The organism is Desulfobaccales bacterium (assembly GCA_041648175.1).
GTDB lineage: Bacteria > Desulfobacterota > Desulfobaccia > Desulfobaccales > 0-14-0-80-60-11 > 0-14-0-80-60-11.
Map to the genome: position 1 here is coordinate 1 of JBAZPO010000023.1, position 48,139 is coordinate 48,139.

At 55.8% G+C, this 48,139-nt stretch carries 42 protein-coding genes and 1 pseudogene; 16 read left to right on the plus strand and 27 right to left on the minus strand.

Annotated features, from left to right (window positions below; genetic code table 11):
- Positions 1-91 precede the first annotated feature (91 nt).
- Positions 92-607: a hypothetical protein gene (locus WC600_16450; GenBank protein ID MFA4904326.1), complete on the minus strand. Its 516-nt coding sequence runs from the start codon at positions 605-607 to the stop codon at positions 92-94.
- A 24-nt stretch (positions 608-631) separates the two neighbouring features.
- Entirely contained in the window at positions 632-2,107 is a 1,476-nt protein-coding gene (gene cysS, locus WC600_16455) for a cysteine--tRNA ligase (protein ID MFA4904327.1), read from the minus strand.
- A 128-nt stretch (positions 2,108-2,235) separates the two neighbouring features.
- Between cysS and WC600_16460 the strand changes: the two genes are divergently transcribed.
- On the plus strand, positions 2,236-2,499 hold the full coding sequence (locus WC600_16460; GenBank protein ID MFA4904328.1) for a transcriptional coactivator p15/PC4 family protein: 264 nt from the start codon (positions 2,236-2,238) through the stop codon (positions 2,497-2,499).
- A gap of 483 nt (positions 2,500-2,982) precedes the next feature.
- Here WC600_16460 and WC600_16465 read toward each other — a convergent pair whose 3' ends face one another.
- Complete coding sequence (locus WC600_16465; GenBank protein MFA4904329.1) at positions 2,983-4,248, minus strand: histidine kinase dimerization/phospho-acceptor domain-containing protein; 1,266 nt, start codon at positions 4,246-4,248, stop codon at positions 2,983-2,985.
- 184 nt (positions 4,249-4,432) lie between these two features.
- Here WC600_16465 and WC600_16470 point away from each other — a divergent pair, with 184 nt between their 5' ends.
- From WC600_16470 to WC600_16480, 3 genes are all read left to right on the plus strand, one after another.
- A complete protein-coding gene (locus WC600_16470) occupies positions 4,433-5,017 on the plus strand; it encodes a Fe-Mn family superoxide dismutase (GenBank protein ID MFA4904330.1) in 585 nt (194 codons plus the stop codon).
- Between the two features lie 133 nt (positions 5,018-5,150).
- A complete protein-coding gene (locus WC600_16475; protein ID MFA4904331.1) occupies positions 5,151-6,116 on the plus strand; it encodes a histone deacetylase in 966 nt (321 codons plus the stop codon).
- Between the two features lie 681 nt (positions 6,117-6,797).
- Positions 6,798-7,859, plus strand: coding sequence for a hypothetical protein (locus tag WC600_16480; protein ID MFA4904332.1), 1,062 nt, complete (start codon positions 6,798-6,800; stop codon positions 7,857-7,859).
- Positions 7,860-7,946: 87 nt separating this feature from the next.
- On the opposite strand, the gene ahbC is transcribed toward WC600_16480, so the two are convergent.
- Together ahbC and WC600_16490 are read right to left on the minus strand one after the other, a co-directional pair.
- Positions 7,947-9,128, minus strand: coding sequence for a 12,18-didecarboxysiroheme deacetylase (gene ahbC, locus WC600_16485; GenBank protein ID MFA4904333.1), 1,182 nt, complete (start codon positions 9,126-9,128; stop codon positions 7,947-7,949).
- Between the two features lie 9 nt (positions 9,129-9,137).
- The gene (locus WC600_16490) at positions 9,138-10,892 is read right to left on the minus strand and encodes an AAA family ATPase (protein MFA4904334.1); all 1,755 of its coding nucleotides are present in this window, start codon (positions 10,890-10,892) and stop codon (positions 9,138-9,140) included.
- 304 nt (positions 10,893-11,196) lie between these two features.
- Between WC600_16490 and WC600_16495 the strand changes: the two genes are divergently transcribed.
- The 3 genes from WC600_16495 (at position 11,197) to hflX (ending at position 14,384) form a co-directional block, all read left to right on the plus strand.
- On the plus strand, positions 11,197-11,790 hold the full coding sequence (locus WC600_16495) for a cyclodeaminase/cyclohydrolase family protein (GenBank protein ID MFA4904335.1): 594 nt from the start codon (positions 11,197-11,199) through the stop codon (positions 11,788-11,790).
- On the plus strand, positions 11,781-12,548 hold the full coding sequence (locus WC600_16500; GenBank protein MFA4904336.1) for a dihydropteroate synthase: 768 nt from the start codon (positions 11,781-11,783) through the stop codon (positions 12,546-12,548). Before WC600_16495 ends, WC600_16500 begins: the two co-directional genes overlap by 10 nt.
- A 162-nt stretch (positions 12,549-12,710) precedes the next feature.
- On the plus strand, positions 12,711-14,384 hold the full coding sequence (gene hflX, locus WC600_16505; GenBank protein MFA4904337.1) for a GTPase HflX: 1,674 nt from the start codon (positions 12,711-12,713) through the stop codon (positions 14,382-14,384).
- Positions 14,385-14,423: 39 nt separating this feature from the next.
- On the opposite strand, the gene WC600_16510 is transcribed toward hflX, so the two are convergent.
- Positions 14,424-15,329 carry a metallophosphoesterase gene (locus WC600_16510; GenBank protein ID MFA4904338.1) on the minus strand — a complete coding sequence of 302 codons (906 nt, stop codon included), beginning with the start codon at positions 15,327-15,329 and terminating at the stop codon, positions 14,424-14,426.
- 682 nt (positions 15,330-16,011) lie between these two features.
- Between WC600_16510 and WC600_16515 the strand changes: the two genes are divergently transcribed.
- Positions 16,012-16,923 carry a pirin family protein gene (locus tag WC600_16515; protein MFA4904339.1) on the plus strand — a complete coding sequence of 304 codons (912 nt, stop codon included), beginning with the start codon at positions 16,012-16,014 and terminating at the stop codon, positions 16,921-16,923.
- 39 nt (positions 16,924-16,962) lie between these two features.
- On the opposite strand, the gene WC600_16520 is transcribed toward WC600_16515, so the two are convergent.
- The 5 genes and pseudogenes from WC600_16520 to WC600_16540 form a co-directional block, all read right to left on the minus strand.
- Positions 16,963-17,325: a PilZ domain-containing protein gene (locus tag WC600_16520; GenBank protein MFA4904340.1), complete on the minus strand. Its 363-nt coding sequence runs from the start codon at positions 17,323-17,325 to the stop codon at positions 16,963-16,965.
- Positions 17,326-17,468: 143 nt separating this feature from the next.
- Positions 17,469-17,669, minus strand: a pseudogene (locus WC600_16525) (ISL3 family transposase).
- Complete coding sequence (locus WC600_16530; GenBank protein ID MFA4904341.1) at positions 17,615-17,821, minus strand: hypothetical protein; 207 nt, start codon at positions 17,819-17,821, stop codon at positions 17,615-17,617. Before WC600_16530 ends, WC600_16525 begins: the two are co-directional and overlap by 55 nt.
- Before the next feature lie 200 nt (positions 17,822-18,021).
- Positions 18,022-18,768, minus strand: coding sequence for a class I SAM-dependent methyltransferase (locus tag WC600_16535; GenBank protein MFA4904342.1), 747 nt, complete (start codon positions 18,766-18,768; stop codon positions 18,022-18,024).
- A 409-nt stretch (positions 18,769-19,177) separates the two neighbouring features.
- Entirely contained in the window at positions 19,178-22,369 is a 3,192-nt protein-coding gene (locus WC600_16540) for a PAS domain S-box protein (GenBank protein MFA4904343.1), read from the minus strand.
- A 768-nt stretch (positions 22,370-23,137) separates the two neighbouring features.
- On the opposite strand from WC600_16540, the gene WC600_16545 reads away from it, so the two are divergent.
- A complete protein-coding gene (locus WC600_16545; protein MFA4904344.1) occupies positions 23,138-25,333 on the plus strand; it encodes a diguanylate cyclase in 2,196 nt (731 codons plus the stop codon).
- Positions 25,334-25,487: 154 nt separating this feature from the next.
- Here WC600_16545 and WC600_16550 read toward each other — a convergent pair whose 3' ends face one another.
- From WC600_16550 to WC600_16560, 3 genes are all read right to left on the minus strand, one after another.
- Positions 25,488-26,474 carry a hypothetical protein gene (locus WC600_16550; GenBank protein ID MFA4904345.1) on the minus strand — a complete coding sequence of 329 codons (987 nt, stop codon included), beginning with the start codon at positions 26,472-26,474 and terminating at the stop codon, positions 25,488-25,490.
- Positions 26,475-26,498: 24 nt separating this feature from the next.
- Positions 26,499-26,675, minus strand: a complete 177-nt coding sequence (locus WC600_16555) for a hypothetical protein (GenBank protein MFA4904346.1) — start codon at positions 26,673-26,675, stop codon at positions 26,499-26,501.
- 938 nt (positions 26,676-27,613) lie between these two features.
- Positions 27,614-27,871: a hypothetical protein gene (locus WC600_16560; protein MFA4904347.1), complete on the minus strand. Its 258-nt coding sequence runs from the start codon at positions 27,869-27,871 to the stop codon at positions 27,614-27,616.
- Positions 27,872-27,937: 66 nt separating this feature from the next.
- Between WC600_16560 and WC600_16565 the strand changes: the two genes are divergently transcribed.
- The 7 genes from WC600_16565 to WC600_16595 all read left to right on the plus strand — a co-directional run bounded on the left by WC600_16565 (position 27,938) and on the right by WC600_16595 (position 36,567).
- Complete coding sequence (locus WC600_16565) at positions 27,938-30,025, plus strand: thioredoxin domain-containing protein (protein ID MFA4904348.1); 2,088 nt, start codon at positions 27,938-27,940, stop codon at positions 30,023-30,025.
- A 651-nt stretch (positions 30,026-30,676) separates the two neighbouring features.
- Positions 30,677-31,435 (plus strand): hypothetical protein, encoded by a 759-nt coding sequence (locus tag WC600_16570; protein MFA4904349.1) that lies wholly within the window; start codon positions 30,677-30,679, stop codon positions 31,433-31,435.
- A 275-nt stretch (positions 31,436-31,710) separates the two neighbouring features.
- On the plus strand, positions 31,711-31,974 hold the full coding sequence (locus WC600_16575; GenBank protein ID MFA4904350.1) for a hypothetical protein: 264 nt from the start codon (positions 31,711-31,713) through the stop codon (positions 31,972-31,974).
- Between the two features lie 36 nt (positions 31,975-32,010).
- A complete protein-coding gene (gene uvrA / locus WC600_16580) occupies positions 32,011-34,824 on the plus strand; it encodes an excinuclease ABC subunit UvrA (protein ID MFA4904351.1) in 2,814 nt (937 codons plus the stop codon).
- Between the two features lie 739 nt (positions 34,825-35,563).
- On the plus strand, positions 35,564-35,707 hold the full coding sequence (locus tag WC600_16585) for a hypothetical protein (GenBank protein ID MFA4904352.1): 144 nt from the start codon (positions 35,564-35,566) through the stop codon (positions 35,705-35,707).
- Between the two features lie 264 nt (positions 35,708-35,971).
- Complete coding sequence (locus WC600_16590; protein MFA4904353.1) at positions 35,972-36,253, plus strand: type II toxin-antitoxin system RelE/ParE family toxin; 282 nt, start codon at positions 35,972-35,974, stop codon at positions 36,251-36,253.
- 11 nt (positions 36,254-36,264) lie between these two features.
- A complete protein-coding gene (locus WC600_16595; protein MFA4904354.1) occupies positions 36,265-36,567 on the plus strand; it encodes a HigA family addiction module antitoxin in 303 nt (100 codons plus the stop codon).
- A gap of 83 nt (positions 36,568-36,650) precedes the next feature.
- Here WC600_16595 and WC600_16600 read toward each other — a convergent pair whose 3' ends face one another.
- The 13 genes from WC600_16600 to WC600_16660 all read right to left on the minus strand — a co-directional run.
- Complete coding sequence (locus WC600_16600) at positions 36,651-37,286, minus strand: redox-sensing transcriptional repressor Rex (GenBank protein ID MFA4904355.1); 636 nt, start codon at positions 37,284-37,286, stop codon at positions 36,651-36,653.
- Between the two features lie 110 nt (positions 37,287-37,396).
- Positions 37,397-37,777, minus strand: coding sequence for an ATP synthase F0 subunit C (gene atpE, locus WC600_16605; protein MFA4904356.1), 381 nt, complete (start codon positions 37,775-37,777; stop codon positions 37,397-37,399).
- 120 nt (positions 37,778-37,897) lie between these two features.
- Positions 37,898-38,575 (minus strand): F0F1 ATP synthase subunit A, encoded by a 678-nt coding sequence (atpB, locus tag WC600_16610; protein MFA4904357.1) that lies wholly within the window; start codon positions 38,573-38,575, stop codon positions 37,898-37,900.
- Positions 38,550-38,981 (minus strand): ATP synthase subunit I, encoded by a 432-nt coding sequence (locus WC600_16615; protein MFA4904358.1) that lies wholly within the window; start codon positions 38,979-38,981, stop codon positions 38,550-38,552. Before WC600_16615 ends, atpB begins: the two co-directional genes overlap by 26 nt.
- A 6-nt stretch (positions 38,982-38,987) precedes the next feature.
- Positions 38,988-39,221, minus strand: coding sequence for an AtpZ/AtpI family protein (locus WC600_16620; protein MFA4904359.1), 234 nt, complete (start codon positions 39,219-39,221; stop codon positions 38,988-38,990).
- Positions 39,222-39,438: 217 nt separating this feature from the next.
- Entirely contained in the window at positions 39,439-41,922 is a 2,484-nt protein-coding gene (locus tag WC600_16625) for a PAS domain S-box protein (GenBank protein ID MFA4904360.1), read from the minus strand.
- 1,029 nt (positions 41,923-42,951) lie between these two features.
- Positions 42,952-44,268: a (Fe-S)-binding protein gene (locus WC600_16630; protein MFA4904361.1), complete on the minus strand. Its 1,317-nt coding sequence runs from the start codon at positions 44,266-44,268 to the stop codon at positions 42,952-42,954.
- A gap of 68 nt (positions 44,269-44,336) precedes the next feature.
- Positions 44,337-45,266: a HAMP domain-containing sensor histidine kinase gene (locus tag WC600_16635; protein ID MFA4904362.1), complete on the minus strand. Its 930-nt coding sequence runs from the start codon at positions 45,264-45,266 to the stop codon at positions 44,337-44,339.
- Positions 45,267-45,295: 29 nt separating this feature from the next.
- The gene (locus tag WC600_16640; GenBank protein ID MFA4904363.1) at positions 45,296-45,811 is read right to left on the minus strand and encodes a response regulator; all 516 of its coding nucleotides are present in this window, start codon (positions 45,809-45,811) and stop codon (positions 45,296-45,298) included.
- A gap of 136 nt (positions 45,812-45,947) precedes the next feature.
- Positions 45,948-46,592 carry an ATP-binding protein gene (locus WC600_16645; protein ID MFA4904364.1) on the minus strand — a complete coding sequence of 215 codons (645 nt, stop codon included), beginning with the start codon at positions 46,590-46,592 and terminating at the stop codon, positions 45,948-45,950.
- Positions 46,583-47,398, minus strand: a complete 816-nt coding sequence (locus WC600_16650) for a PAS domain S-box protein (GenBank protein MFA4904365.1) — start codon at positions 47,396-47,398, stop codon at positions 46,583-46,585. Before WC600_16650 ends, WC600_16645 begins: the two co-directional genes overlap by 10 nt.
- Positions 47,399-47,463: 65 nt before the next feature.
- A complete protein-coding gene (locus WC600_16655) occupies positions 47,464-47,853 on the minus strand; it encodes a response regulator (protein MFA4904366.1) in 390 nt (129 codons plus the stop codon).
- A partial coding sequence (locus WC600_16660; GenBank protein MFA4904367.1) for a methylenetetrahydrofolate reductase occupies positions 47,850-48,139 on the minus strand: 290 nt, incomplete at its 5' end. The genes WC600_16655 and WC600_16660, both read right to left, overlap by 4 nt.

Sequence of the window (48,139 nt, forward strand, 5' to 3'; positions counted from 1 at the left end):
GGACCCCCCACCCCCAATCCCGTAAGTGTGGGAATGGTGGCATAGGCGTTCCGCCTGTGCGAAGCATTAATAAGGTGAAGGAGTAACGATATTACTCTCCTGCCGGTGATATTCTTAAATCAGGCATGCAATCACGATAAATAGTTTCACCAGTTTCTGTTTTATAACTATAATCAATCCTTACGTATGGATTTCCTCTAAGATCTTCATTTTGAAATTTACCAATATTCTCCTTGACATCTTCTCCTGGAGGCAAGTAGGGTATGCCATTTATAAAAATTGGTAATTCATTTAATTTAAAAGACTTATATTCCACATTCCCTTTAATTATTTCGTGTCGAATAAAATTGGTTCCGTATGATGTTCTCAAATTAATATATTTTGCAGGAGATAAGCCTTTGTTTGAAATAATCATGTCAATATCTGTCATATTATGCCCCTCCATTCTTTTAATAAATTTGATAAACACGAGGGGATTTTTTGCCGCCTTCATTTCAATCAGCATATCATAAGTTAATTTTACATATCTCCTTGTAACATAGGCCAAAACTACAGTTGCCAAGGCCGTAATAATAGTTGCAAGTAACATTATATTCTCTGTATCCATAAGGAATCATCTATAAAAGTTCGTTCAGCCTTTCACCTTCCAGATAGTTCCCTGCGGCGTGTCTTCCAGGAGGATATCCAGTTCTATGAGTTGCTTACGGATGGCGTCGGCCTGGGCCCAGTTTTTGTCTTTGCGGGCCTGGGTGCGTTCGGCGATGAGTTGTTCGATCTCTTCCGGAGTGATCTTCAGGTCCGCGGCTTTTTGCCGGAGGGTGGTGAGCATGGTGTGGGGGTCGGCTTGCAGGAGGTTCAGCACCGCGCCCAGGTCCACCAGTTCCTCGTACATTTCGGCGAGGATGGTGAGGTAACCGGGGTCATCGGAAGGGGCCTCCAGGAGGCGGTTGAGCAGGCGCACGGTTTCGAACAGATAGCCCAGGGCCTGGCCGGTGTTGAGGTCGTCGTCCATGGCCGCGTCGAACCGGGCCCGCAAAGAACCGAAGCGGTGGAATTCTTCCAGGGTCAGGCCCTCGGGATAGGAATCGACGGGATGCTGGGGTTTCAAGTCGGGGTGCTGCTTGAGGACGTCCTGGATGCGGGCCAGACAGGTATAGAGGCGCAGCAGCGCGGTTTCGGATTCGGCCAGGGCCGCGTCCGAGAAGTCCAGGGGGCTGCGATAGTGGCAGTTGATGAGGAAAAAACGCACCACCTCGGCAGGAAATTTGGCCAACACCTCTTTCACCGTGAAGAAATTCCCCAGAGACTTGGACATCTTTTCGGCGTTGATGGTGAGGAGGCCGTGGTGCAGCCAGTAGCGGGCAAAAGGCTTGCCCGTGGCAGCTTCCGACTGGGCCAGTTCGTTTTCATGATGGGGAAAGACCAGGTCCTGGCCGCCGCCGTGCAGGTCGAAGGTTTCACCCAGGTAGTGCATGCTCATGGCGGAGCATTCGATATGCCAGCCCGGCCGACCGGGTCCCCAGGGGCTGTCCCAGGCCGGCTCTCCGGGCTTGCTGCCCTTCCACAGCACGAAATCCAGGGGATCTTCCTTGTTGGGGTCGACCTCGATGCGCGCCCCGGCTTCCATATCCTCTATTTTCTGCCCCGAGAGCTTGCCGTATCCCGGGAAGCGCCGCACCCGGAAGAAGACGTCACCCCCGCCGGGATAGGCAAAACCCAGATCCACCAAGCGCTGGATGAGGTCGAGGATTTGAGGAATATGCTCCGTGGCCTTGGGTTCGATCTGGGCCGGGGGCACCCCCAGGGTGGTCATATCATCCAGGAAAGAGGCGATGTGGCGTTCGGCCACCTCTTTCCAGGACTGGCCCTGTTCCTGGGCCCGGCGTATGATCTTGTCGTCAATGTCGGTGAAATTGCGCACCCAGGTAACTTCGTAACCCCGGCGGCGCAAATAGCGCACCAGGACATCAAAGGCCACACTGGACCGGGCGTGCCCCAAATGAACTTCATCATAAACCGTCACCCCGCAGGCATAGAGGCCCACTTTTCCGGGGGTGAGGGACTTGAAGGATTCTTTGCGTCTGCTTAGAGTGTTATATAGTTGCATGGGAAACAGGTTCCAGGTTTCAGGTTTCAGGAAATCAGGTTTAATATGTTCCTGGCACCTGATACCTGACACCTGAAACCTATCATGGACCAATCAGGCTGCGGATTCAGGCGGCCGCCAAGGGGGAAATGATGTCCGAATTTATCAGTCAAGTTACCAAAAACGCCCGGGAAACGGTCTTCCTTTCCCTGTCCGAGTATAAAGGTCATCGACTCATCGATATTCGGGTGCATGTGCCGGGAGACCAGGAAGGGGATTGGGTTCCCACCCGCAAAGGGGTGTCCCTGGCTGTAGGACTCTATCCCGCCTTCAAGCAAGCCCTGGCCCAGATGGAAGCAGCCCTGATTCAGCAGGGTCTCCTGGACCCGGAGGACCTGGAGCCTTCCGATTAATTAGCTGTCAGCGGTCAGCTTTCAGCTGTCAGCAAAAAACCAGGTGCCAAATCGGGGGAACCGCCTTGATTTTTCGTTGATAGCCAATAATTAGGACTGATTACCTTAACTTATCTTTTATTATCTTTTGGCTGATGGCTAAAAGCTGATTTATTAATATACTGAATCCCGCGGGTCGATGCAATGAAAAGGACAATGGTGGGGACCGGGAAGCGATAATGGGAGGGCTCCGGTGAACCGCCCTGACTCCGGATTGTCGTCCGGGTAGCGGTAGCGGGGAATTCCGGACATGAGAAGTCGTTTCAAAAGGAGGGCATGGGGATTTATATAACCCCTTGAAATCCCCCTAAATCCCCCTTTTTCAAAGGGGAACTTTCCATTTTCCTGATTGAGAAGGAACCCTTAGCCTTGAGAAGGTTTTAAAATAGGTTCTATCTCTTTGCACCTCAGCGCCGCCATTTTCTCATAAGGTCAGCAAACCCCTTACCCTTGTGCACTCAGTAGGTTTACTCCCCGGAGCTGGTCAGCCATCAGGTCAAGCAGTTGCTGGGCTCGAAAAGGCTTGCTCAAGATGGGTGGCAGCGTCTGGGTGGTCCGGGTCAACGCGGGGTCATGACCGGTGACCAGAATCGCGGGGATGCCGGCCAGGTGCGGGTCGCGCTGCAGGGCCTCATACAGGTCCAGGCCGCTCTGGAGCGCACCCAGAGGGCGCATCGGCAAACCCAGATCAAGGGTAATCAGGTCCGGCTCCAACCTTTGGGCTCCCTCCAGACCATCATCGGCTGTGACGGCATAGGCCGTGCGATAGCCATGTTTCTGAAGGATGCGGGCCAGTTTGTCCAAGACCTTGGGTTCGTCTTCCACCAGGAGAATTAAGGGGCCGGTGGGTGGACCCTGGATATCCAATCCGCGCTCGCGGTCTGCTGTCCGGCGCCAATACAAGGGCTGGGGAGTGACCAAGGGGAGCGTAAAATAGACCGAGGCGCCCTGCCCCCGGCAAGGAGTGCTCAGCCAGATCTGTCCGCCCATACATTCCACCAGGATTTTGCACTCGGCCAACGCTGCGTTGGCCTCACCATTGCGCCGGTCTGCTAAAGGGATGGTTGGATCGACTTTGTGGAAAAGATTGCCCTGTTTCTCAGGAGACCAACCCAGGCTTCGCACCTGGAACCGAACGTGGCCCTGGTCGCGCCAAGACCGCGCCTGGACCCGCACCTCGCCTTGAGTAGTGGACTGGATGGCGTTGGCCACCAAGTTCAGGAGAACCTGGGAAAGGTTTGCCGCGTCGGCCCGGACCAGGACCCGAGTCCGAGGGGCCCTAAACGTCAAACGAACTTTCTTCTGGTCCGCCTGTCGCCGGGACGATTTTTCCACCTGCTCGAAGACCGCGGCCACATTGACTTCGGTCAACTGGAGATCCAGTTTGCCGGCCTCGATCTCAGCGTGGTCCAGATGTTCGTTGATCAAGTCCAGGAGACCGCGGGCGCTGTCGTAGGCACTGTGCAAAAACTGACGCGCTTCTTCGGGGCTGTCGCACAGGCCGTCCATTACCAGGCGCAAAAAACTCAGGATGGCGTTGAGAGGCGTACGAAATTCATGAGAGGTGTTGGCTATAAATTCTTTCTGCCAGCGATGGACCCGGTCCAACTCCAGGTTGGCCAGTTCGAGACTGCGTATGAGAGGGATCAGGTCTAGATCTTCCGTTTGCGCCGGAGGAGACGAATTCTGGGATTGGCGATTACCGCTCATCAAGGTCACACTGTCGTCGTCACAATTTATTGATTTTACCCATCTGCTAATATGTCGGCATTCACCTCAGAAAACTTGAAAAATTTCCCCAGCGAAAATTTTCTGGGTCCCTTGCATCGAGGAATCATGGCACTATCTTTAAAAAAACAAGAGATCCCGACCCTGGGACCGCAAAGGAGACCATATGGCGTACGCAGCCAAAGATTTTTCCTTTTTGTTAGGAATGCCGGGATTCAGCGACACCCTCCTCAAGAATCATTTCACCCTCTACCAGGGGTATGTCAATAACACGAACAAGGTTATGGAAACCCTGGCAGCGATGGCGAAAGAGGGCAAAGAAGGCACTCCCGAATTTGGCGAATTGAAACGCCGGCTGGGGTGGGAGTTCAACGGCATGCGGCTGCATGAACTCTACTTTATGAACCTGGGGGGCGACGGCGACCTGTCCAAGGCTCCCAACCTGGAAAAGTTAAAGAAACAGCAGTTTGGCTCAGTGGAGATGTGCGCCAAGGATTTTAAAGCCACCGCAAGCATGCGGGGCATCGGTTGGGTCATCATGTACCAGGACATCGAGAACGGCCTCATCTTTAACCAATGGATCAATGAGCATGATGTGGGGCATCCCGCCGGCTGTAGCCCTCTCCTCATCCTGGACGTCTTCGAACATGCCTACATGACGGACTATGGGCTCAAGAAAGCCGATTATATTGAGGCCTTTTTTAAGAACGTCAAGTGGGAAGTAGTGGAACAACGCTTGGAAACCGCGTAGTTGCCGGTTTAGCGGGGATGGGAAGGCTTATGATGGTGGTCTCCCCCGCAAAACCGCTTTACAAGGCGTGGCCCTGCGGGTTACCTTGGGATAGCCCATAGCTAAGGGCACCCCAGGAAACCAGGAGAGAGCTATGCGCCGCACTGGCTATGTTTATGCCCAACGTTATCTGTTGCATGATCCCGGCTCTTGGCATCCCGAACGTCCCGACCGGCTGAAGGCCATACATACCGCGCTCGAGGAAGACGATCTCCTGGAGTTGGTGGTACGCCTTAGACCCGACTATGCCCCCCTGAAGTGGGTGGAGCGGCTCCACGATCCCGATTATATCCGTAGGTTCAAAGCAGCCTGTGAACAGGGCAAGCCTATCTTTGAGGTGCAGGATTGCGGCATCAGCCGGGAATCATACCAGATTGCGTTGCTGGCCGTTGGCGGGGTCATGCTGGCGGTGGACGCGGTGATGGGCGGCCAGGTGGACAACGCCTTTTGTGCGGTGCGGCCGCCGGGGCATCACGCCGAGCACAACCGGGCCATGGGGTTCTGCTTTTTCAATAACGTGGCCATCGGCGCGGTATACGCCTTGGAAAACTATGGGTTGGAGCGGGTGGCCATCATCGATTGGGACGTGCATCACGGCAACGGCACCCAGCATCTTTTTGAAGAGGACCCCCGGGTGTTTTACGTGTCGCTGCACGAGGACCCGCAGTACTGCTACCCCGGCACCGGCTACCGCCGGGAAGAGGGGAAAGGCGCCGGCAAAGGTTTCACCCTGAATCTGCCCTTTCCGCCTAGGAGCGTTGATGAGGATTACCTGGAGGCCTTGAAAAAGGAAGCGCTGCCCCGTTTGCGGGAATTTGCCCCACAAATGGTCTTCATTTCCGCGGGGTTCGACGCCCACGTCAATGATCCCCTGGCCCATATGAACCTGACTCGACAGGGCTACCGGGACATGACGCAACTGGCGCTGGACCTGGCCCAGGAAACCGCCGGGGGCAGGCTCATCACCGTGTTGGAAGGAGGTTATAACCTGGAGGTCCTGGCGGAATGCGTGGAGGACCACATCCGCATGCTGATGGACATCCCCCTGGATCATTTTTAAGGGGCGGCTATAATTAACGAAGGCCCCAAAGGACTCCAGGCCATCAACGTCACCAAGGTTTAACTGCCGATATCGCCGGCATGGACCCAGGGACGGCACCATCTCCCTGGCACTGAGACAGATAATAAGGAAGAAGGGGCGCCCTGGGCGCTCCTTTTTTTGTTGGGTGCGGCAAAAAGTGATCAATATCGTCAGTAACTTACACATAATGTTAATTAAATTAAACATAGAATAAATTAGGGTTAAACATGAACGAATTATAATATGCGCTATATCAGCCAGTTAACGCTTTGCATAATAAATGCATAACTTATTGATACTCAGAAGGATAAACCGGCAATTGAGCAAATGATCTAAAAGTAAAACATCGTGCCGCAGAGAACGCCACACCCCTCGTTGAGGCGGGGCGGAAGTCGGGGTTTTGCGGCTTAAGGAAGAGCCGGGTTGCCTGAGAGGGGGCAGTCCGGTTTTTTTTATTGGTGCTCCCCGGATAGGGGAGGGGAAGGAGGGATTATAAAGGGCGCGGTTACTCTGAAGATTTTCCCGACAAAGCAAGTTTTGGGCAAAAAACAAACCTGAGGCGTCGGGGACTGAAAGGCACGGGGCTCAAGGGATAGCCAGGTTGTCTGGAGTTAGTAATTCGGCCTCGTTTTCTGCTGCTACAACTTAGAGGAGCAGGTAATGAAAGATATTTATAAAGGTCTCATAATGTTGGTTGTCCTCTCTTTGGCACCATGGATGTTTCCACAATCGGTTTTGGCATATGGGCAACATCACGCAATTCTTTGGCAGAACGGTACGATGACCGATCTAGGTACCCCTGATGGATGTTACAATGCAGAACCATACGGCATCAACAATCAAGGTTGGATCGTGGGACGAGGGTGGACTGAATTAGACAATTCACGGGCTTTCCTCTATGCAAACGGCGCCATGATTGATTTGGGTACCCTCGGTGGAGCTCAAAGCCAAGCCTATGGCATTAATAATCTGGGGCAGGTGGTGGGAGGCAGCCTTACGGCCTCAGGTGAATATCATGCTTTCATCTGGCAAAATGGTACCATGACTGACCTTGGAATTAATGGCTATGGGCGCGCTATCAACGACAAGGGACAAGTTGTTATAAATAGCATGATTTCCGGGGCATGGCATGGTTTTCTCTGGGAAAATGGTTCCTTAACAGATCTCGGAATTGCGGGGGCAAATAGCATCAACAATAATGGACAGGTAGTGGGTACAATTAGGATTAATGGTGGACAGGGAGTGGTGGGTGCTGTTCTTTGGGATAATGGTACAATAATAAATCTTGGTAGTTTAGGAAGTGGCTACTCCAATGCCATAGACATTAATGATAAGGGGCAGGTGGTGGGGGTTTCTACAGATGCTGCAGGAAGAGCGTTTGGTTTCCTTTGGCAAGATGGTGCAATGGTAAATCTCGGTGGTCCTAATGGGAAATGGAGCCAAGTATACGGAATCAACAACCTCGGTCAGGTGGTGGGAGTTGGAGAGAATATCCAAGGATCGTGTGAAGCCTACCTATGGGAAGATGGCTCATGGACCGACCTGGGGACTTTCGGCACTTATAGCTGGGCTCAGAGTATCAATGATCTTGGACAAGTGATGGGATACTCTGATGGGGACTGGCCTTGGCCCTATTCTGCTGTTCCTTTACCTCCCTCCGTCCTTCTCCTAGGCTCGGGCCTCCTGAGCATGTTAGGGTGGAAAAGGTTTAGGAAGAACTAACTTTTCGATATAATTTCAGGAACCCAAGGGAAGGTCAAGGGAGGCCTGCTTTCAGTAACTTGTTGCACATCAAGAAGAAATAAGCGTTTAGCTAACCTCCGCCTCCGTCAAATAACACGCCGGGTCCGGGGCCCAGAGGTCGCCGGTTAAGGCTTCGGCCCGGACGCGGAAGTTGCCGCCGCAGACATCCAGCCATTTACACCGGGCGCAGCGGCCGGTGACATAGCGCTTCTTGTCTTTTAAGCGGGCCATCAGGGGGTTGGTGAGGTCGGTCCAGATTTGGCTGAAGGGGCGCTGCCGGACGTTCCCGAAGGACTCATGCCGCCAGAATTGGTCGGCGTGGACCTGGCCGTCCCAACTGACGCAGCCGATGCCCCGGCCGGAGTTGTTGCCTTCGTTCATCTTGAGGAGTTCCAGGACTTCCGCGGCGCGCCGGGGGTCTTCTTTGAGCAGCTTGAGGTAGATGTAGGGGCCGTCCGCGTGGTTATCCACGGTGAGCACTTCCACGGTGCGGCCCGCGTCGAAGAGGCGCCGGGTGCGGGCGCAGATCAAATCCACCAGATCCCGGGTCTGGGTATGAGTCAGAGCCTCTTCCACCAGTTTGCTGCCCCGGCCGGCATAGACCAGGTGGTAGAAGCAGATGCGGGGAATATTATATTCTTCCACCAGATCAAAAAGCGCCGGGACTTCCTGATAGTTGAGGCGGCTCACCGTAAAACGCAGGCCCACCTTGAGCCCCATCTCCTGACAATTACGCACCCCATGCATGGCCGCGGCAAAGGCCCCGGATTGACCCCGGAACTTGTCGTGGGTGGCCTGGGTGCCGTCTAAGCTGATGCCCACGTAGGACAGGCCCAGGTCACGCAGTTGCCGGGCCTTCTCGCGGTCAATGAGGGTGCCGTTGGTGGAGATCACGGCGCGCATGCCGTGCGTTACGGTCCATTCCACCAATTCCGGCAAATCCGGCCGCATCAGGGGTTCGCCCCCGGAAAACAAAACCACCGGGACGCCGAAATCTTTCAGATCCCGCAGCAGGGCCAGGCCCTCGACGTGGCCCAATTCATCCGGCGCGGCTCCCGCGGTTGCCTTGGCGTAGCAATGGAGGCACTTGAGGTTGCACTGCTTGGTGACGTTCCAGACCACCACCGGCTTTTTGTCCGCGGAAAATTGGAGGAGATGGGACGGCAAATCCTGGGCCCGGCGGTCCCGGTAACGCAGCACGTCTCCGGCTTCCACGGCGCCGCAATAGAGCTTGGAAACTCCGATCATGGGGGGCGTTTACTCTCTAAATAGGGTGGTCTGATAGTATTCCCGGATAACCCGATTGAGATAGGCATCCAGGTCGCAAAGGGCTTCACGGGTGAGGATGAACTGGTCCCGGGAGGTGCGGTCCCGGACGAGTTTCAGGGCGTATTCCAGGTCCTTGGACATCTCCTGACAGATGGACAGCGCGGAGATATCCCGGGACACGGCCTGCCGGATAATCTCATCCTCGGCCCCCGGTTCGAAATTGAGTTGAATCCCATGGTTGTCCAGGAATTTTTCTTCAAACAGATGGACCTGGTCATGGAGCCGGGCCATCTCTGCAAACGCGGTTTTCAGATCACAGTCCCAGTGATAGTATTGGTCGGCCAGTAATTCCACCCGGGCCGCAGTGAGAGGCAGGTGATAGCGGTTGAGCAACTCAGGTTCCCGGCGCCAGATGGACTCTTTAAGAATCTGCCGCTCTTTCGCAGCCGCCTGGTGAAATCTCCCTTTGAGATCGGGATCGTCAGGATCAGCCAGAAGGCGCGCCAGTACTTCGTCAGGAGCATCAACGAGCTCAGGCGTCACTACCAGTTCCATGACCGGGGTGGATGGCAGCCGTTTTTCGAACTGAATCAGCACGCGTTCGATAACGCTGACCAGACCCCGAGCCCCGGTTTTCTCAGATGCGGCCTGCTCCGCCAACTTCCTCAGAGCTTCGTCCTCAAAGGTGATGTCAATGCCGTAGGCCCGGAAGTCACGCTTTTTGCTGGTAATGATGGGATTGTTGGGGTTTAACAGGATGGCGTAGAGGTCGTCGGCCGTAAGTTCCGCCAGCACCGCAATCACCGGGAGGCGGCCGACGAATTCCGATTCAAACCCGAACTTGATCAAATCTTCGGCGGTTACCTGTTTCAAAAAGGTCCGGTCCATATCCCGGGAAGTCATTTCGCCTCGAAAGCCGATCTCCTGCTTGCTGATACGTTCCTTGACGATCTTGTCCAGACCGTTGAAGGCCCCGCTGACGATAAAGAGGATGTGGCGGGTATTGAGGGTGCGTTTATCTTTTTTGCCGGTGCGGCGGTAGTGTTCGATGGCCTGGATCTGGGAGACCGGGTCATGGGCCACTTTCAGGTCCACCTCGGTTTCTTCCATGGGCTTGAGAAGAGCGCGCTGGACACCGGAGCGCGACACATCCGGCCCACCCCAGGCATGGCCCGAAGACGCGATCTTGTCGATTTCATCGATATAAATGATCCCGTATTTCGCCAGTTCCAGGTCGTCGCCCGCGGCGTAAACCAGATCCCGGACCAAATCTTCAACATCGCCGCCCACATAGCCGGTTTCACTGAACTTGGTGGCATCGCCCTTGATAAACGGGACACCGATCTTTTTGGCAATGAGTTTGACCAGATAGGTCTTGCCGACCCCGGTGGGGCCGACGAGGACGATGTTGTTTTTAATGGAACCCACCCCGGGTTCCGGGTCCCGTCCCAGTTCCAGGGAATGGCGGATGCGATTGAAATGGGTGCAAACCTTGGTGGCCAGAACACTTTTCGCCAGATCCTGTTGGATCACGTATTCATCCAGATAGGCCTCCAACTCCTCAGGCCTCAAGTCGAATTTTATCTGGCTGAGTTTGGTGGCGCCTTTCCCCGGGCTGTCGTCGTCTTTCTCGGGTTTGGCCACCCAATGCGGGGCCAGCACTTTGATGCGGCTGCCATATTTGTTACTGAGGTAATCGCTCAGTTCTTTTTCCAATTCTTTAGGATCGGGGATCTTTTCCATGGGTAAGGGCTCGCGGCTGACTACATCTCATGTAGGGCCAGTAATGATATTTTTAGGTAAAGTATAACTGTCTGCGGAAATAGTTGCAAGGTCAGGCAGGTTCGATGTCCGGGTATGTTCATCTCGATACAATTTATTCCTTGACCATTAAGCCGTAGTCAGCTTCGCCGGGGTATGCCGCGGACTGCAGGTGGAATTTTCTGTCAAGAATGGTTGACCTGATCCGAAATTGGCCCCACAATGGGGCAAAGAGCTTAAGGCCGCGGGCAGCGGCAATTGCCGTCTACGGCGATCCGGGGAGACCATGGATTCATCATTTCTTAAAGCCCTGGCCCAGGCGAGGCCTGATCCCGGTGGTGGCGCCGCCGCCGCCCATGGCGCGGCCCTGGGCGTGGCCTTGCTGGAAAAGGTGGTCAGGCTGGAACAACTACGCCAGAGGGCAGGGGGGAGCGCCAGTTTTCCCTGGGATGATTTGCTGAGGCGGGTGGGCCAGGTGGCTGGCGCTTTGGCGCGGTTGCAAAAGGAAGATATCCAGGCATATTTCAACCTCGTGGAGGCGCGGGGTAGCGGCGACCCAGCGATTATGGCCGCGGCGCTGGAAGAGGCCATCGGCTGTCCGCTCCGGATCATGCAGCAGACCCAGGCGGCCATGGCACTGATTTCCCAGGGCGGGGCCCGGTGTAAAAGACACCTGGTTTCCGACCTGCTGGTGGCCTGCGAACTTTTGGGCGCGGCCTTTCGGGGGGCGAACCACATTGCCCGGGCCAATCTACTGTTCATGACCAGAAATCCCCGGCGCGTCGTGTGGGCCGAAGACCTGACCCATACGCTGAAGGCCGCGGAAGCCCTGTTACTGCAAGTGATGGCCGAACTTTTGGAACGGCAAACATGCCACTGATTGTCGCCGCGGACAACCTCCATGCCTTAAACCCCGTGGTGGCCCAGGCGCTGCAAAGCCTTGACCGCTATCCTCTCCAAGAACTGGCCCGCCGGGTCGAGCAGGCCGGTGCCCAGTTTATCGATATCAATCCCGGCTACCTGGCCCCGCGGCACCTGGACCGCATGGCCTTTATGGTGGAAGCGGTGCAGGAGGCCACCAAGGTGCGCCTCATCCTGGACAGCCCCAACTCCCGAGCCCTGGCCCGGGGTTTGGAGGTCTGCCAGAAGCCGCCCATCCTCAACGCCTGCACCTTGGAAGATGACAAGCTTAGGGAGATTCTGCCCCTGGCCTCGGCCCATCAGACCGACCTGGTGCTCCTGCTTTTGGATGCCCGGTCCTTTCCTGCGGTTACGCTTGAAGGCAAAATCACTCTGGCCGTGGAATTACGTGAGCACGCCCTGGCCGCGGGTCTCAAGGATGAGCAGTTGATCTTTGACCCGGTGCTGCCTAACCTCGCCTGGCCCGACGCCTGGGAGCAGACGAGGGCGGTGGTCAAGACCGTGCGGCTCCTGTCCAGCGGCGAGGTTTGGCAAGCGCCGGCCCGGACCATGGTGGGGCTTTCCAACCTGCGGAGCGGCCTCAGGCATACCTATCCCGTGCGGGTCGAGGAGGCCGCACTCGGGGTCCTGGCGGGGGCGGGGTTACAGATAGCTTTGGCGGATGTGCTGCAACCGGGGTTGATGGAGACCGTCAGGGTCATCAACCAGATGGGGTGAATATCTCCTTTGGCCTTTTCAGAGAACATAGTACAATTAAAGTAACAGCTTGAAAAATAAAAATAATTCTGTGCTCCGAGAACTTTGCGCAGGGTGCGTTCCACGCACCGATTAATTCAGTAGTATTGGTGGGCAGTGCCCACCCTACATCCCTAAATTGGGTTGAGCGAGGAATTTTCTATACACCGTCCTTTAGGTAATCTCACCGGCTTAAAAACCCAGCAATTCAAGGCCCTGGAGCGTCTGTACCGCCGCAAGGTGCCGCCCGCGCAACTAGTCACCCCGGAGTTGGCCCGGCAGTTGGCCGAGATTTCCGCTGATGTTCATCGACAGATCGGGGTACTGTTGGACCGCCAGGGCACGGTGGCATATGTTATCGTGGGGGACGCCAAGGGCCTGCTGATTCCCACCCTGCCCCGGGAACGGGGAGTTAAAGGCCGCCTCAAGGGCCTGCGTCTGATCCATACCCACCTGGACGCGAGTCCCCTGAGCCAGGATGATTTTATGGACCTGGCTTTGCTGCGCCTGGACTTGGTGGCGGCGCTCGCCGTGGCCAACGGGCAGCCCGGCGCTGTCGAGATAGCCCACCTGTTGCCCCAGCCGGTGGAGGGCTTGAATTGGGCCATCATCAAGACCAAGCAGGTGGGCGCCCTGGAGCAGGATTTCGAAGCGCTGGTGGCATCTCTTGAAGAAGAATTTGCCCGGCTCGCGCCAACCAAAACCGCGCGAGGCCAGGAACCCGCCATTTTAATCGGCGTTACCGGGGCCAATCGCCTGGCCGCCGAGGATTCCTTAGCGGAACTCACGGAGCTGGCCCGGTCTGCCGGGCTGATGGTTGCGGCCACCATTATTCAGCGGCGTCCCCGGTTCGACTCCCGGTTCCTCATGGGCAAAGGCAAACTTTCGGAACTGGTCATCCAGGCCCTCCAGGTGGGGGCCGAGATGCTGGTGTTCGACGCCGAACTCAGCCCATCCCAGGTGCGCTCCATCACCGACTTCACCGAACTCAAGGTCATTGACCGCACCCAGCTCATCTTAGACCTTTTTGCCCAACGGGCCAGAAGCCGGGAAGGCAAGCTCCAGGTGGAGATGGCCCAGGTGAAATACCTTCTGCCCCGGCTGGTGGGGAAAGGCGACGCCCTCTCCCGGCTCATGGGCGGCATCGGCGGCCGGGGTCCCGGGGAGTCCAAGCTGGAGATGGACCGCCGGCGCCTCCGCGACCGCCTCCACCGGCTGCAACAGGACCTGTCCCGGGTGCGGGACGAACGCCGGGAGCGGCGCCAGCCCCGGCGGCGACTGAATCTTCCGATCCTTTCCATCATCGGCTATACCAACGCCGGAAAATCCACTCTGTTCAATGCCTTAACCCACGCCGCGGTCCTGGCCGAAGACCGGCTCTTTGCCACCCTTGACCCTACCAGCCGGCGGCTCCGCTTCCCGAAGGAACGGGAGGTGATCATCACCGATACGGTGGGGTTCATCAAGAACCTGCCCAAGAATCTCCTGGAGGCCTTCAAGGCCACTCTGGAGGAACTGGAGGAGGCCGATCTGCTCATCCACGTGGTGGACCTGAGCAATCCCCGTTTCATCGAACAGATGGCCGCGGTGGAAGACATCCTGGTGTCGCTGTCCCTCCAAGACAAGCCGGTGTTGCTGGTCTTCAATAAAAAAGACCTGGCGGACCCCAGCCTGGCCGCGCTGCAATGCCGCCTGCATCATGGCGTGGCCATCTCGGCGGTGGACCCCGAGACCTTGCCGGCCCTCATGGCGCGACTTGAGTCGAAAGTGGAAGAGGTGGCCGGCGATCAGGGGCCAGGGGTAAAGATCAGGGATTAGGGATTAGGGGCCAGGAAAGAGGGCGTCCTTTATTCTTTGTCAAGCCTGCCAAAGTTGCGGCCGGAATTCCACGCCAGAAGTGTCCAGGGTGACCAGGGTCCAGCCGCAGCCGTGGGGGGCCAGGCCGGGATGCACAATCGCCGGGGTGCCCTGAATGGCCTGAGGGTGTGGCCAGGCGGTGGCGGGCAAGGATATGTGCAGAGGGTATTCTGTTTGCTGTTTTCGGTTTTCGGTCAAAAAAATCTCTCGCAGATCATCGTCTTTACTGGCCACTGCATTATGGGTGTGACCATGCAGGCACAGCACCTGGCGGAAACGGGCTAAGTGCGGGGTGATTTTTGGTGCGTCCTTCGTCCACTGTTGCCAGGGAAGATAGAGCCGCGCCAAGGGGGCATGGGAGACGATGACCAGAGGCGTGGCGGAGTCCAGTGCAGCCAACTCTGTTGTCAGCCACTGGCGCTGGGCCGGACCCATCTCGAAGGCTGGGCCTTGGGGGGTGTCACGCCAGGCAGTGTCCAGGCCCAGGAAGTGAACGCCCTGATACATCCGGGAGAACTGCGGCGGGCCGAAGCGCCGGACCCAGGACGCAGCCCCGCCGCGACCGTGATCGCCTTCCCCCCGCACCGCCCACAAGGGAGAGGACAGGTCCGAGAGGATCTCCCGGCCCAGGTCCAAGGCGTCGGGGCGGCCTTTATGGGCCAGATCACCGGCAAAGAGCACCAGGTCAGGCGGGGGCGTTAGGGCATTGATCTCCGCCACGGCCCGGGCCAAGGCCTGAGCCTCGGGACGGAGGCCCGCCCCGCTTTTCAGATGGGCGTCGGCCAGCAGCGCCAGGCGCAGTTGAGGGGCGCAAGCCAAGGCTTGCCAAGGCCAGGAGAGCCTGCCGAAGGCCCAACCCGCAACCAGCCCCAAGCCCATCTGCCTGATAAAGTCACGGCGGTCCATAGGCGCCATTGTAGCAAAATTTGGCGGAAAAAGGTGGGGGGAGTGCAGAGGTCAGGTTAAGGGTAAAACAAAGAAAGCCGGGGAACCAGATGCCTCCTTGCCAGGAGGGGGTTCAACTGGGTTCCCCGGCTTCCCAGGGCCACGAACCTGGCCAATTCGCTGATTGGCATCGGAACCACCGTCCGCAATTTCGTGGCCTGCCTCACTGTTTCGGCAGCGGAGCGGGCATCTATGGCCGCCTCCGGCTATCAGCGCCCAGCCAGCCCTTGAAAATCCTTGGATCAGGACTGACTTTGTGCTCGGGGCCAAAACAGGTTGCTCGAGGTTCAGTCCGGAGGGCGATCCAACCCCCGTTGGGTGCGGCCAACCGGCCGTCTCCCCGTAACCTTCCCGGTGCTCAGACCGAACGTCCTAGCGATCATCATATTAAGCATCCTTTTGGAGAAAACAAGGGGAAGATAAAATTATTTTAAGAAAGAGCCGCTGATCCATAGGGAGCCGCGTTTGTAGTAAGTGCGGTCAATTATGCTCTTTTTTTAATGGCTCTAAATTCTTCATAAAAATTCTGCAGCTTTGCTTTTAGGATGGCAGATTCTTATAGTTTGTTTAACAGGAATCTGCAGGAAAGCTGAACCTCTCATTGAAGAGGGATTCCCTGCTAAGAACCATTGGAGGATAAACCATGCCGAGCACGAGAATGATCCGTAAGATATTGAAGGCCAAGCCTACCATGGAAGGGGCCGGGGTGCATTTGAGGCGGGTGTTCGGGTTTAGCGAAGTGCCCCTGCTGGACCCGTTTCTGTTGCTGGACGATTTCCGGTCGGATAACCCGGAGCACTATCTCAAGGGGTTTCCCTGGCACCCGCACCGGGGCATCGAGACCATTACCTATGTGCTCAAAGGCGATGTGGAGCACGGTGACAGCATGGGCAATAAAGGCGTCATCGGCTCGGGGGACGTGCAATGGATGACCGCAGGCAGCGGCATCATCCACCAGGAAATGCCCAAGGGGGACCCGGAGGGCCGGATGGAGGGCTTTCAGTTGTGGGCCAATCTGCCCAGGTCCCACAAAATGATGGCGCCGCGCTACCGGGGGGTGGAAAGCAAAGACATCCCGGAGGTGCGCGGTGTGAATGGAGCGCACATCAAGGTGATCTGCGGTAGGCTCGGGGAGGTGACCGGTCCGGTTAGCGGTATCGTCACCGAACCGGAATACCTGGATATCAGCCTACCGGCGGGGGCAGAATTCCGGCATCCCACCAAACGGGGCCACACTGTGTTCGCTTACGTCATCAGCGGTCAGGGCTATTTCTGTCAAGAGAAGAATCCGTTTACCTATGAGGTGGAAGGGCTCAATTATTTTGACATGCAACGGGAGCCGTTTGTCAGTAACGGCATGCTGGTGCTGCTGGATGACGGCGAGGAGGTTATGGTGACCACGGAAGTTGAGCCGGTGCGGTTTCTGCTGGTCTCGGGCAAGCCCATCGGGGAGCCGGTGGCCTGGTACGGCCCCATCGTGATGAATACGGAAGAGGAGTTGAAGGTTGCGTTTGAGGAGTACCGGCAGGGCACATTTATCAAGCGGGCCGGCTGACCGCGGCCTGGCACCACGCGATTAAGGTACGGGTTTAGCCTAGGGTTGACCGCTGCGGACAAATCTGGACATGTCCAGGGGGGTCAAGAATTCCACCGCCACCCCATAGAAAGAAGAGTTGGGGCCTGGCGGGTCTATACGGATAACCTTACCCCGGCCTTGGAAATAAAAATGATTGGTCTTCTCGACAAGGCTGGTGTCGTTGGCAGTGTCGATGTTGAAATCGATGATGTGACCCGGGGCAAACGTGGGGGGTTCTTTGCACTTGAAATAGATGCCGCCTAAGCTGATGTCTTTGAGAAACCCTGGGCATTCCGGACATTCTTCTTCCGGGTGCGGTTCGCCGGGTTTAAATTTTAAGGGGAGAAGTTTGGGGGTTCTATGGTGTTTGCGTTTTTCCATAACCAATCCTCTCTATCTCAACCTTCAATTTTGGTTATGTTAAGAAGCATCGAGTTAGCATAAACCTTAAGCATCAAGAAATTATGGGTATACGGATTTAATGGTTGATGGGGCACTCTCACCCCACCAACCTGATACCACCCTCAGATGGTTGATAGATCGACCCCATAGTTGAGTTCTTCTGCGAATTCCGGCAGTCCGTAATCGATGGTTTTCTTGTAGAACGGAGAGACCTTCGCAGTCGGGGTCTTCTTCTTGTGCTTCGTGGTGTAGAGCATTCGTGCCCGCATCACCTCGAAGGAGTAACCACGGCCTTCACGGTTCTTGTCCTTGGCCAGTCGGGAACATCACGCTTGCCGAACCGCACGAACTCACCCTGCACGCCGCACTCCTCGCAGGCTAGGGGATCGGGCACGGCCACCTGGAAGTGCATTTCGTCGATGGATTTGTAGTCCTGCACCTTGTATGTCGGTAAGTGCAGGATATTGTCAGGCATACCGCTCATGCTGCCCACATGTTTTGTCCGGAAACAGGTGCATGGCTAGTCAGAACCCAGTGATTAGGCTTTTATCGAACGCACGAAAATAACATCCGAAGAGACAAAATCGCTTTCCTGAACCAGTTTGCGATTGATCTCTGTTACTTCAAATCCCGAGCCAGCCAGAAGTGATGTTAATGATTCAACCGTAAATCACATCACCGCGCCATCAGCGCGAACACGCCCCAGCCCAGGTATTCACGCGTGTACGTGGCGTAGCGTTCGGGTTCCGAGGTTAGTTTGGCTCGAACATCTTTAGCGAGGTCATCGTCGGGATTCGCTTCGAGCCATCGACGCATGGTGAGCCACTTGGCCGCCTCGTACCTGTCCCAGCCTTCCTGGTCTGCCAGAACCATTTCTACGACGTCGTAGTCGAGGTCGCCGAAAGACGCGAGAAGTTCTGGAAGCATGAGATAGTCGGAGATCGAACCGGCAAAGCATCCTTTGGCAACGTCTTCCGTCGGCGGTAGCTGCACCCAGTACGGCTCGCCGATGAGGATGATCCCTCCGGTGCGGAGGCTCTCCGCCAGAAGCTCGATAGTGCCGACGACTCCCCCACCGATCCACGTGGCACCGAGACAAGCTGCCACGCCGACCTTTTCGTCGGCGACGTAGCCGGCAGCGTCGCCGTGGATGAACTCGACTCGATCGGCTACGCCGAGTTCTTCAGCGCGGAGTTTCGCTTGCTCGCTGAACAACTGGCTCATGTCGATACCGGTGCCGATGATACCGTAATCGCGTGCCCAGGTGCACAGCATCTCGCCCGAGCCGCTGCCAAGGTCGAGCACACGGGTCCCCGGTTCCAGGCGCAACGCCTCGCCGAGAGTGGCGAGCTTTTCGGGTGTGAACGGGTTATGAATGCGGTGAGCACTTTCGGTGATATTGAAGATTCGTGGAATGTCCACTACAGAAAACTCCTGTTGTATTAATAGGTTCAGGTTTGCGACTGGCTGCATCTGAATTAGGGTTTATATGGGCGGCCAATAGTTGCTTGCGAATGTAAGGGTCTGACCAAATGTTGGTACTCCCCTTCTCATATAGTTTCATTTCTCTCATAGGGAAGGTCTGAACAACTCGCCCTAATCTGGCAAAAAAAACCAAGGTTCCAGACGAGTGATGCCCATGCAGTTTACCTTCGGTAACCAGATTATCCGTTGTAAGAAAAAGCTTATTGCCCTCTAGGTCGTCTACTCTATCAACCAGTTCTTCCGTATACCCGAAATTATTTAATCAATTTTAGAAAATATTAGCACATATGTTATAAAAATCAATTATTTTTCTCCAAAGCTTAAAAGCGCAGGACACCGCCCGGGATCAGGAAAAAGCGAAGTCTTTCTCCCTAAAGAGTTGTAGGCAGGCCTCCACAGCTTTGGCATCAAAAAGAGTCCCCTTATGTTTGCCGATCTCCTCCAGGGCTGCGTCGATCCCCAGGGAGGGACGATAAGGCCGATGGGAGGCCATGGCTTCCACCACGTCCGCCACCGCCAGGATTCTCGCCTCCTGGATAATTTCCGCGTCGGCCAGGCCCGCGGGATAGCCTGACCCATTCAAGCGTTCGTGGTGCTGGAGTACGGCTTGAGCCACGGGCCAGGGGAATTCTATATCTTTGAGGATGTTGTACCCGACCTCGGGGTGGCTTTTGATCAGACTAAACTCTATATTGCTGATTTTTCCGGGACGGCTGAGGATCTCAGCGGGAACCGCGATCTTGCCTATATCATGCAAAAAGCTCAACACGTGCATACCCTCAATCTGATGAGGCGGCCACCCCATTTCCCGGGCAATGGCGCAAGCGAGTTGGGCCACCCGCCGCTGATGGCCTGCGGTATAAGGATCTTTGGTCTCCACGGTGTTGGCCAAGGCCCCCACGGTGCCGCTCAAAGCCTGGTGCAATTTGTCCAGCCCCTGCCTAACCTCGATTTCGGCCTGCCGGCGTTGGGTAATGTCTTGTACCACCACGATATGATATGGTGAGCGCGCCCCGAATTGCTGCATGGCGGATATCGTCAGATTGACCCACACCAAAGAACCATCTTTGTGGATATAACGCTTTTCCAGGGTAAAACTTTGGATCAGACCATCCCGAAGCTTTTGGATGTTTTCTATTTCAGCCTGTAAATCATCGGGGTGGGTGAAGGCATTATAGGTGGTGGCAACCATTTCATCCGGGGTGAGACCGACGATATCACAGAATTTTTGGTTTACTTTCAGGAAGCGTCCGGTGGCGGTCTCGACCAGGGCCACTCCCACCGCGGCTTGATCGAAGATGGCCCGGAAGCGTTCTTCGCTCTCCCGCAGATCTGCTTCGGCTTTTTTGGTGGTGGTAATGTCTGAGGTAAGGTGTACTCCACCGATCAAGGTCCCGGCTTCATCCAGGATGGGGTCTACGGTTTCCTTGAGCCAGTGATTCTGTAACACCATGATGGATTCTTCGCGCTGCCGGGTCTTCTTCATGCGCAAAAAGGGGCAGTCCTCACGAGGCTGGCCGGCGCCATGCAAAATTTCCCAACACGGGTGTTCGAGGATGGTGTCAAAGGACCTGCCGGTCAGATTCATCATGGCCTGGTTGCATTGCAGAATCCTGCCCTCCGGGTCGAGCAGACAGACCGCGTCTTTAATGGCGTCGAAGGTGGTCCGCCATTTGTGGGCTGCCAGGCGCAAGGCTTCCTCCGCCCACTGGCGGCCTTGTTCCTGCCTGTCTTTCTGCAATCTGTCGTTCAAGATTGGCGCGATGGTGGCGGCGATCATTTCCAGGCGCCGGATGTCCTGGTCGTCATAGTCCGTGTTTTTATTGGCCACCATCAATAACCCGATGGCTTTGTCAAAGCAACGGAGGGGAACGGTCAGGCATCTTTCTATAGTGATATATCCCGGCGGGGTAAGGGTGGCAGGATCGCAGGGATAGAGGGTCCGGCTTTCACGGATGGCCTCGGAGCAGATGTTGTCAGCCCACATCTCCTGGGGAATGACGATGTCCTTTTGAGGTACCTGCCCCTGGTCCGAGGTATGCCGGGTCATGGCAGGGACCACCAGGGCCCCGTTCTCTTCCAGATAGCCGAAGATCCCGCATTTGCTCTTTAGGGCCTCCAGGACCACTGCCAGGACCGCCGGGTAGATGGCATCATCCAGTACGGTTAAGAAGATATGGGCGATGCGGTTCCTGATGGTTAATTCTTGTTCCGACCTTCGCAATGCTGCTTCGGCCTGGCGGCGTTCGGTAACGTCTTCACCTGAACAGAGGATACCGGTAATTTGGGCATTCTGGTCGCGCAGGAGCGTATTATGGAAGGAGATGAGGCGCTCCCGGCCGTCTTTGGTGAGAACGGGATTTTCGCAATATTCCGCGCCCTCAAGATCGCCCACTTTGAGTCGATGGAACACGGTCTTAAACTCCACGGCAACCGTGGGAGAAAGGCAGAGCTTGAACCAATTGCGGCCGATTATTTCTTCTTCCTGATATCCCAGTACCTCACACCCCTTTTTGTTCATGAGGGTGATTCGGCCGGCTTGATCCAAGGCCACCATCATCACCCCGGCAATATCCAGGAATTGCTGGGCCAGCTCCTGTTGTTGCTGCAACGCTTTCTCCGCCTGCCGGCGCTTGGTAATGTCTCGGGCGACACTCAGGATTAGTTGGCGATCATCCAGTTTGATGAGGCGGGCATGAATTTCCACCGGCAGCGTGGACCCATCTTTGCGCAGGTGAGCGGCTTCAAAGATTATCTCTCCCTGGGCCAACAAATCTCTAAGGTATTCTTCCCTCTTCCGGGCAAACTCCGGTGTTGCCAGCAATGAGACATTTTTTCGGAGCAACTCGTCTTTCTCATAGCCGCGATCCTTACACGCGGCATCATTGACATAGATAAAATTACCCTCCAGGTCGTGCAGAAAGATGGAATCGCTGGCGCCATCCAGGAGTTGTTCCTTAAGCTGGAGTTCGCTTTCGGCTCGTTTGCGCGCGGAAATATCGCGCATGGCGGTGCGACAAAAGCAAGCCGAGCCTAACCCTGCGGGCGCTACCTGGCTATCCAGGGCGGCATAGAACGGCTGGCCTGCTTGAGGCAGAAGCTTTATTTCGCAGCTGTGGCGGACCCCGGTCTCGAACAGCTTCTGGAAATGGGTTAACCACTCCTCCCGGGACTCCGGCGCCACCCAGAGATGGAAATGCTGGTTCATCAACCGGCTCTTCTCGGTGCGCAGCATTCCAACACCGGTGAGATTAATTTCGGTGATGGTTCCTTGGAGGTCCAGGGTAAGATAGCCCACGGGCACGAAATCATAGAGATCGGCGTAGCGATCCCGGGCCTCGGTGTTGCTCTTCTTGGCTAAGTGCAGTTCTTGATGTTGCATTGCCAGTCGGGCCTGGTGCACTTGGAGTTCGTGAACCAGCCTCTTGACATCTGCCCGGGGGATGTTTTCAAGCTTGCCGTGCCTGGCCTGCAGAAATCTCTCGGCTTGGGACTTGAGCATGCCAGACCCGTTGGTGTTTGTTGGCTGTTTTTTCATGATATATCTATCTGGCCCAGCCAGGAGACTGGTGCGCTTTAGCCGCGCTAAGGTTCCGGCAAGAGCACTGGCCGGATCGGTCAGGTTAGGCATCATTGCCCGGCGCCAGAAGCGGCGATCCTTAGCACCGGCAAGTATCTGATCTCGCTTATGAGAAACGCAAAGCTTTGTGGGATATATCGGAAAATTGACAGTAAGCTTTAATAATCGACGCAGGTTTTTCTGGAGTTGTGCACTTTCTCCCGCCCGGCCTCTTTAGCTCTGCTTTATTTTCTCCATAAGCCGGCCGAAACTCCACAGCACAGTTTAGCCTGGTTCTCCGAAGGGTTATATCATCTGCAGTCCACCTCAGCGATAGACTAAAAGCCCGGTACAGGAATAATTTGACATGGCTTCCAGGCTGATCAACCCAGAGCAGATTGTATCAGTGTCAGCCTGATGGCAGGGAAAAAATTTAAGTTGCATCGAATTAACTTGAAAAGCCGATAAAATTGACATAAAGGAAGTTGTCTAGATACATGTGTGGTTATCGGACGGCCCAACTGAACAGCTTTGGGCAACCCTAAAGCGTCAGGGCGGTAATATCCTTCACCTTTCCAGCAGTTGCAGCTGCCCATCATTTGAGGAGAGGTCAAGGCGAAGCAAAGGTCCTTAGCCAACTCCTAAGGACAGGGCCGAGAGATTTCTGGATAGAACCGCACCTGTGCAGAAAAATCCCGCCATAGAGGTCCGGAAGCTGGTGCATGAACTGGATCGTACCAGGTAGAAATGGACATTCAGAACAAGGAACTACAACGCCATCTTTCGAACCTGGAAGCAATCCGGGCCAGATATGCCGAACTTTTTGATTTCGCCCCCATCGGCTATTTCACCTTTGACCCCCGGGGGTTGATTCTGGAGGTCAATCTCACCGGAGCCCGGCTCCTTTTGCAAGAACGCACTGCTTTAATCCACAGCCCGTTTTTTCTCCATATCGCCCCGCCATTTCGGAACCGATTCGAACGGCACCTGCAGGAAGTTTTTGCCGGCCAAGCCAAGCAGTCCTGCACCTTACAGATGCTCACTGCCGCGGGGAGCACCGTCTACGTGGCTCTGGAGAGCCTGGCAGTCCAGGACCGGAAAGGCAAGCTTTCCGAATGCTTTACCGTCGTCAGCGATATCACGGCCCATCAACAAGCCGTGGACGCGCTGCGGCTAACCCAAACCGTTATTGACCGCGCCTCGGTGGCGGTCTACTGGGTTAAGCCGGACAGTACGTTTTCGTATGTCAACCAGGCGGCGTGTAAGGCTTTGGGCTATTCGCAAGAGGAGTTGCTCAATCTATCCGTGTCCGACATCGACAGAGAAATGCCCAAGGAACCCTGGTCGGCCCACTGGGAAGAATCGAAACGCTTTAAGACGCGCAATATTCAAAGAAACCATACCCGCAAGGACGGCAGCTGGTTCCCGGTGGAGGTCTCCGCCAACTATCTGCAATTCGGCGACCAGGAGTTCATCATCGCCTTCGCCACGGATATCACCGCGCGTAAGCAAGCCGAGGAAGAAATCAGAACCGCGGTAGCTTATCTGGAGAACATCATTGCTTCGTCAGTAGATCCCATCGCCACCGTTAACGAACATGGCCGTTTCACCCGGTGGAATCAAGCCGCGCAGGAAGCCTACGGGTATACCGCGGAGGAACTCGCCAGCCAACCTGCTTTCAATCTATACTCTGATCAAAATACGCTAAAGCAGATGTTGTCCCAATTGGGCCGGGATGGTTTTGTCCAGGGGTATGAAATCGATATGAAGAAGAAGGGCGGGAGCATTGCCCCGTTCAGCCTCTCCATTCGCTTGTTGCGGGACAAGAAGGGCAAAAGCCTGGGGAGCGTATGTGTGGCCCGGGATTTGACTGAAACCAAACGGTCCATGAGGGAATTGAACACATCGAATGCAAAACTGAGAGTTCTGGTCCAGGAATCGGACCGGCGCAACCGGGAACTCACCCTGATTAACTCCATGGCGGAAAAACTGCAATCGTGCCTCTCGGAGGAGGAGGCCTATCCCATTATCGGACAGCATGTCCAGGCGTTGTTTCCGGCCGAATCAGGAGCCTTGTTTATCCAGGACCCCAGCAATGATCTTTGGGAGGCGGCATTCACCTGGGGTGAGCCCCTGGCTGGTGAGCTGGTCATAGGGCCCGCGGATTGTTGGGCCTTGAGGCGCGGACGTTTAAACCTCAAGGGTGAGTCTTATCCGGGGCTGCCTTGCGGTCATGTGCCCCATGCTTATCCGGGAAGTTACTTGTGTCTCCCTTTGCTGGCCCATAGTGAGCCCCTGGGGATGCTGCATATCCAAGGTCTTACTGACTTGACGCAAGAGCAGCAAGAGCAGTTACAAACCCTGGCGGTGACTGTCGGTGACCATATCTCCCTGGCTTGGGCGAATATCAGGTTGAGGGAAACGCTGCGCCACCAGGTGGTACACGATGCCCTCACCGGCCTGTTTAATCGGCGGTACCTGGAAGAGACCCTGGAACGGGAGATTTACCGGGTTAAGCGCAAGGGGGCTTCGCTGGGGCTCATCATGCTGGACCTGGACCATTTCAAGCGCTTCAACGACACCTACGGCCACGGAGCGGGAGATGATCTGTTGCGGGCCCTGGGGAAATTCCTGGCTACCCGGGTACGCCACGAAGACGTGGCCTGCCGTTATGGCGGGGAAGAATTTGTCGTAATCCTGCCGGAGGCCTCGCCAGAAGTGGTCAAAGAACGGGCCGAAGAAATTAGGGAGGGCTTTCCCCAGCTACACGTATTCCACCGGGGCCGAGTGATTGAAAGCGTCACGGTATCCCTGGGGATCGCCATTTTTCCAGCCGATGGCGCCACGGGCCAGGACGTGCTTCGGGCCGCGGATGACGCCATGTACCAAGCCAAGGCCCAGGGCCGCAATCGGGTAGTGGTGGCCCAATGCCATGCTACTTAAGTTTTCATCCAGAAACTCCTTAAAACTCCCCCCCTTTGGAAAAGGGGGGGTGGGGGGGATTTTGTAACTCTTATAAATCCCCCTAAATCCCCCTTTTTCAAAGGGGGACTTGAAGAAGCGTTTCCAGGATATGGCGTTTCTGGATGAACATTACTTATTGTTTCAGACCCGGCCGACAATCTCGGCCGGGATGAAATCCCGCCTTCTCAGCCTCGGCCGCGGAAGAAAATTTTAATAATTGATTCGGGGGGGTGTTTTTTACCCACGGACTGCTGGGGAGATGATAGGACTTACCTCCCGGATTAGCCACGAAAATTACAGGTTCCGCCACTTTTACGGCAGCCTCAGGATTGGTCGCCGATTTTTGCTCCACCTTGGGCGCCTTAAGGGAAACTTGTTGCGGTTGAGGCACGGGGGTTGGCAAGGGGGCAAGCGCCTGATCCGGGGCGACGGGAGGCGGGGGATTCGGGGCCGGAGGGCTTGGGGCCGGCAGCGCCGCGAAAGCTTCGCCGGCCTGGTTTAAGAGTTCGATCCCGGGCTGCCCGTCCGGCAGGGGAACTATCTCGCCCAGGATTTTTTGATCTTTATGGTAAAAAGTAAGCCGGGGGTCACCCTCGGCGCCCAGCCCGAGACACAAGCGGCGCTTACCGGTTTGATCCCGGAGTTCCACCTGCACCTGGCCATCGCGCTCCCCTATCCAGGCTCGGCACATGCCCTTAGTATCGTTAATGGTGAGCCCTTCCAGGCTCATCTGTGCGACTCGCCCCGGGCCTCTTAAAATCATGAAGGCTAAACCTGTCACAGCTATAAAGGCCAGGAACGCGGCCGCCAGCGCCACAATCTTAAGGCTGTGAAGCTGCCGTTCCAGCTTAACCATCCGCCCCGCCGGAGGATCAGGCAAAGAGATGGGAGGCTGCCGGGGGACCTCGATGGGCTTGACCTCTGGAATTTCCGGCTTGACCTCCTGAACCTGGTCAAGTTCTGGCTCAGGCGGGGCAATTGGCACTGACTCGCGGGTAAGCGGTTCTTGGACCGGTGGTTCTGGAGGCATATTGACAGACTGGGTCGGCTTAACCGCGGGGCCGTGTTTCATGGCCTCCAGTCTCGTTTTCCAGTCTACCTTCCCAGGTTTATCTGGCATGGCAGGTCTCCGAAAAATTTAACTTCAGGGTCGCGAGGAATAGCGCTGGTCGGGCCGGGAGCAGAGGTCGATCTTTTCCGCTTCGGGTCCGCCGCTTTCCCCGCGAGCCGCTCTATAATCGTTATCGGTATGGCGGGGACAAAACATGAGGCCGACATTATGGGCAGTGGCCCAAGCCGCCTGGAACTCGTTAATTCTCATCCGAGAACGTTTAAAGCTGTAAACGGCTTTCAAAGTCCCCATTAGGAAAAGGGGGATTTAGTGGCAATACTGTTCACTTAATATTTTAACAGCCAGTTGGAGGTCGATTTTGGACATTGATTTAGAGCCAATGCTGTTCACTTAAGCATTGGCGATTTCTGATCGGCTGTAGGGGCGGGGTTTCCCTGCCCAACCCGTGGCACATTAAGCCAGGGGCGGGGAGACCCCACCCCTACAAATGTTTAAGTGAACAGCATTGGATTTAGGGGGATTTCAAGGCGTTATATAAATCCCCCCTGCCCCCCTTTTCCAAAGGGGGGTGATTATTTCCTTTCAAGTCATTTCAAAGTGAACCCAAAAATCGGTTTTGAAATGACTTATAATAATACCAGCTTGAAAAGCCTGTCATCTTTCTCATCATTGTTGGATGCCTCGCAGTCCAGAGTTTATGCTGTCTCCATGCCTTGCCGGGATAAAAGCGGATCACGGTTTTCCAACCTGAGAAAAATGGGGAGGCTCCAGCCGACCCACCCGTGCCGTGTCCCGGCACAAGGATGCCGGCGCCCCATTAATCCCTTGATAATACTGGCTAAGTTTTGCGAAAGCCGAATATTTAGCCCGGGACCAGCGCGGGACAGGGCGTGACAACCCTGGCGCCGCCTCGACCGGAACGCGCTTGCACGCGGGTTTAGACCGGGTATATGGCGAGGGCGCCTCGGCAATGTCCCGGCACATGTGCCGGGGTTGCCCGTCCAATCGGCCTGCGCCCGGCCATTTTCAACGATTTTTGGGGTAGTTTTGAGGGGGTAAAAGCCGTTAAAAAACCGTTTTTCTCTATCATTTTGAGCAAAACGCAGGCTCTTAGCTCGCTTCCATGAAACAGCTTTAAACCGGTTTAGGGGGATTTGGTTTTCACGGTAACGCCTGCCGCCATCAATTTACCTGTTTGAACGCATTTTCGTATTAGCCTTTCTGGACCGGCTCGGTAGGGCCAGGGACGGCCGCTCTACCGCAGCCAAATCCATGCATGGTGGGGCGCGGGCCAGTGGCGCAGGCGTCCCAGTGGCGCAGGCGTCCCCGCCTGCGGTCCTTAAAGCGCGGGCCTCCATGCCCGCCATCATTAATACCTTAATACCTTTGGGCCGGGGCTGGTAAACCTTGCAACTGGCGTAGGCGTACTTATCTTTATCAGGCATCACGTCTCCATTGACGGTAATAAAGTTCGAGGCGTGGTCAAGAAGACTCCAGCCAAGGAGGGCGCCATGTCAGATCCAGAACGACAGCCCAACCGTCTCATCGATACGACCAGCCCCTATCTCCAGCAGCATGCCTATAATCCGGTGGATTGGTACCCCTGGGGGGCCGAAGCCCTGGAGCGCGCCCGCCGGGAGGATAAACCCATATTTTTAAGCATCGGCTACTCCACCTGCCATTGGTGCCACGTCATGGCCCACGAGTGCTTTGAAAATCCGGCTATCGCGGCCATCATGAATGAGCACTTCGTCAACATCAAGCTGGACCGGGAAGAGCGCCCCGACCTGGATGAGACCTATATGAACGCGGTTCAGGTGCTCACCGGCCACGGCGGCTGGCCCCTGAGCGTTTTTCTCAGCCCGGATTTAAAACCCTTTTATGGCGGCACCTACTTCCCCCCTGAAGACCGGGGCGGCCTGCCGGGATTTCCCCGCCTGCTGCTGGCCCTCAGCCAGGCCTACCAGCAGAATCGCGAGCAGCTGACCACGCTTTCCCTCAAGGTGGAAGGCCACCTGCAGCGCCTGGGCGAGCCCGCGGGAGCCGGAAGCGATCCCACCCGGGAGGCCGTGGCGGAGGCGGCGCAGCGCCTGGTGCAGGATTTCGACGCGGTGCACGGCGGCCTGGGCAACGCCCCCAAGTTTCCCCGCTCTTTAGAGCTGGACTTTCTGTTTCACTCTTATTACCTCGACCGAGAGGCTCCGGTTCTTTCCAAGCTGGCCTTCACCCTGGAAAAAATGGCCCGGGGAGGCATCTACGATCAGTTGGGCGGGGGCTTCCACCGCTACAGCGTGGATGAGGCCTGGTTGGTGCCGCATTTCGAAAAGATGCTCTATGACAACGCCCTCTTGCCACCGCTTTATCTGGCGCATAGCCAACTTACCGGGAGCGGACTGTCCCGGCGCATCGCGAAAGCGACCCTGGATTTCATCCTGCGGGACATGGCCGCGCCCGAAGGCGGCTTTTATGCGGCCTGGGACGCGGACAGCGAAGGGGTGGAAGGCAAATACTATGTTTGGAGTTTGGAGGAAGTTGAGCGGGTCGTGGGTCCCGATGCCGCGCCCCTGGTGATCGCGGCCCTGGGAGTGACCCCGGAAGGCAATTTTGAAGACGCCAACATCTTGACCCGGCCTTTTTCCCGGAGCGATCTGGCAACTCGCTTTGCCATGGAGCCGGACGCATTGGCGCGCCTCCTTTCGGAAGCATTTAAGCAGTTGCGCCGGGTGCGGGGCCAAAGGGTGCCGCCCCACCGGGATGAGAAGGTCATCGTCTCCTGGAACGGCCTGGCGATCACGGCCCTGGCCAACGGCGCCCAGGTCTTGGGAGATCGGCGCTATGCTGAAGCCGCGGCCTCCGCGGCCCGGTTCATCTTACAGAACCTGTTCCGGGACAGTACCCTCCACCGTATCTGGACCGCAGGCCGCATCAGCGTCCCGGGTTTTTCCGAGGATTATGCCATTTTCGCCAACGCCCTCCTGGACCTGTACGAGACCGACTTCGATACCGTCTGGATCAATCAAGCCCAGGCCCTCATGACTCTGATGGACCAAAAGTTCTTAGACCCCACCGACGGCGCCTATTTTTACGTGGACCGGGACCAGGAAACTCCGCTGGTGCGCTCCAAGAGCATCTATGACCAGGTCCTGCCCTCGGGCAACTCCATGGCGGCCCGGGTTAATCTCCGGCTTTACCGCCTGACTGAGAAGGACGCGTATCAGCAGCGGGCCGCGGGGATCATCCGGCAGTTCCAGGCCCAGGCGCAACAAAACCCCTGGGGCTTTTCTCACCTCTGGACGGTTCAGGCCCTGGCCCTCACTCCGCCCCTGGATCTCACCCTGGTGGGTGACCCCGGAGACTCCCGCACCCAAGACCTGGTTCGAACGGCTTACAGCAGCTATCTGCCGGAACGCCGTTTGGTCCTGAAAAACCCGGGCAACAGTAATGCCCTGGATGAACTCTTGCCCTGGACGGGGACCTACAGCCAGCCCGGAGAAGCACCGGTGGCGTATCTCTGCCGGGACTTCACCTGCCTGCCGGCCATGAGCGCACCCGCAGAATTGGCGGCCAAGTTAAGCCAGCCCAGTAACCGCAAGGCCTAAAAAGGGGAGGGCAGGGCGAATAACTTGGCATTACCTTGTTACGGGATAGCACAGGCTTTCCAGCCTGTGCTGGTGGGCCGTACCCTACCTGCTTCATTCCCCAAGGTTTTTTCCGAACACCGGTCATCTCCAGTTGTGGCGGACACCGAGGCCCGCTCCACCGATCTTTTCTTCTTTTTTAGAGCTTGCCAAAAGTTCCTGCCTTTTTATCCCCTCTCCCCTCTGAGGGGTGAGGGTGAGGGGTGAATAGGAAAAAACTTTTGAGCCTCTTGCAAAAGTCTCTTTGCGGCCGAAACCCTATATGGGTATTGATAAGTTCGCCGGTAGCACAGGCTTTCCAGCCTGTGCTCAAGCAGGTTAAACATACATGGCCGCAAGCTGCCACCCCTGAAGGATAAAATCCTCCTACCCACTGGAGGGGCTTTAAAAGTCCCCCTTTGAAAAAGGGGGATTAGGGGGATTTGGATTTTCACGCTAAAGCCTGCGACTCCATAATGTCCGGCAATTTTGCAAGAGGCTCGTTTGGCAATGAGTATAAAAAGAACTGCAGGTCATGAGTGACTGTTATGAGAAGAATATTATTAATTTACCAAATATTGTTATGAACCAATTTATGATTTATAATCAGGGCAAGCCATGGAGGGCTTATGTATGGACCGCGATGCCACCCTGACACTGGTCCGCGCTCTGACCCGCCCGGTGCTGGAGCTGTTTTCCCCTGACCAGGTGGAAGAGTTTGACGACGATTTTGCCGACTGGAGCCTGAGCGCCGGGGCCCAAGGGGTATCGGAAAATTCGTATGCCTCTTATGACTCTTATGGCACAGTCCAGCCAGGGCGCGGTCTCGATACCACGCTGGTGGCGGGCATGTTTTTCCAGGTGATGATGGAGGCGTCCCGTTTGCCGGCCGCCACCCAGGATCGAGTCTCCTTTGTCCGCAAAAGAGCCAAGGACTATCTGGTCACCCAACTGGCCGGACAGATCACCCTGTCCCAGTTCTACCGCTTGCTCAGCCTCATCGAGGCAGAAGTCGGGGTCTATTTCTCCAAGAATGACTGGTCGAGAGGCAGGCCCCATCTGGTGGAGGCCAGCCGGCCCCGGCCACAACTTGAACTGGTCAAGAGCGACATCCTGCGCCAGGCCCTGGCCGCCATCGGCTTACCCGAGAAAGGCCGGCGTAAGCTCACTCCCGAGACCCTGGGGGACTTTCTTAAGGAGACCGAAGGCCGTTGGTTTCGCCTGTTGGACTTCGAAACCAAGTTTCAGGTGAACAAGAAGACCGCCTGGGCCTATCTCAACCACTTGCTGCAGGAAGGTATCCTGGTCCATAACGGAGAGAAGGCCAACCGGGTGCGCTATGCCCTGGCCGGCCACTTTAAAACCAGTCCCACCGCCGGGCCGTCAGTTTGACCGTTCCCTCCAGCTCTCGCCTGCCCAAATATCCCTGAACTCAGCAGGCGTCGGCCTTCCTCGCCCCTGCGCCCCCAGTCCGGCTTCTCTTGGACTCAAGGCCGCGCCGACGCTCTGGCACCCTCCCGAAAAAGTTATCTGGTATATGCTAAAGTATAAAATTATGGCACTTGGGGCCGAAACAGGATACAATTTATATTTGCGGTTTCAGGCAATCTGCACGGATTTTCCCGCTGATCTACCGCGATTTACCTTAGCTTCGCAAGGAATTCTCCATGCCCAAAAGCAAAGACCGCCACGAGCAGGGGCTGAAATTAGAAGTGACCGTGATTTCAAGCAAATATCTGGATTGGACCCTGGCCGAGATCGCCAGCCATTTTGGCAATGGCCCGCTGTTATGGCCGGGTGGGGCCGGCCGCGCCCAGGGGGTCAAATTTGTGCCGTATGAAATTAAGAAAAAACGGGGTCGCAAACCCAAGCAGAAAGAGCCCGCGGCCCGGCAGCCCAAAACCGAATCTGCCCCCAAGACCGCTACCTGATCATCCTACTTTCACTCTAGCGCAGATAAATAAGCAATGCCCGTAAACCAGATTATTATCCGGGGCGCCCGGGAACACAACCTCAAGAATATCGATTTGGAATTGCCCCGCAACCGGTTCATCGTGATCACCGGGGTGAGCGGTTCGGGGAAATCCACCCTGGCCTTCGACATCCTTTACGCCGAGGGGCAGCGCCGCTATGTGGAATCCCTGTCGGCCTACGCCCGGCAATTCCTCGAACTCATGGACAAGCCGGACGTGGAATATATCGAAGGCCTGTCCCCGTCTATCGCCATCGAACAGCGCAACGCCTCCAAGAATCCCCGGTCCACCGTGGCCACTTCCACCGAAATCTATGATTACCTCCGGGTCCTGTTCGCCCGGATCGGCACGCCTTTCTGCTACCAGTGCGGGCGGCCCATTTCGTCGTTGAGCGTCCCCCAGATGGCCGACCAGGTCATGGGTTTGGCCGAAGGCAGCCGCATCACGATTTTAGCGCCGGTGGTGGTGAATCGCAAAGGCGAACATCAAAAGCTTTTGGAGCGTCTTAGGAGCGAGGGCTACAGCCGCATCCGCCTCAACGGCGAGGTGATGGAACTGGAGGAGTTACCCGCCATCGATAAGAACAAGCGCAACACCATCGAGGCGGTGGTGGATCGTCTGGTGATCAAGCCGGACTTAGGCGCCCGGCTCAGCGACTCTCTGGAACTGGCCCTGAAACTCGCCGACAGCGTGGTGCGCATCGCGGTTGTGGACGGCGAAGAGTTGCTATTCTCCGAGCGCTTTGCCTGCGATCACTGCGGGGTCTCGCTGCCTGAACTCACCCCGCGGCTGTTTTCCTTCAACAGCCCCCAGGGTGCGTGCCCGGCTTGCAGCGGTCTGGGCACCCGGCTGGTCATCGACCCCGGCCTGGTGGTCCCCAACCCGGCCCTAAGCCTCAGGGAAGGCGCCATCCGGCCCTGGTCTCAGCGCCATTCTCTCCGGCACCAGCAGATGTTGGAAGCCCTGGAGCAGCATTACCGCTTCTCCATACACACCCCTTTCCGGGACTTGCCTCAGGATGTTCAGGAAGCCCTGCTCTTCGGCTCCGATGCCCATCCCGTCAATTTTTTCTATGAGCAGGGCGGTCGGCGCTTTTACAGCCCGCGGCCTTTCCCCGGTGCGGTGCCTTTGCTCAAGGAACGCTATGACGAAACGGACTCGGCGCTGGTCAGGGAGGACATCGAACAATACATGAGTTTCCGGCCCTGTCCCGACTGCAACGGCGCCCGTTTGCGCAAAGAGGCCCTGGCCGTGAAGATCAACGGGGCCAATATCAGTGAAGTGACCGGTTTAACGGTGACCCGAGCCCTTATCTGGTTCGGCGGCCTGGAACTTTCTCCCCGCCAGGCGGAAATCGCCCGGCGCATCTTGAAGGAAATTACCGAACGCCTGGGCTTTTTGTCGGAAGTCGGGCTGGATTACCTGAGCTTGGACCGGGCCACCGCCACTCTGGCCGGGGGCGAGGCCCAGCGCATCCGCCTGGCCACCCAGATCGGCTCCAAGCTCTCCGGAGTCCTCTATATCTTGGATGAGCCCAGCATCGGCCTCCATCCCCGGGATACCCAGAAACTCCTTCATACCCTTAAGGCCCTTAGGGACCTGGGCAACACCGTGATCGTGGTGGAGCATGACCCCGAAACCATCCGGCAGGCCGATTTTGTGGTGGACATGGGGCCGGGCGCGGGAAGGGAAGGGGGCGAGGTGGTCTTCGAAGGCACGCCCCAAGAACTGCTGCACCATGCCCGGTCGCTGACCGGGCTCTACCTGTCGGGGCGGCGGCAGATTCACTTGCCCCGGGGGCGGCGCCAGCCCCAGGGGTTCCTGCGCTTGGTGGGCGCCCGGGGCCACAATCTCCGGGGCCTGGAAGTGGACCTGCCCCTGGGGGTGCTGAGTTGTGTCACCGGGGTCTCCGGGTCCGGCAAGAGCACCCTGATCATGGACACCCTCTACCTGGCCCTGCGCCAGAAGCTCTACCAGGCCAAGATTACCGCGGCCCCTTATGATCAAATTGAAGGTCTGGAGGCCTTGGACAAGGTGGTTAACATCGATCAGAGCCCCATCGGCCGTACCCCCCGGTCCAACCCCGCCACCTACTCCGGGCTGTTCACCATTGTCCGGGAGCTATTTTCTCAGGTGCCCGAGGCGAGGCTCAGGGGCTATAAGCCCGGGCGCTTCAGTTTCAATGTTAAAGGGGGGCGCTGCGAGCCCTGCCGGGGCGAAGGGATCAACAAAATCGAGATGCACTTCTTGCCCGACGTTTACGTGCGCTGCGAGGTCTGCCGTGGCTTGCGCTACAATGCCTCCAGCCTGGAGATTCGCTACAAGGGCAAAAACATCGCCGAGGTCCTGGATATGACGGTGGACCAGGCCTTAGAGTTCTTCGGACCGGTTCCGGCCCTGCGGGACCGGCTGCAAACCCTGGCGGACGTGGGCCTGGGCTACGTGCAACTGGGCCAATCGGCCACCACCTTATCCGGCGGTGAGGCTCAGCGCCTCAAGCTCTCCCGGGAACTGAGCAAGCGGGCCACCGGCCGCACCCTCTACATCCTGGATGAGCCCACCACCGGGCTGCATTTGGCGGATATCGAAAAGCTGCTCCTGGTGCTCAACCGCCTGGTGGACGAAGGCAATACGGTCATCGTTATCGAACATAACCTGGAGGTCATCAAGACCGCGGATTACCTCATCGACCTGGGTCCGGAAGGCGGTGACGGCGGCGGCAAACTCGTAGCCGCGGGCCCGCCGGAAGAAGTGGCCCTCCACCCCGAATCCCATACCGGGCGGTTTTTGCGGGAGATACTGCATTAAACTGGCTGGCAGTCGGCAGAGCATTTTATATAGCATTTGCCAAAAGTTTTTTCCTCTAATTCTCCTCTCCCCTTGTGGGAGAGGGTAGGGTGAGGGGTTAATAAGAAAAAACTTTTGGCAATGAGTATAGCCAGTGCCAAAAAGGGTTTTACGTCGTAGGGAATGCTCTAAAACCCCAAGTCCCCCTTTGAAAAACGGGGATTTAGGCAGCACTGTCCGGTTAGAAAATTGCATGTAGTTGGCAATGTGGAAAATTTGCTTCGCCCTGGAAAAGATACTTTGAAAAAGCTGCAGGACGCGCTGTTTTGTCATCCTGAGTGAAGCGAAGGATCTCGGTTTTTGAGATTCTTCGGCCGCTTCGCTCCCTCAGAATGACAGGTCCGGGGGCTTTTCAGAAACCCTGATGCCTCAATTAGGCATTTGCAAAAACCTACCGGACATTGATGGGATTTAGGGGCAATGCTGTTCACTTAAGCATTGGCGATTTCTGATCGGCTGTAGGGGCGGGGTTTCCCCGCCCAACCCGTGGCACATTAAGCCAGGGGCGGGGAGACCCCGCCCCTACAAATGTTTAAGTGAACAGCATTGGATTTAGGGGGATTTGAAAATCAGCCAGCAGCATGAATTTATGGCAAACGTTGCAATTACATAATTGTATAATTCATCAAGATAAATAACCTTTGCATTTCCATTTTTGCAAGTTATAATTATCTCAACAAATTAATTTCCAGAAAGAAGAGTGGACAAGACAATGGAATTTCTGGCGGAAATCGGTTACTTCGGGCAGCTCGACCCTTGGGCCTGCTCTCTGTACGGCCTGTTGATGATGGTGGCGAGCGTTGGCCTGGTATTCAATTTAAAAAAGCCGACCAAAGAAGATTAACGAGACGGCACTGGTCCGAGAAATAATCCGGGGGCAGATCAATAGGTCTGTCCCTGTTGCATTATGGGTCCGGTGTATCTAGACCCGCAGCACTCCCGTCACCCGTGCGGCCACGTCGGCCAGGTCGGCGTCGTTGGGCCGGCCGGCGATGTTCCCGAGACGACCCAGAATAGAGTAATCCTCAAATCGCCCTTGAGCCGAGTATTCCAGCTCATGACTTAAGAAAGAGTTTGCAACGAGTAACGATAATCGTTACATTAGATTATGATCAAAACCTTCGCGCAGCCCTGGGTGGCAGAATTCTGGCACACGGGGAAACATAAGCGGATCCCATCTGATCTGGGACCCAGGTTGCTGCGGAAGATGGATATGCTTAATCGAGCGCAGGCCCAGAAAGACCTGAAGGCCCCTCCGGCCAATCGTCTCCATGCTTTGTACGGTGATCGGGAAGGGCAATGGGCCATCTCAGTCAGCGGCGCCTGGAGGTTATGTTTCCGGTTTGAAGCCGGTGACATTTTTGATTTGGAACTCGTGCAATACCACTAAAGGAGGAGAGCATGTTACCCCGAAACCGTCGCCCAACTCCACCGGGAGAAATCCTCCGGTATGAATTCTTGGAGCCTATGGGTCTTAATCAGAAGCAAATAGCCGAGGCGTTAGGCATCAGCCGGGTGCGCCTCAGTGAAATCCTCCGGGGTAAACGAGCCATTACGCCGGACACGGCCTTTCGCCTGGCGCGATTTTTTGACACGACCCCGGAGTTTTGGCTGGGACTGCAAACAGACGTGAGTCTGTGGGATACTTTGCAGGCCCACAGTTCGGAATATGAGAAGATTAAGCCGGTTAACGATGCAGCGTAAGAAGGAATAAAGAGACGGAGAAACGAAGCTGGCAAAAATTCTTTTGATCTTTTTAATGAAAACCAAAAACTGAAAAGCGTTTTTCACCCTTCAGCCATCGTGAGGTTGTAGGCCAGGTTGTCCAGCTTGACAGTGAAGTCCACGTTCTCCACCGCCATGCCTTCCGGCACCTGCAATTGAAGGGGGGCAAAATTGAGGATGGCCTTGACGCCCGCAGAGATAAGGCGCAGGGCCGCCATTTGGGCCTTGCCGGCCGGGGTGGCAATGACGCCGATCTCGACACCCTTTTCTTTGACCACCTGTTCCAACTCATCCACGGAGAAAATGGTCTGGCCGCTGGGCACCCGGCGTCCCACCTTGGCCGGGTCGACATCGAAAACCGCCACGAATTCGTAACCTTGGCGGATGAAATTCTGATGGGCCAACAGCGCTGAGCCCAGATTCCCGATCCCTACCAACGCCATTTTCCAGGTCTTATTGAGCCCCAGAATGCGCTTGATTTCGAAGAGCAGTTCCTTGACGAAGTACCCTACCCCACGGATGCCGAACTCCCCGAAATAGGCCAGGTCCTTGCGGATCTGGGCCGGGTTGATGCCGCACTTTTGGGCCAGCTTGTCCGATGCGATGATCTTCACCCCTTCCTGAGACAGGGCCTCAAGATACCGGGAATAAATGGACAAACGGGTAATGGTGGCAGTGGGAATTTTAGAGAATTTCATAACTGAGCGCATTACTTAGCTTACAGTGGGTCCGTTTCTAATTGTGGATTTTTGCACAAATAACTTTAAAGGAAAGGGGGGCATAACGCCCCCCTTCGATTAGCAATTAGTTACATCTTGAAGCCCAGAGCCGTGGCAATGGGTTTGGCCATGGGGTACGCGTACAGGATGATCAGGGCTACGACCAGAGCGTAAATACACAGAGACTCGATCATGGCCAAGCCGATCAGCATGGTGACGGTGATTTTTCCGGAAGCCTCGGGGTTACGGGCAATGCCTTCCACCGAGCTCTTCACGGCCAGGCCCTGGCCGATGCCGGTACCAAAAGCGGCGATGCCGATGCCGAAGCCGGCGGCCATAACCGCATAGCTGAAAAAGGCGCCCAGGCCGGCGGAAGCGCCGCCCGCTGCGGCGGGCTCAGCCGCCAGAGCCAGGGAAGCCCAAAGCAGGGTTACCAGCATGCTCAGTCCAAGAACCATGGATTTTCTCATTTCTTTAAACCTCCTGAATAATGTTGGGATATATGTAGTTGGCCTTCTTCCAAGTTTAGTAGCACAGGCTTTCCAGCCTGCGCGGGCGCAGGTTGTTGTAAGGGCCTGCGGTTATGCCTTTTAATGGGCGTGCTCCATGGACCCGGCAAAATACATCATGGACAGTAGGGTGAACACAAACGCCTGCACGACGCTGGTGAACACCGCCAGGAACATCATGGGCAGGGGGGCCAGGAACATCCCGGCCAGGAACAAGAGGATGGCCAGCACCAGATCTTCCCCCATGATATTGCCGAAAAGACGCAATGTCAGGGAGAGCACCCGAGCAAAGTGGCCGATGATCTCAATGGGGAGGAACAGGGGCGCCAGGGCCGGGATGGGTCCCAGAAAATGCTTGATATACTTGGCCCCATGGTACTTGATCCCCAGGTAATGGGTGTACATAAAGGTGCACAAGGCCAAAGCTAGCGTGGTGTTGATGTTGGCCGTGGGCGAAAAGAACCCCGGAATCAAGCCGACGAGGTTACAAGTCATGATGAACAAAAATACGCAGCAGATATAGGGGTAGAAGGCCCGGCCTTCCTCGCCGGTGATCTCCACCATGAAGTCTTCCAGTCCGCCGACTATCAATTCGAAGACGTTCTGGGCGCCGGTGGGGACCATGGAAATCTTCTTGCCGGCCAGCATGCCTAACCCCAGGAGGATGAGCGAAACTAATACGGCATAAGAGACATGGGGAGGAATGGGCAGGTTTAGCTTTCCAAACAGTAAATCAAGAAAGAGAATGGGATGATCCATGGGACGGGTTTGCCTCCTTATTCTTAAGCTTGATCGTTTCGTTAATCGCGGCCAGCATCAAGGTGATGACTACCGTGGACAATCCCAGCAGCAGCCCAAAAATATTAACCCAACCCTGACCGACCAACAGGAATATGATGGCCAGCAGCGCAAAAAACCGCAGCAGCTGCCGGGCGGCAAAAAAAGCCTTGGCTCGGCTTGAACCATCCTGGGGGTGGTTCGCCATTTGTCCCAAGGTGCCTTTCAGGGCATGGTGCAGGAGGTGGAAATTGATTACTACCACCAGGCCTCCCACCAGGACTCCAAGGGCAAACTCCCGGCCGCGCCAGAAGAACCCGGCCAGGACCAGCACCGCCAACACGGACCAGTTGGCGATTTTCAGATGGCGAGGGGACAAAATATTCATGTGCCCTCACTTCTCATTCTGGAACTTCTTACCCATGGTATAGACGTTCCGGAAACCGGCAATAATTCCCATAATCAGGCCGATGATCTTGAACAGATAGCCGGTGCCAAAGTAATTGTCCAGCAAATAACCCAAGAAAGCGCCAATAAAAATGCAAAACACCAGGGTCATGCCGATGGTACTGGCTTTATAGCCCCCGGAAAATAGCTCTTTTAAAAATTTTTTGGTGTCTTCCTTCAAGGCGCTCCCGCCCGGGACAGGCCCCGGAGAAAATGATTCTTTTCACATGTGCCTACCTATCATACCCCCGCCCCTTAGTCAATAATTTTTGGGCAAAAAGGTGAGGAGAAATTATTGAGCCGGATTACCTAAAAATATGTGCGTGTTATAGCTGGACCAAAATCAGCCGGGGACCGCTCAAACCGCAAGGCCGACCCCCAGTTTGTGCTTTTTTTCTCTAAGTCTGGTTTTCACCCGCATTGTCCCGCACTTGGTGGTGTGCCGGGAGTTCGATGGCAAAGACCGTCCCGTCGTTCCCGGTCCGCTCCACGTAGACCCTGCCGAAATGTTTCTGAATAATGCCATAACTGATGGACAATCCCAGGCCCACCCCTTTACCCACTTCTTTGGTAGTGAAAAAGGGATCGAAGAGACGGCTCAGGTAGGGTTCCGGGATGCCGGGACCGGTATCCTGGAAGCGGATGACCACCAGGTTGCCGTCTTGGGCCACCGTAGTGCTGACAGTGAGCCGGCCATCGCCCTTCATGGATTCCCCGCTGTTCATCAGCAGGTTGATGAACACCTGTTCCAGCTTGCTCCTGTCTCCCAGGACGGCGGGGAGGTTAAGCTCCAGGTCCTGGACCAGCTGGATACTTTGAAACTGGAGGTGATCCTCCACCAGGGAGATCACTTCTTCTAAGATGGTGTTGATATTCAGGGGCACCATTTTGGAAGGCATGTGCCGGGAGAACTCCAAGAGCCCCTGGACAATCTCTTTACAGCGGGTGGCCTCCCGGACAATTTTTTCCACCTGGGTCCGCTCCGGGGCTGTCGGTTCCAGGTCTTCCAAGAGCAGATAGCTGTAAACCAGGATGCCACCCAGGGGATTATTGATTTCATGGGCCACCCCCGCGGCCAGTTGGCCCAGGGCCGCCAGCTTTTCAGTGCGGCTTAAGTGCTCCTCCAGGTGCTTTTTGTCCGTGATATCCCGGATATGCGTCTGGATGGCGGGTTGACCGGCGTAGGTGGTGGGAAAGGAGACGCCCTCCAGGTCGAAGGTGCTGCCGTCCTTCCTGACCCCCTTCATTTCGAAGATTCGGGGGGTGCCCGGCCGGCGCTGTAATTGCGTCTGCCAGCGGGCCACCACCGGGCGGTACTGGGGGTCCACAAACTGCACCAGAGAACGGTTCAGCATCTCCTCGGGTTTCTGGTAATTGAACATTTGCAGGCAGGCCCGGTTCACATACAACAGCTTCAAATTACTGTGGAGCACGATACCGTCCAGAGAGGTCTCCACCAAGCGGCGGAATTTTTCTTCGGAATCCGTAAGCTCCCGGGCCAGTTGCTCCCGCTTGGTCACGTCTAAGATAACCTGCACCGCGCCCTGGATGTGGCCCTCCTCATCATAAATGGGGGAGGCGGTATGATAGAGATAGCGTTCCCGGCCCCGAAAATTGGCGAAATGCTCATAGGCCTCGTAGGCCCCGGGCAGGGTCGGGGATGGTTTCAGGTTCTTATCCCCGAAGAATTTTTCCAGGGCTTTGATGTTTTGCTCCACGACCAAAGAGGCCATGGACGGCCGTTCATGGGTGTAGAACGGCAGCCAGTAGCGGTAGGTCCCTACCATTTCATGCCGGGAAAATCCGGTCAATTCCTCGCAGGCCCGGTTCCAGTAGATGATGCGGTGGGTCCGGTCAATAACGAAGGTGGGCACCGGCAAGCCTTCCAGGATGCCTTCGGTGGTCTGCTTCTCCCGCAGGAGTTCCCATTCCTTCAGCTTCCGCTCGCTGATATTCTTTAAGATGCCTTCATACCCGGTAATGCGCCCTTCTTTATTCCGGCGCACGATGCCGGTGAGCAAGGCGTGGACCTGGCCACCGCCCTGAGGTTGCAGGGTCAATTCCAGGTCCCGGATATAGTCCTCAACTTCCACCTTGAGCTGGAAGCGTTCCCAATCCCGGGGGTTTTGAAAGATTTCCCTAAGATGCGGCAGTTCTAGGGCCTCGGCCTTGGAGGCAAACTTAAGGAGTTCCACGCCCGCGGGGTTGAGGTCCAGGAGGCGGCCTTCCAGATCGGTGATGAAGATCGTGTCCTTGGACCCTTCAAAGATGCGGCGGTAGCGCTTCTCCGAGCGCCGCAGCTCGTGATACAACCGGGCGTTTTCGATGGCCAGGCCGATCTGGTTGCCCAGGATGCTGAAAAAATATTTCCGCCGCCGGGAAGCCCGGAAAGGCCGGGCATTTTCCGCGGCTAGATTGAGAAACCCGGTGATATCGTCCCGGTATTTCAACGGGATGCTGACCACTGACCTAAACCGGGGGTCTTGCCGGATCACCTCGGTAAACGTGGAAGAAAGCAGGCGCGGGTCCGCGCTGACATCCTTAATGATCAACGGTTCGATGGCGCGGGACTGGTCCGGGCTCATGAGGGTATCGTGCGCCCGGCTGGAGATCTTGCCCAGGTACTCCTGGGGAAAGCCCCGGGACGCGGCATAGGTGAGGCGCTGGCGCACCCGGTCCCACAGCAGCAGCATGCCGGCGTCGATGTGGAAAAACTCCAGGGCCTCGGCGAGGACGGTGTTGATGATCTCCTGGAGGTCCAGGGTATGCGCGGTGATGGTGGCGATTTGATTGAACAGATAGAGTTCCCGGCGATGTTCCTTCTCCGCCGGCTCTTGCTGCACCATCTCCTCTACGGCATCAACGGCTGCTTCTTCCGCCAAACCTGGCTCTCCTTGGGTGACGTATAGCGCTTGCCAAAAGTTCTTTCCTCTTATTCCCCTCTCCCCTTGTGGGAGAGGGTCAGAGTGAAGGGTGAATAAGCATTAACTTTTGAGCCACTTGCAAAAGTCTCTTTGTGGCCGAAACCTTATATGAGTATTTATAAATTCGCCGGTAGCACAGGCTTTCCAGTCTGTGCTCATACAGGCTAAAGACTGCTACTATATAATGGGGCAATTTTGCAGGAAGCTCTTTTTGCAATGAGTATTGTGAAAAATACGAAACTCTTCGCTTCGCGCCGAATACCAATTATTCTCGCAGGCAGGTTTTCAAATAAACCCGTAGTGACCCGTTTATCCATCATATCAGAAAAAGACTGCCGGAAGGAAGAGGCCGCTCTGCTTCAAGCCGTGGCGGCAAGACCAGATAAGCGGCGCGCGGCTGATTCCAGAGGCTAATATCTCAACTTTTTGCCCTTGGAAGGATAATTTTTAGGTTGGCAAGTTGGTGCGCCACCAGGTGCGTTCACGCCCTCGTTCCCAAGTTGTACTTGGGAACGCCACATTCCGCCCAAGCTCTGTCTGGGCACCGCCCACAGTGGCCCAGGCTTCCAGACTGTGTTCCTTAAACACCCTCATCCCCTCCGCAGGGGAGATATATAGCGTTTGCCAAAAGTTTTTTCCTCTAATTCTCCTCTCCCCTTGTGGGAGAGGGTAGGGTGAGGGGTTAATAAGAAAAAACTTTTGGCAATGAGTATATAAACATATCTGGCATTTTTACCGCGCCACCGATAAGTGCCTAAAGTGGCAGCAAGCTATCCGGAATAGAGGTTGGGGAATTGAGATATCGAGATTTCAACGTTCTAGTTGAGCGGTACCCAACCACGCGCAAGCTATGTTTATAAAAGGTCCCTATTACTCACCCCGCGTGGTTGGGTAAAACGCATTTATCGAGAATAAAATAACGATTATAAGGGAAAGAACCTTCTTGCCTCAGCCACTCGCAGGTCGGTTTTCAATATTCCCCTCAAACTATTCCTCATCCATCTCAACGCCAAAGCGCTCCCACTGAGCCGCGGTTTCGGCCTCGGCCCGGGTGATTTCCGCCTCGCTCCACGGCTCCAAAATTAGAGTATCCGCCACCAGTTCCCAGAGATATTTCACCTCATATTGATAATCGGGATTGAATTTGGGCACGCGTTTCATAAGCTGGTCGTGGCAGTTGGAACAGGCGACCACCAGGACATTGGCGCCGGTGCTCTTGATGGATTCGTACTTGGCATGGCCATGCCAGGCGGATTCAGTTTCATAGGGGCCCGGCCACATGCCGCCGCCGGCGCCGCAACAGTGGCCGTTAGCCCGGTTCGGCTCCATATCGATAAAGTTGTCCACGCACTGTTGAATAATCCAGCGGGGCTCCTCATAGAAACCTTTGCCGAAATGGCGCTCCAGCTCCCGGCCGTGTTTACAGGAGTCATGCCAGGTAAAGATTTTTCCCGCGTTCACGCTTTTGTCGAGCTTGATCCGACCCGATTCGATGAGCTTCACGAGATATTCGTAGAGATAGAGATAATTAATCTCGTTGGCCGGGTTCTCCTGGACACACTTTTTCATACCCACGCGGCAGCCGTAAGAGCCCCCGCCGCAATCCGGCATGATCATTTGTTTGACGTGGTGCTCCTTCATGAAGTCGATCTTGCGCTGGGCAAAGGCCTTGATGTACTCATGGTTCCCTGTAAACAGACCCCAGTCCACCGACTCCCAGTTTGTGGCCGGTATGGTCCAATTTTCTCTGGCGGCATAGAAGATTTTCCACCACCATTTCATGTCTTCATTATCGGCAAAGACTTCCTTGGAGTTCGGAAAAAAGAGTGTATCAGCCCCGTCTTTATCGAGGGGCACGTAGAAGCCGGGGCAATCCTCATCGGCCATTTCTTTGCTCATGTCGGACATGAGAAACAGGTAATCCTCCAAAGGGATGGCCATATTATTGCCGGTTTTGAAGCAGTTTTCGGCGCCTTTATGGAGAATGCCCGGGACTTTGTCCCGGGGGCGCAGGGACTTCATGTGCAGCATGATGTAGGGGATGTCGAGATCCATGGGGCAAGCGTGGGCGCAGCGGCCGCATCCGGTGCACACCCAGGGGAACTTCGAGTCGACCACCTCATCAACCATGCCGAAGTGTAGCATCCGCAGGACCTTTCTGGTGTCCCAGCCTTCCATCCCGGGCGTCCCGGTAACGGGGCAGCCGCTGGTGCAGGTCCCACAGGTCATGCACAGGTTCAGGTTGAATTTTGCCAGGGCCTCTTGGATCGGCTCCGGTAGTTTTTGCGGTATTACAGCTTGCATAATGATCTCCTTCCCATGAATCCCAAAGATGGTTTAACAACCCTGCACTCAGAGCCACCGTCAACCGGTCAGGATCCGGGGCAGGGAATATAGACGTGGAATGTGCTCCCGCGGTTTGGCTCGCTCTCCACGCGGATGAAGCCGTTGTGAGCCTCCACAATACTTTTAACGATGGCCAGACCCAGTCCGGTACCTATGATAAATCTCGTCTGGTCGGTTTTTATCCGGTAAAAACGCTTAAAAATATGGCCCAAATCTTCAGGGGCCATACCGATGCCATTATCGGACACACTCGCCCTGAGGTAGCCGCTCTCCATTGCCGCGGAAACGGTCACCGTGCCGCCTTCGGGCGTATAACTGATGGCATTGCTGATGAGATTGGAAAACACCTCCTCCATATTGCGCCGGTCGGCAAACACGGGGGTAAGCTTGGGCAGCGGCTCCAACGTCAGCGCCATCTTCTTGGCCTGAGCTTTAGCAGTATGAAAGGCCACCTGATCGGCCAGGACATCGGACAGGTTGAGATGCTCCTTCTCCTGGCTGATCAGCCCGGATTCAATGCGGGCCAGGTCCAGGAGTTCGGAAGAAAGGCTCACCAGGCTTTTGACCTTTGCAGACGCCCTCCCCAGAATTTCCTGTTGCCTTGCCGTGACTTCGCCGGCCAGGCCGTCGAGGATTATCTGCATCTGGGCCAGGACTGAATTCAACGGACTCCTGATTTCGTGGGAGACCATGGAGACGAATTCCGACTTGACCTGGTCCATGCGCTTCAAAGCAGTGATGTCGTGCAGTACCGTGATAGTGCCGACGTTCCGGCCGGCTCGGTCGATATAAGGGATGCAGCGGGCATTCAGGATCGGGCCCATTTTACCTGCTTCGGCCTCGCAGCAAATCTCTTCCGTCAGCTCCACGAGCCCGTCTCCGGATCTGACCAGGGCGCGCTCGATCATCTGTTCAATTTGGGCATTTTGGATGACTTCCCCGACCTCGCGCCCCACAGCCCGGACCTCCAGGCATCCCGCCAGCCTCAGAAAGCCGGGTTGGCGAGCACTATCCGCTTGGCGCTATCCGTAGCCATGACCCCGTCCGTGAGACGATTGATGAGCACGCGCATCCGCGACTTCTCGTCGGCAATGTCCTGCATGGCCCGGGTGTATTCGATGGCCTTCTTGGTAAGAACCCGCAATTGCTCGGGTGAGAAAGGCTTAGGAATAAAATCAAAAGCCCCTCGTTTCATGGCCTCAATGGAGTTTTCCACCGTAGCGTACCCGCTGATCACGATGATCACCGTGTCGGGGTGCAGCCTCTTGATGTGAGCCAGCACATCGAACCCGGAAAGACTGGGCATCATCAGGTCCAGGAGGATGATGTCATAGTGCCGGCGCTCGATCATGTTCAGCCCTACTTTACCGGATTCGGCGATCGTCACCTCATACCCGTCCCGGACCAGGACCTTTCGGCAGCCTTCACGCACGCGCTCCTCATCGTCGATAACCAGAATAGTGGGGCACAACTGATTGATTGCCGCCATTTTCTCGACCATGATTTCAGGCCCCTGGGTGCTATAAGATCGATTGCTAAAGCTCATATCCATCCGCACCCTGACAGAGGGGTAGTTCCAGTATGAAAGTTGTTCCTGCCTGGCTGGTTTTCTTCACCCAAATATTGCCGCCGTTTTCCTAGACAATGCCGTAAACGGTGCTCAAGCCTAAACCGGTCCCTTTGCCCAGGTCCTTCGTCGTAAAAAATGGGTCAAATATCCGGGGAAGATTTTCCTCGGGTATGCCGCAACCGGTATCTGAGACTTCTAAATAGGCGAAGCCTGCTGCGCCTCCTTTGCCGACCCCTCTTTTCTTCCCCTTGTCGCAGTAAGTCTTCAGGGTCAGGATGCCCTTTCTTTCCATGGCATCGATAGCGTTTATGACCAGGTTGATAATCACCTGGTTGAGCTGGCTCCGGTCCACTTTGATCAGCATTTTCTCGTCTGAAAGCTCTTTTACCACTTCTATGTTAATAAACAGGCTCTGATCGCGAATGAGGCTCAGGCTCTGTTCGACCAGGTTATTGAGATCCAGGGTCTCCTTGTTGGCGCTCGTCTGGCGGCTGTACGCCAGAAGGCTCTTGACAATGTTCCGGCATTGATTGGCGTCTTCGATGATAGACTGTAAATCCTGGTGTTTGGGGTCGTCATTGGGCAGGTCTTCCAGGAGCAGGCCGCCGTAAAGGAGAATGCCGGTCAGGGGATTGTTGATCTCATGGGCAACTCCGGCTGCGAGTTGGCCCAGTGAGGCCATTTTCTCCGCCCGGGCCGCTCTTAGCAGCACCTCTTTAACCTTTCCTCCTGGGCAAGTTTCCCCCTCAGGTCATTGAAGATACCCATGGTGGCCACTTCTTTGCCGCCCTCATAGATGGTTGCTGCGGTCAGCTCCACGGGAATCTCTTCCCCCTTAACGCTTACCAGTATGGTTTGGCTGCAGGGCAGCTTGCCTTTGCCTCCGAAGGCCTCACTCCTGAGTTTTTTCATGACTTCTTGCGCCTGTCCCGGCGGATACAATTCTCGAACCGTGATGTTGTTGCGGGCCTCCTGGAAGGTATAGCCGGTAAGCTCCTCTGCGGCCGGGTTCATAACCAGGATCTTTCCACGCCGGTCTGCGGCAATGATGCCGGAAATCGAGCTCTGAACAAACTTCTCCATAAATACCTTGATTCCGGAGAGCTCTCTTTCCAGCTTCTTGACATGCGTGACATCGCGGATTTTCTCGATGATGTATCGGACCTCACCATTCTGATCCAGGATGGGCGAGAAGATCCTGTCCTCCCATTTTTCTTTCCTGCCGCGGATTTGCACGCGTCTGAGGATGGTCTGCCCGGTTTTTTCAGCCAGCACCTTGGAGAGCGGACAGGTGTCATAGGGACAGGGATCTTCAGACTGGTAAAAAAATTCATGGCAAGTCTGACCGATAATCTCATCTTTACAAATGCCATACTGCTTTAAAAAGCTTAAATTAGCATCGAGAACTACCCGGTTCGGCTCCAAGATCAAGGCAGGCAGAGAGAGCGAATCGAAAACCCGCGACCGCCAATCGATTTCTTCCCTGATTTCACCGGCCATAGGAAACCCAATCATCATGGCTGCCAGTCCAAAGTTCCAGGTTCAAAGAACCTTGAACCTGGAACCTTGAACTTTGAATCTCCTCAGCGCATGAGATTTTCCTGAACGATTCCCACGAGCTTATCCAGGTCAATGGGCTTGGGGATAAAATCATCCGCCGGCGTTGTTCTGCCCTCGTGATGGGTGTAGGTGGTCGTCGGCAGATTATCCACCACCGCGGTGAGCAGCACCACCGCAATATCCTTGAAATTCGGGTCGCGCTTGATCTCTTCGCAGGTCACATAGCCGTCTTTGTTAGGCATCATGACATCCAATATGACCAGAGCGGGCTTCTCTTGTCTGATTTTCTCCCAGGCCTGGACCCCGTCGTAGGCTTTAGCGATCCTATAATTATTGGACTCAAGCTTGGTGGATACCATGTCCACCAGATCGGGATCGTCATCCACCACCAAAATAAGTTCCTTGTCACTCATGGTTTGCCTCCTCGTACGTTTTGAGCACCCAAATCAAAGATAGGTCTCGGCAGCAATCCTGCCCGTTCCACGATCTCGGGGACTTTCTGCTCCCACTCAATCGCCATGATGTGAAATCCACTGACACCTTGCACGTTTTTCAGACGCTCGATGGATTCTATACAAATCGTAATGCCCTCGTCCGCCTGCTTGTCCTTGGGGACGCCGCCCATGCGCTTCACCACCTCATCCGGCACATCCATCCCCGGCACCTTCTTCTTCATATAGCGCGCCATGCCCACCGACT

Coding starts and splice junctions, on each gene's coding strand:
- WC600_16590 (MFA4904353.1), top strand. CDS start 35,972: ATGATCAAAACCTTCGCGCAGCCCTGGGTGGCAGAATTCTGGCACACG.
- WC600_16595 (MFA4904354.1), top strand. CDS start 36,265: ATGTTACCCCGAAACCGTCGCCCAACTCCACCGGGAGAAATCCTCCGG.
- WC600_16570 (MFA4904349.1), top strand. CDS start 30,677: ATGGACCGCGATGCCACCCTGACACTGGTCCGCGCTCTGACCCGCCCG.
- WC600_16515 (MFA4904339.1), top strand. CDS start 16,012: ATGCCGAGCACGAGAATGATCCGTAAGATATTGAAGGCCAAGCCTACC.
- WC600_16530 (MFA4904341.1), bottom strand. CDS start 17,821: ATGCCTGACAATATCCTGCACTTACCGACATACAAGGTGCAGGACTAC.
- WC600_16560 (MFA4904347.1), bottom strand. CDS start 27,871: ATGCCTGATAAAGATAAGTACGCCTACGCCAGTTGCAAGGTTTACCAG.
- WC600_16640 (MFA4904363.1), bottom strand. CDS start 45,811: ATGGTCGAGAAAATGGCGGCAATCAATCAGTTGTGCCCCACTATTCTG.
- WC600_16510 (MFA4904338.1), bottom strand. CDS start 15,329: ATGGACCGCCGTGACTTTATCAGGCAGATGGGCTTGGGGCTGGTTGCG.
- WC600_16655 (MFA4904366.1), bottom strand. CDS start 47,853: ATGAGTGACAAGGAACTTATTTTGGTGGTGGATGACGATCCCGATCTG.
- WC600_16520 (MFA4904340.1), bottom strand. CDS start 17,325: ATGGAAAAACGCAAACACCATAGAACCCCCAAACTTCTCCCCTTAAAA.
- WC600_16495 (MFA4904335.1), top strand. CDS start 11,197: ATGGATTCATCATTTCTTAAAGCCCTGGCCCAGGCGAGGCCTGATCCC.
- WC600_16550 (MFA4904345.1), bottom strand. CDS start 26,474: ATGCCAGATAAACCTGGGAAGGTAGACTGGAAAACGAGACTGGAGGCC.
- WC600_16450 (MFA4904326.1), bottom strand. CDS start 607: ATGGATACAGAGAATATAATGTTACTTGCAACTATTATTACGGCCTTG.
- WC600_16480 (MFA4904332.1), top strand. CDS start 6,798: ATGAAAGATATTTATAAAGGTCTCATAATGTTGGTTGTCCTCTCTTTG.
- WC600_16565 (MFA4904348.1), top strand. CDS start 27,938: ATGTCAGATCCAGAACGACAGCCCAACCGTCTCATCGATACGACCAGC.
- atpE (MFA4904356.1), bottom strand. CDS start 37,777: ATGAGAAAATCCATGGTTCTTGGACTGAGCATGCTGGTAACCCTGCTT.
- WC600_16470 (MFA4904330.1), top strand. CDS start 4,433: ATGGCGTACGCAGCCAAAGATTTTTCCTTTTTGTTAGGAATGCCGGGA.
- WC600_16630 (MFA4904361.1), bottom strand. CDS start 44,268: ATGCAAGCTGTAATACCGCAAAAACTACCGGAGCCGATCCAAGAGGCC.
- uvrA (MFA4904351.1), top strand. CDS start 32,011: ATGCCCGTAAACCAGATTATTATCCGGGGCGCCCGGGAACACAACCTC.
- WC600_16650 (MFA4904365.1), bottom strand. CDS start 47,398: ATGATGATTGGGTTTCCTATGGCCGGTGAAATCAGGGAAGAAATCGAT.
- WC600_16575 (MFA4904350.1), top strand. CDS start 31,711: ATGCCCAAAAGCAAAGACCGCCACGAGCAGGGGCTGAAATTAGAAGTG.
- WC600_16475 (MFA4904331.1), top strand. CDS start 5,151: ATGCGCCGCACTGGCTATGTTTATGCCCAACGTTATCTGTTGCATGAT.
- ahbC (MFA4904333.1), bottom strand. CDS start 9,128: ATGATCGGAGTTTCCAAGCTCTATTGCGGCGCCGTGGAAGCCGGAGAC.
- WC600_16615 (MFA4904358.1), bottom strand. CDS start 38,981: ATGAATATTTTGTCCCCTCGCCATCTGAAAATCGCCAACTGGTCCGTG.
- WC600_16460 (MFA4904328.1), top strand. CDS start 2,236: ATGATGTCCGAATTTATCAGTCAAGTTACCAAAAACGCCCGGGAAACG.
- WC600_16490 (MFA4904334.1), bottom strand. CDS start 10,892: ATGGAAAAGATCCCCGATCCTAAAGAATTGGAAAAAGAACTGAGCGAT.
- cysS (MFA4904327.1), bottom strand. CDS start 2,107: ATGCAACTATATAACACTCTAAGCAGACGCAAAGAATCCTTCAAGTCC.
- atpB (MFA4904357.1), bottom strand. CDS start 38,575: ATGGATCATCCCATTCTCTTTCTTGATTTACTGTTTGGAAAGCTAAAC.
- WC600_16465 (MFA4904329.1), bottom strand. CDS start 4,248: ATGAGCGGTAATCGCCAATCCCAGAATTCGTCTCCTCCGGCGCAAACG.
- WC600_16545 (MFA4904344.1), top strand. CDS start 23,138: ATGGACATTCAGAACAAGGAACTACAACGCCATCTTTCGAACCTGGAA.
- WC600_16500 (MFA4904336.1), top strand. CDS start 11,781: ATGCCACTGATTGTCGCCGCGGACAACCTCCATGCCTTAAACCCCGTG.
- WC600_16600 (MFA4904355.1), bottom strand. CDS start 37,286: ATGAAATTCTCTAAAATTCCCACTGCCACCATTACCCGTTTGTCCATT.
- WC600_16555 (MFA4904346.1), bottom strand. CDS start 26,675: ATGAGAATTAACGAGTTCCAGGCGGCTTGGGCCACTGCCCATAATGTC.
- WC600_16540 (MFA4904343.1), bottom strand. CDS start 22,369: ATGAAAAAACAGCCAACAAACACCAACGGGTCTGGCATGCTCAAGTCC.